The following is a 56,146-nucleotide window of genomic DNA, read 5'->3' as shown; positions in this document are numbered from 1 at the left end:
CGTGGTGCGCCTCGGCAAGGGCGAGGTGTTCGGCGCACCAGAGCCGGATGTCGGCGCAGTGCGCGCCGGCCGACAGCCGGACCGCCTCGGCGAGGGTGTCGACGGCCGCGGCGAGCCGCCCGGTCCACAGCTCGGCGGTGCCGATCGCGGCGACGACGAACGCGGCGACCTCGGGTCCGGGGACCGGCTGGGTCTGGGTCGCGTCGTCGAGGAGGCGTTCCAGGTTCCGGGCGGCGGCGACCGTACGGGCCGCGTCGCCGTGCCCGAGACCGACGGCGAGGTCGACGACGGCGTGGCCGAGGCGCAGCCGCTCGGTCGGCAGGGCGGCCGGGTCGGCGCCGAGCCGGGCGAGCAGCCGGTCGGCCGTGCCGATGTGCCCGTTCACGATCGCGACGACCGCCGTGACGATGGTCTGCGCGGGACCGTAGCCGCCCTGCGGCATGCGGCTCAGCAGCCGCAGCAGCGTCAGGTCCCGGCCGTCGACGAGGATCCGCACCAGGGCCACGTGCTCGACGATGAGCTCCGCCGACTCCTGCCACAGGTCGGCGGCGGTGGCGTGCCGGACGGCGGCGACGACGTCACCGGCCCCGGCCCACCAGCGGGCGGCGCGCAGATGCAGCCGGCCCAGGACGTCGGGGTCGTCGTCGCGCAGCCGGAAGCGCAGGACGTCGGCGAGCATCCGGTTGAGCCGGTACGCCGGCGGGTGCGTGGCGGCCTGCTCGACGAGGATCCCTTCGCCGAGCAGGCCGAGCAGCAGGGCCCTGCCGCCGGTCATGTCGCCCACCGCCATGGCGAGGTCGGCGGTGAACGTGTCCAGGATCCCGAGGCGGTGCAGGAGCTCCCGCTGCCGCGGGCGCAGCGGGCCGAGGACCTCGGCGGTGAAGTACTCGTTGAAGGTGTCGTCCTCGGCGAGGCGGCGCACGGTCGTGTCGGGGTCGACGGCGGCGGCGAGGACGGTCGCGGCCAGGCGCACCGCGACGAGCCATCCTTCGGTGCGGCGGGCCAGGTCGGCGAGGCTCTCCCGGGTCAGCCACACGTCGTGCAGGTCGAGCAGCTCGGCGATCTCGTCCTCGTCGAGCGCGAGGTCCGCGGCGTCGAGCTCGGCGAGCCCGCCCGACAGCCGGTACTGGTGCAGCGGGAACGCGGGTCGGCGCCGGCCGAGCAGCAGCAGGCGCAGCCCGCCGCCGGCGTTGCGGAGGACGAACTCCAGCTCCGTGCACTGCTGGGCGCCGAGCAGCGTCACGTTGTCCAGGACGAGCAGGATGTCACGCTGCTGCTCGTGCAGCGCCGACGCGACCTCGGTCGCCAGGGCGCGCCCGGGACGGCGCCACGCCGCGGCGTCCCAGAAGCTGGTGGGCAGCAGCAGGCCGGCCCGGCGCAGCGCCTCGAACACGTGCCGCCACAGCCGCACGGTGTCGTCGCGGTCGTCGTCGTCGAGCGTCACCCAGGCGATCGGGCCCTGCAGCAGGTCGTCCACGACCCACGCGGCGGCCAGCTGGGTCTTGCCCGAGCCCGGCGGGCCGGTGATCACGGTCAGCGGCAGGTCGGTGTGCTCGACCAGCAGGTCCAGCAGCCGCTGACGGCGGACGCCGGGCACGGCGGGCTCAGGGACGCCGAGCTTCGCCCTGAGCAGGGGCGGCCCGGCGCCGGCCTCCTGCCCGTCGGTGAACGGCGGAGGACCAGCCTGTCCCTCGTCGGCACGTCGCATCACCTGGTCCGCCCCTCACCCGGTTACGTCGACACGACAGTTCCCATAACGCAGAGTGTCGTACTGAATGCACCGAGACAAGAGGGCCCGGGACAAGCGGTCACGGAACACCAGGTCGCCCGCCGGAAAGTCCCAGGACACGAGGCCGCCGGGCACGAGAAAATCTCAGCGGCGGATCGGGTGCAGGCGGATCATGCCGCGGCTGTCGCCGGTGGCGAGCCACCTGCCGTCGGGGCTGAACGCGAGGGACTGGATCGGTGCGCCGGTGGGGCCGGTGCCGCCGATCGGCCGGTGGCCGGCGGCGTCGAGCAGGACCACCCGGCCGCCGGCGTCGCCGGTGGCCAGGAGGGCTCCGCGCCGGTCGTACACCATGGACGTGATCCTCGTCGTGTGCCCCAGGTCGCGGGCGGTGCCGGTGAGGGTGGCGGTGCCCGGGTCCCAGAACTCGACGAGGACGCCGCCGCCGGTCAGCGCGCCCACGGCGAGGGTGGGGCCGTCGGGGCTGAACGCGAGCCGGGTCGCCGGGCTCGTGGTCAGCTCGGTGGGCGGGCGGAGGCCTGCGACGGCGTGCACCTCGACGGTCCGGTCGCGCCCGAACGCGGCCCACCGCGCGCCCGGGTCGAGCACCGCGTCGGCCGTCGTGCCGCCGTCCGGGATGCCGGTGCCGGTGCCGCCCGCCGTGCCGCCCTCTGCACCTCCCGCTGTGCCGCCGTCCGTGCCGCCCGTCGCGCCTTCGCCGGGCGTCGGGGCGGGGGGCTCCGCCAGGGTGCCGAGCTCGGTGCCGGCCGTGAGGTCCCACAGGCGATAGCTCCCGCCGGCGAAGCCGACCGCGACCGGGTCGCCGCCGATCCGGTACGCGATGTCGGCGATGCCCGCGGTCGCCCGCACCGCACCGGTGGTGGCCGGGATCGCCGTCGCCGATCCGGTCTGCGCCGCGGTGCCGGTACGCCAGGTGCGGCCGCTCTCGTAGCCACCGGTCGCGAACCCGGCGCCGTCCGGGCTGAACCGGACCGCGCGGACCGGGTTGACGTGCCCGGTGAGCGGCGCGCCGCGCTCGGCGTGCCCGGCGACGTCCCAGAGCCGCACCGACGAGTCGCCGCCGCCGGACAGCAGCGTGGCGCTGTCGGGGGCGAACGCGAGGGCGAGGACCGCGCCGCTGTGCCCGGGCAGTTCGGTGGCGGCGGCCAGTCCTCGGGCCGGCCCGGCCTCGGCCGGCGCGCCGGGCCCGGGGTGCGGCCGCGGCCACCAGACGGCGACGGCCGCGACCCCGGCGACGAGGGCGGCGAGGGCCACCCACACGGCCGCGGCCCGCGCCCGCTCGGTGAAGGTCCTGGACGCGACCGGCACGGGGTCGAGGACCGGCTCGCCCTCCCAGGCCGGTTCGGCCAGCGGCAACGGGTCGACCAGCAGCCCGTCGAGCGGCAGGCGCTGCTCGGGCAGCACCGCCGCCGGGTCGGGCAGCACCAGTCCGGGCGGCAGCGCGTCGAACAGCGTCGTGGCCGGCTCGGACGGCGCCGGCAGGCCCGGCAGCCGCTGCTCCGGGATGTGCGGGTCGGCGTGCGGCACCGCGGGCGTGTGCAGGCTGCCGGCGGCGACCACCAGCTCCGGATGGTCCAGGACGTTCGGCGCGATCCGGGTCGCCCGGTGCAGCAGCGTCGCGGCGAGCGGCACGCGGGAGCCGCCACCGACGAGGAACAGCCCGGCGATCTCGTCGGTGCCGATGCCGGACCCGCCGAGGGTGCGCAGCGTGACGTCGACGGTGCGCCGCAGGTACGGCAGCGCCACCGCCTCGAACTCCTCCCTGGTCACGTGGATGGTCGCGGCCGCGACGGGAATCCGCAGGTCGCCGGTGGCGTGCCGGGACAGCTGCTCCTTGACCGCCCGGGCGCCGTGCCACAGCTGGTGGCGGGCCTCCTGGTCCGGTTGCGTCCGCGGCCGGTCGAGGCGCTGCCAGACGGCCGGGGCGGTGTCGAGCGTGTCGCGGGCGAGGCCGACGACGGCGGCGTCGAGGTCGAGCCCGCCGACGTCACCGATCCCGGCGGAGGCCACGACCTCGAACCCCCGGCCTGCGCCACCGGACGCGCCGAAGACCCGCACGGCGCTCACGTCGAACGTGCCGGCGCCGAGGTCGTAGACGACGAGGCACTGCCCGGCGGGCACGTCGCGGCCGAGGGTGCCGGTGAGGTACGCGGCCGCGGCGACCGGCTCGGGCACGAAGCGGACGGCGCCGAGCCCGGCCCGGTCGGCGCTCTCGGCGAGGACGGCGAGGCGGGGCGGCCCCCACGTCGCCGGGTGGGTCAGCACCACGGTCGGCGGCGGCGCGCCGGTGGACCGCTCCGCCTCGGTGGCGACGCGGCGCAGGACGGCCGCGACCAGGTCGACGACCGTCACCTCCCGCTCGCCGAGCAGGACGGTGTGCTCGTCGACTCGGCGCTTCGGGTTGGGCTCGTAGGCGGCCGGGTAGGCGACCGCGGCCCGCTCCGCGTCGGCGCCGGTGAGCAGGTCACCGCCGGGCACGGCGAACACGGCCGAGGACAGCAGCGGGCTGGCGTCGAACAGCAGCGGCCGGGCGACCCCGTCGTCGCCGGCGAGCATCGCGACGGTGGTGGAGGTCCGAAGTCGATGCCGAGCCCCGCCACCTGGCCAGTAACCACCCGGACACCCTACGGAGTTCCGGCCGTTCGGCGGTACACACGAACGAGGTACCCCGGCGGTCAGCCCCCGGTGAGCCGGCGCAGGATCAGCCCGGCCATCGCCCGGACGCCGACACCGATGGCGCGTTCGTCGGCGAAGAAGTCCGGCGCGTGCGGGATGCCGCGGTCGCCGATGCCGAGGAAGAACATCGAGCCGGGCACCCGCTGCAGGAACAGCGCGAAGTCCTCGCCGCTGAACGGCCACGCCGCATGGAAGGTCAGGACCGCGTCGACGCCGGGGACCTCCCGCAGCTGCCCGGCGGCGGTCTCGGTGAGCTCCGGCGCGCAGATCATCGCCGGGAACGGCGGCCCGGGGAAGGTGACGGTGGCGTGCTCGGCGGCGGCCAGGCGGCGCAGCTCGTCGCGCAGCTCGGGATGGCGGGTCTCGGGCCAGGTCCGCAGCCACACGTCGGCGGTGACCGGGTCGCCGTCCGCCCGCAGCTGCGAGCCGGTGAGGACGTAGCCGGCCAGCGGCCCGTCCGGGATCTGCAGCGCCGCCGCCAGCTCGGCGAACTCGGCGTCCGTCGCGGGCCGCCGGACGGTGCTCATGGCGTCGATCCGGTCCAGGAGGCGGCGCCCGTTCGCGGCGGCGTCGGGGCCGCGCAGCTCCAGGTGGCACGTGTCGAGGCCGGGGTGGCCCGTGCCGGGCAGGGCGGCGAGGACGCCGACGGGCAGCGGCGCGCAGTGCAGGGCATACACCTCGTCGGGCGGGCAGCCGTCGAGGGCACCGTCGTCGAGCATCGCCTGGGCGCCTTCCAGGGTCTCCTCCGCCGGCTGGAACAGCAGCACGACCCGGCCGGCGAACCGGTCCCGGAGCCCGGCCAGGACCTCGGCCACGCCGACGCCGATCGCGGTGTGCAGGTCGTGGCCGCAGAGGTGCGCGGCGCCGTCCTCGACGGGCAGCGCGTCGAGGTCGGCCCGGTAGGCGACGGTCCGGCCGCCGCTCAGGTCGCCGCGCAGGACGCCGACGACGCCGTGGCCGCCGACGCCGGTGCGCACCTCCAGGCCCGCGGCGCGGAGCCGGTCCGCCACCAGGGCCGCGGTGCGCCGCTCGTCCCCCGCCACCTCGGGCCGCCCGTGGATGTCGCGCCGCAGCTCGACCAGCCCGGCGTCCAGCGGCGCCGCGACCGAATCGACGCATGCAAGTTCCCAGATCCCCGTCATGGCGGACATCGTAGGCGGTCTCGACGTACCGAACGGTACTCGTTACGCTCTGCGTCTTGTCGCGTCCCCTCGACGGCGTAGAGGCAGGTCAGGTCTTGGACGAGCAGGTCCGCGAGCCGGAACACCTGGCACCGGCGGCGCCGCCGGCCGCTCCGTACGCCCCACCGGTCCAGCAGGCGGTCCAGCCGCGGGGATCCGGTCTCGAGGCGGTCAGCGGGGTCCGGGCCGACCGGGACCGGGCGCAGGCCGGCCACCTCGCCCAGGCCGCCGCGCAGGCCGCGGCACAGGCCGGGCAGGCCGCGCAGGTCGCCGCGCAGGCGGCCCAGGTCGCGCAGGCCGCGGCGCAGACGGCCGCGCTGCGCGTCGCGGGCGCGGCGGGCACCGCGACCCGGCACACCGTCGCCGGGGCCAAGCGGGCGGCGAGCAGTGTCGGGCGGTTCTTCATCGGCTTCGGGTTCTTCTGGCGCGGGCTGGCGTTCTTCCTCCGCAACCCGCGGCTGTGGCTGTGGGCGCTGCTCCCGGTCGGGTTGACCGCGCTGTGCCTGCTCGGCGTCGAGAAGGTCGTCGCGATGGCGATCAACGTCGCCGTCGACTGGCTGCTCGGGTTCGTCGCGAGCTGGCCGTCGGCGATCAGATGGGCGCTCGGCTGGGTCATGCGGTGGGCCGCCGAGACCGCGTTCCACCTGCTGATCACGGCGCTGACGGTGCCGGTGACGATGTTCTTCGGCGCGTTCTTCCTGCCGTTCATGACCAGGAGCGTGGTCCGGCTGACCGGCGGCGGGCGCCTCACCCCGCCGTCGTGGTGGCGGGCGTCCGGGGTGTGCCTGCGCCAGACCGTCGTCGTGACGCTGGTGCTGCACCTCGGCTGGCTCATCTGCCTGCCGTTGCTGCTGCTGCCGGGTTTCAACCTCGCCGTCGCGTTCGGCGTCGGGCTGTTTTTCAACGGCTTCCTGGTCGGGGTCCTGGTCCTGGCCGTGTCGCTGCACCACCACGGCGTGCACGGCGCGAAGCAGCACCTGAAGTTCGCGTGGCAGCACCGGGCGTACGTGACCGGCTTCGGCATGATGAGCGTGATCGCGCTGATCCTGCCGGTGCTGTCGCTGCGCTTCCTCGTCGCCGTGCCGATCCCCGAGGTGTTCGCCGCGCCCGGCGCCGTGCTGTACCTGATCACGTCGCCGGCGGTGCTGGTCGGCGCGATCCTGCTGCACCGCCGGATCCTCGGGGTGCTGCCGCCCGCCCCGGCGCCGGTGCCCCCGCCCTGGCCCGATCCGCGGCTGCGGTACGGTCAGCCCCATGTCGGCAGTGGCCACCTTCAGCTCCCTCAAGGCGACATCCGTCGCTGAGTTCACCCGCGACCCGTCGGCCGCGCTGGAGAAGCTCGGCACGCCCCTGGAGGTGTCCTTCGACTGGTCAGCCTATGTGATCCTGCCGGTCCTGGAGCTGCTCGGCGACCGCGGCATCACGCTGCACAGCTCGGAGCACGACCGGCTGCTCGACGAGGTGCCCGAGGACGACGACCGGTTCACGGTGCTGCTGACCCCGCGGCACCGGGCGTTCCTGCCGCGCCTGGACCCGGACACGTTCGACGACACCGAGTTCCGTGAGCGCTTCGCCGAGGACCGCATCGACCTCGACCCGGCCGACGCGGGCACCGCCGGCCGGGACGTGATCGTCCTGCTGCACGACTGCGTCGCCGAGGTCGCCGACGACGAGGTCATCGTCATCCGGATCGGCTGACGCCGCTAGGCGAGCTTGGGCAGGACCGCCTCGGCGGCGCGCTGCTCGACCTTCAGGTTGCCGGCGTCGGTGCCGGCCGAGGTCGCGTAGACGTCGACGATCTTGCCGTCGGCGTAGACGTACAGGTGACCGGCGAGCGAGTAGGCGGACTCACCGACCCCGGAGACCTGCACCGCCTCCTTGTTCTGCACGTCGAACTGGTCGCGGGTCTCCACGTTGACGGTGATGGTGAGCTGGCCGCCGGTGAGCTGCCACTGGCAGTAGCGGGCGCCCGGGGAGTTGCCGCCCTCGTTGCTCATGAGCGTCACCTTCTTCCCGGTCAGGCTGTTCACCTCCGCCTTGGTCAGCAGGGTGCAGATGTCCGGCAGCTCCACCGGGCCGCTGGTGGTCTTCGCCGGCGCGCTCGCGGCGCCGCCGGTCGTCGCGGCCGAGCCCGGCGTCGGCGTGTCGCCGGCCTTGTCCAGCACACCGCACCCCGTCAGGGTCAGTGCACCGGTCAGCAACGTGGTGGCGGCAAGGATGCGGTGGCGCATGACGACCCTCCAGGGCGACGTGGTCTGTTGCCATTACCCTGACGGATCAACGAACGCGCCGCCCGGGTGGCGACGCCACCTGGCACATTTCGGGGATCTTCAGCGGGCCGCCTCCGCGCGGACCGCCTCGGCCCGGACCACCGGGTGCGCGGTGAACTCGAAGCCGACCGAGTCCACCGGCGAGACGGTCACGCCGGTGTCGTCGAACTCCGCCGTGTACGTGCGGGTGCAGGGATCCCCCGTGTGGCAGACCCGCAGCTCGAACGTGGTCGGGCCGCGCCACCCACCGGTCGTCGCGATCGGGTTGGCCGCGCCGTCGAGCGTCGTCATCGTCGACGGCACCCACCGGCCGGGCACGCAGGCGAACTCGTGCGCGCCGTGCTCGTCGTGCAGCTGGACCGTCCAGCCGTGCGGTGCTCGTACCACGGCGAAACCGGCGATCCGGGACGGCTGGTCGATATCCGGGCGGTGGTGACGTCGCGGCGGCACCGGCGGGTCGGCGGTGTGGAAGCGGCCCGGCAGGTCCTCCCGCGGCTCGGCGGTGCCGGTGACCGCGGGCAGCTCCAGCCCCGCCACCCGCGCCGGCTCCAGCGGGCCGAGCAGGTGCGCCCACACGGCGTCGAGGACGGCCTGCATGTCCTCGGTCGCGGCGGTGACCGCGACGACCGTGTCCAGCCCCGGCAGCACCACGATGAACTGCCCGAACGCGCCGTCCGCGCGGTAGCCGTCGTGCCGGCACCGCCAGAACTTGTAGCCGTAGCCCTGCTGCCAGTCCAGCGACTCCTGGGAGCCGGTCGGGTCGGCGTTGGGCACCTGGAGCCGGGTGGCCTCGTCGACCCATCCGGCCGGCACCAGCTGCCTGCCCTGCCATCGGCCGCGCTGCAGGTACAGCTGGCCGAACGTCGCCAGATCGCGGGTCCGCAGGGTCAGGCCCCAGCCGCCCGCGGTGATCCCGCGCGGGCACGTCTCCCAGGCCGCGGGCCCGAACCCGAGCGGCTCGAACAGCCGCGGCCGCAGGTACTCCAGCAGCGTCCCGCCGGTCAGCCGCTGCAGGATCGCCGACAGCGCGTACGTGGCGCCGCTGTTGTAGACGAACCGGGTGCCGGGCTCGTGCACGACGGGATGCCGCAGGAACCCCCGGACCCAGTCGTCGTCCGGGTCGGCCGCCATCGACTCGCCGGACTCGGTGTCGTGCCCGGTCGTCATCGTCAGCAGGTGCCGGACCCGCATCCCTCGCAGGTCGTCGGCGCCGCCGAGGAGCTCGTGGACGAGGTCGTCGACGGTCAGCAGCCCTTCGTGGACGGCGAGCCCGACCGCGGTCGACGTGAAGCTCTTGCTCAGCGAGTACAGCGACTGCGGCACGTCCTGCCGGTACGGGTGCCAGTAGCCTTCCGCGACGGTCTCGCCGCCGCGCAGCACCAGGAAGCTGTGGACGCCGAGCCGCTCCGCGTCGCCGATGAACCCGTCGATGGCCATCAGCGGAGCCTACCCACCGCACCTTACGATGATCGTGATGGAACGGCTGACGCTACGACGCGACGACGCGACCCTCTCCGTCCTCGCCGGCGGCTCCGGCCCCCCGGTCGTCCTGCTGCACGGCCTCGCGGGCAGCGCGTCCGAGCTCTGCCCCACCGCCGAGGGCCTGCTCGACGCGTACACGGTGATCGTCCCGGACCAGCGCGGCCACGGACACTCGACCCGCCACCCGGCGGACGTGTCCCGCCGCGCGTACGTCGGCGACGTCCTGGCCGTCCTCGACGCTTTCGCCGCCGGCCCCGCGGTGCTCGCCGGCCAGTCGATGGGCGCGCACACCGCGATGCTCACCGCCGCCCGGCACCCCTCCCGCGTCCGCGGCCTCGTCATGCTGGAGGGCGGCGTCGGCGGCGACGACGGCGACTACCCGAGCCGCCTCGAGGCCTGGTTCGCCTCCTGGCCGGTGCCGTTCCCGTCGCGCGCCGCCGCGGCCGAGTTCCTCGGCGGCCGCTCCCTGGCCGCCGCCTGGACCGCGGACCTGGAGGAGCGCGACGGCGGCCTGTGGCCCCGCTTCGACGGGACCGTGATGACCGCCGCCATCCGCGGCGTCGCCGACGAGGCCCGGTGGTCCGACTGGTCCTCGGTCACCGCACCGACGCTGCTGGTCCGCGGATCCTCCGGCACCGGCCCGGAGGGCGAGGTCGAGCGGATGCTGGCCCTGCGCCCGGCCGCCACCCACGTCGTCATCCCCGACGCCGGCCACGACGCCCACCTCGATCAGCCCGCCGCCTGGCTCGCCACCCTCCGGTCCTTCCTCGACCGCCTGCCGTAGCGACCCGCCTGCCGGCCACGGTCACAGGTCCTCAGCGAGACGCTTGACATGGGCCGCGCGCTGCCGCAGCAGGCGTCGAAGGTACGGCACGAGCAGCACCCGGGTCACCAGGAACCCCAGCGGACCCAGCGGCGCAACGACCGTCATGTGGTCGGTCATCCGCGTCCGGCCGCCACCGAGGTCGTCGAAGACGTGTTCGTGGCGAAGCGTCCGGAACGGGCCGCTGACCTGCTCGTCGGTGAAGCGGCGCGGAGCCTCGTACGCGGTGACCCGGCTGGTCATGCGCCACACGAAACCGAAGTGGCGCGCCCGGAAGGTCACCTCGTCGCCGAGCGCGACCCGTCGCCGGCCGGTGCTCGTGGTGGCCGTCTCCCCGCTGGACGCCAGGGAAGCGGCGTGCACGTCCATGTCGAGCTCCAGCCCGAAGACCACGTCGGCGGCGGCGCCGATCTCCGTCACGACCTCGATCAGCGCGGGCACCCCGCAAGCGTATGCCGGTCGGTTCCGCCACCTGTTCCGCCACCTGTGAAGATTCTGTAGCGGGTGTGGCGGCACACGACGACGGGCGCCTATGTTGACCGCGTGCGGCGGGGATCACGGACGGCGGCGTGGGTCACGGCGGCGGTGCTCGGCACCGCGTGCTTCTGGGACCCCTCACCGGGCTCGCGCTACTCGGAGCAGCGCCCCGTCGACCTCACCGACGACATCGTCGTGGGCGTCTGGGTCGGCCACGTCAGCGGCGCCACCTACACGTTCGCCACCGATGGCACGTTCGACGCCGTCGGCGTACCGACCGCCACCTTCGACGGCGCCCGGCGCCGCACCGGGAGCCCGATCGGGCCGTACCACTGCCACGGCGCCTGGCGCATCGCAACGGACCGCCACCTGCTCACGCTCGACGTGACGTCGATCCGCGACGAGCGCGACGGGCAGCCGTACCCGCAGCCGCGCACCGTCACGTTCAGCGCGACACAGTGGGTCAGCGACCCGCCGGACGTCCCGGCGAAGCCCCTCACGCTGGCGCTCGGCGCGGACCGGATGACGGAACGGTGAAGCGGCGCACCGCGCTGGCCGTGCCGGCGCTGCTGCTGGCCGCGGCCTGCGGGCTCGGCGACGCCCTGGCCGACTACCCGACGGAGCCGGTCGAGGTGGGCACCGCCGACCTCGTCGGCGTGTGGGCCGGCTACGAGAGCTCGGCCCGCTACGACCTGCGCGCCGACGGCACGTTCACGGCGACCGGCGTGCCGGTCGCCCAACTGGGCAGCCTCTACGAGCGCACCGGCCGGGTCGGCCCGTTCCACGGCAACGGCCACTGGAACCTCGGCACCGTGCCACGGTCCTCGCCGCAGACCTCACGGGAGGCCGTCCTCGACTTCGACGAACTCCTCGACACCGACAACGCCAGCCTCGAACAGCGCGGCGACATCCACCTCAACGCCGCGACACCGACCGACGCCCCCGACCACGTCCTGATCCTCATAACCACCGGCGACTGGTTCCAACGGCTGCCCTGAGCCCGGCCTTCCGTCAGCTGTCTACTGCTTGCGACGCTTTCGGTTGACCGTGACGGCGATCACCGTGATCACCGCGGCGACCGTCAATGCGATGCCGAGCACAACCGGTAGGTAGTACTGCGCTTTCGGGTCGGTCGCGAAGAGAATGACGGTCGGGACCCCGAGCAGGACGTACAGGATGATGGCCCGCGGATCGAGCAGGATCCGCCGTGCTCGCCCCTTCTCCCGCGGCACCTGCGGCACCGACGGCACCAACGGAACCGCCGATGCCGCTTCTGCGGTTCGGTACACCGACGCACCCACGGTCTGTTCCCGGGTGGGCGTGCTGTCGGCGGGCGCCGCGACAGTGCCCAGGGCGCCTTGCGCCACCACCAGTTCGGGCTGGTCCAGCAACGTGGGCGCGATACCGGTCGCCTGATGCAACATCGTTGCCACGAGCGGGGTCCGGCTGCCGCCACCGACCAGGAACACCCCGGCGATGCGGTCCTTCCCGGCGCGCGACTCCCGCATGGTGGCCTGGGTCAACTCGACGGTCCGCTGGAGCAGCGGCCGGGCCGCCGCCTCGAACTCGGCCCGGGTGACAAGCACGTCCCGCCGCAGCGCCCCGATGTGGAACCCGGCCGCCGGCTGCCGCGACAGCGCTTCCTTGGTCTCGCGGGCGTCATCCCACAGGGTCCGGTACTGGCGGCGGCCGTCGGCATCCTGCGGCGTCATCACACCTCGCCAGGTCTCGGCCTCCTGCGGGCCTACGGTGCCGACGACGTGTTCCACGATGAGGGCATCGAGATCGAGGCCGCCCAAGTCGTCGATGCCGCGGTACGCCAGGGTTTCGAAGCCACCGTCGGTGCGCCGCACAACGCTGACGTCGAGCGTGCCGGCGCCCAGGTCGTAGACCACGACCACCTGCCCCGGATCGACCCGGGTGCCGGTCGAGGTCGCGAAGTACGTGGCCGCGGCGACCGGCTCCGCGACCAGCTCGACCGGCCGTCGACCTCGGCATGGATGGCGGAGGACAGCAGCGGCGAGGCGTCGAACAGCAGCGGCTGTGCACGTCCGTCGGGCAGGGCCAGTACCGCGACGGTGGACGACGTGCCGTAGTCGATCGCGAGGTGAACAACCACCGCAACAGCATATTGATCAGCAGCACCGGAGCCCTCAGACGATCGGCCGGGAGCACGGGGGCCATCAAGGGCTACCGCAGGACGCCTGCCGCACGGCGGCCGGCTTCCCTGGCCCGCTCACTCGGGTCGGCGTTCGTCGCGTTCCCGGCGGTGTGTATCGATCGCGGCCTGCAGGGCCAGCCAGGTGGGATCGGCGTCGTCGGTCGTGGTCACCGGCTCCAGGTCGTCGGCGCTCCAGGTGCGGTGTCCGTCGTGACGGACCATGCTCGTGTCCAGGTCGGCGTCGTCGGGCAGTTCGGTGGTCGCGGCAAGGAATTCCTCGACCTGGGTCCGCGCGACGGACACGACCGCCGGCCGGGTGTCCCCTGGCACGTCCATCACCGCGAGCCGCCCTGAGCGGTCGGCGACCACCAGCTGACCCGTCGACATGACCGCCAGCGCACTGACCGGCGCAGCGGCGACGCCGTGCTCGGACACCTGCGCGTTCTCGAGATCGATCCCGAGGACGCTGCCCTCAGGTGTGCCCACGAGAAGCACCGCTGAGCGCGGCGCGAAGGCGGTGTTGTGGCGGGACCAGCGGGTCTGTTCCTCGAGCCAGTCGGACGGATACGGGTGGCCGGGGTACGGCTCACCGAGGTTCGTGTGCAGCACCTTGCGCATCGTGGGGAACTCGAACACGTCCAGGGACTGGAAATACGCGTTGCCCCGGATCGCCAGGTACCGGCCGTCGGCGGAGAAGGCCGGAGCCTCGTAGCCGTCCGCGTCGAGGAGGATCGCGTGCCGGAGCAGCCGCATCCGGGCGGGAACACCCTCCTCAGGCCGGGCGAAGAGCACGTCGGTCGCCCCCTGGTCACTGCACAGCGTCACGACCAGCCCGCCGCCGGGGTGCTCGACCACTGCGGTGTCCCATCGCGGCGCGACTCGCAACACCCCCGTGACGAGGTCCAGAGCATCCGACCGTTGCCACGCCTCGTCGTCGTCCAGCGACGAGGTCGGCGAGGCCCACAGCGTCCGCCCGTCAGGGCTGTATGCGACGGCACGATAGCCGGCGTCCGAGGGTGCCCCGGCCACGTCGGCGACACCACCCGGGGTCCACCGCCGCAGCGCCTTCGGGCCGGCCACCACCAGGCTGGGCTCGCGCGGGTGCCAGGCCGGCGAAGGGACCATCTCGTACCGGTCCCACGCATCGGCCGGATAGGCGGCACCGCCGGCGTCGACGATGCCGTGCTCGCGAAGCCCACGGGGTCCGAGCTCCCACACGTGGACGGCGGGCCGGGCGGAGTCCAGCCCGGCGATCAGCGGCAACCGGCTGTGGCACACGAGCCGCTCCACGAAAGAACCGCCCGCGACGACCCACTCAGCGCCGTCTCCACCAGCCACACCAGGGACCCTACGCGAAGGGCCTCCCCCTCACCGCGCGAGTGCCGGGGGCGTAGGGCTGCCGGCAGGACGTACCCGGCCGCCGGGAGCACCCGTCCCGGCGGCCGGCGGCGGAGGTCAGGTGAGCCGGCGGCGGATCCACAGGAAGCCGAGGCCGGTCAGCAGCAGGCTGAGGACGAGGAACGCGGCGAGCTCGATCCACTGGAACGGCCAGTACCGGTCGCCGGGCTGGTAGGTGAAGGTGAAGCGCAGGTTCTGTCCGGCGGTGCAGGCCATCGACTCCTCGAAGCTGCCCATGGCCATGCAGGGCTTGGCGTCGGCGATCAAGTAGTCGGAGCCGTCGGGCTTGTAGAGGCGCATCTCCTCGACGAGGGGCCACACACCGGGTTTGGTGTAGCCGTGGATGCTGCCGCCGGAGCCTTCGCCGCGGAAGCCGAGGCCGTTGATGGACGAGGCGGCCGACGCGTCCAGCGCGACCGTTTCGGTGACCGGCGGCATGATGTGCTGGCGGATGCCGTTGGGGACGGCGATCTGTACCGCCGCGAAAACGGCGAGGGTGATGGCCATGGCGGGCAGCGTGCGGCGCACGATCATGCCGGTGACGGCGCCGAGGGTGAAGGCGAAGAGCGCGTAGCCGACCGGGACGACGTTGCGGGCGACGAAGGTCAGCGCGCCGAAGCGTTCGCCGGTCACCTGGTCGTAGCGGCTGGCGCTCCACGTGAGCAGGAGGCTGAGCAGGCCGACGACGGCGGCGGTGGCCAGGCCGATGAGGCCGAGCTTCGCCGCCAACCAGCGGCGGCGGGTCACGCTCTGGTTCCAGACCAGCTTGTCGGTCTTCTCCTCCAGTTCGCGGGCGACGAGCGGCGCGCCCCAGAAGATGCCGGCGAGGGCCGGGAGCGCGAGGAGCACGGCGCCGATGATGCCGAACGGGGCGTTGTAGTCGTGGACGAAGGACCGCAGTGCGGCGGCGCACTCCGACGGCGTGCAGCCGGCGATGCCCGTGTCGTAGGCGTCGCGGCTGCCGAAGCCGAGCAGCAGCAGGTAGACGGTGAGTGCGGCGAGCGCGGCGGCGGTCACGACCGCCTGCACGCGGAACTGCCGCCAGGTGAGCCAGATCATCGGTGCGCCTCCGCCAGCATGGGCGTGCCGTCGTAGCTCGCCGCCCGGGTCAGGTATGCGAGGACGAGGTCCTCGAGGTCGACGCGTTCGGCGCCGTCGATCGGGGTGTCCGTGCGCACGATCATGGTGTTGTGTTCGGCGTGGATGATGTCGGTGCCGGCCGGCAGCCCGTCGAACCCGGGGAGCGTCCCGATCAGCCGCTGATGCTGTGCCAGCAGTCCCGCGACGTCGCCGCTGAGCTGTACCCGGGCCGAGGCCAGCACGATGAGGTGGTCGCAGACCCGCTCCAGGTCGCCGAGCAGGTGCGAGGACAGCACGACGCTGACCCCGAGCTCGCCGACGAAGTCCAGCAGGTCCTGCAGGAACGCCCGGCGCGCCAGGGGGTCCAGCGCCGCCACGGGCTCGTCGAGGATGAGCAGGTCGGCGCGTTTCGCGGCGGCGATCGTCAGGGCGAGCTGCGCCCGTTGCCCGCCGGAGAGCCGGCCGGCCTTCTGCCGCGGGTCGAGGTTGCGCTGCCGGATCCGGCGCTCGGCGAGGCCGGCGTCCCAGCGCGGGTTCAGGTGCGCGCCGAGCCGCAGGTGGTCCGCGACGGTGAGGCCGGCGTAGACGGGCGCGTCCTGCGCGACGAACCCGACCCGGGCCAGCTGCGCCGCGCTGGCCGCCGGCGGGTTGCCGAGCACGCTGATGCTGCCGGCGCTCGGCGCGATGAGCCCGCCGACGAGGCCGAGCAGCGTCGACTTGCCGGCGCCGTTGGGGCCGACGAGGCCGACGACGCGGCCCTCCGGGACGCTCAGCGTGCAGTCGGTCAGCGCCGTGACGCGCCCGTAGCGTTTGCCGAGTGCCTGGGTTTCGATGACCGCTGTCATCGCTCGCTCCTACTCGTCGAAGGATCATGTCGAGGTCTGTTCTAGACAGCGGACGGTCACAGCACGGTCCGTGACGCTGTGACCGGTCTGTGACCGCGGTCCGGATAACCTCAGCCGATGCGGGTGCTGGTGGTGGAGGACCAACCTGAGCTGGCCGACTCGGTCGCTCGGGTACTGCGGCGCGAAGGCATGGCCGTCGACGTCGCCTACGACGGTGCCGCGGCGCTGGAGCGGACCTCGGTCGTCGACTACGACGTCGTCGTGCTCGACCGTGACCTGCCCGTCGTCCACGGCGACCAGGTCTGCCGCACCCTCGTCGCGCGGGAGTCGCAGACGCGGGTGCTGATGCTGACCGCTTCCGGCACGGTCGCCGAGCGGGTCGAGGGGCTCGGCCTCGGCGCCGACGACTACCTGCCGAAACCGTTCGCCTACGCCGAGCTCGTCGCCAGGGTCCGCGCCGTCAGCCGACGGTCCCGTCCCGCGACGCCGCCCGTACTGACGCACGGTGACCTGCGGCTCGACCCGGCGCAACGGGTCGCGGCCCGGGCCGGCGCCCGGCTCCCGCTCAGCCCGAAGGAGTTCGCGGTCCTGGAGTACCTGCTGACCTGCCGAGGCCGGGTCGTGTCCGCGGAGGAGCTGCTCGACCGCGTGTGGGACGAGGCGGCGGACCCGTTCACGACCACGGTGAAGGCGACGATGAACCGGTTGCGGGCCAAGCTCGGCAGCCCGCCGCTCATCGAGACCGTCCCCCGCGCCGGGTACCGGATCTGATGCGCCACGGCCCCAACCGCCTCCGGTGGCGGCTCACCCTGGTCATCTGCGGAGTCTCGGTGGTGTCCGGCGCGGTGCTGCTGGTCATCATGTACAGCCTGTCGAGGGGCCTGAACAGCGACGTCAAGGCGTTCCTCCCGCACGCCGTGCCGCCGCCGCCGACCCCGCGCCCCATCGGCCCGGCGTCCGATCCCGGGCCCCTCGTCGACCCCGTCATCCGCCCGGTCGAGGAGCCCAGATCGCTGGTCACCGTCCCCGCGCTCGCGCTGGCGATCATGGCGGGTCTGTCCCTCGCCTTCGGCTGGCTGATCGCCGGCCGGCTGCTGCGCCCGGTCCGCACCATGGCCGGCCGGCTGCAACAGATCTCCGACCGCAACGTGCACGAGCGGCTCGCGGTGGCGGGCCCCCGCGACGAGCTCAAGGACCTCGCCGACACCGTCGACGGGCTCCTCGGCCGGCTGGAGACGTCACTCGACGCGCACAAACGGTTCGTCGCCAACGCCGCGCACGAGCTGCGCACCCCGCTGACCGTCGAGCACGCGCTGCTCGAGGAGCCGCTCATCGACCCGGACGCCGACGTCCAGGCGTTCCGGGAGAACTTCCAGCGCCTGCTGTCGATCAGCGCCGGCCGGGCGAAGCTGCTCGAGGCGCTGCTCACCCTGTCCGGCAGCGAGCACGACCTGCCGCGCGACGAGCCGGTCGACCTGGCCGGCATCGCCGAGCAGGCCCTCGCCGACCGGGCCGGCGACCTCGACCGCGCCGGGCTGCGCGCGGTGCCGTCGATCGAGCCGGCCCGCATCCACGGCGACCCGCTGCTCGTCGCCCGTCTCGTCGCGAACCTCTGCGACAACGCCGTGCACTACAACGCGCCGGGCGGCCGGATCGAGGTCTCGGTCCGGCCGCTGGTGGGACGGGTGTCGTTCGCGATCGCCAACACCGGGCCGGTCGTCCCGCCCGAGCAGGTCGACCGGCTGTTCGAGCCGTTCCAGCGGATGCACCGCACCGCCGACGACGGCCACCACGGCCTCGGCCTGTCGATCGTCCGCGCCGTCGCGACCGCCCACGCCGCCACGATCGAGGCCGCTCCCCGCCCCGGCGGCGGCCTCGTCATCGAGGTGACGTTCCCGTCGTCGCGCACCTGACCCCCGGCGTCAGGCGACCAGGGACCGCGCGGGTCACGGGCTCCCGGCGGCGGTCACGGCGTGCGCCGCACGGCCGGCAGCGGCAGGTCGGCGTGCAGGAGGTGGTAGACGGCCACCCGGTCGGGTTCGGTGAGCAGCGCGGGGTCCTCGCCGGGGAGCAGCTCGCTCGACATGACCGTACGTACCGCGGCGTCGATGGCCTCGGCGGACTCGGCGAGCGTCACGATCGTGACGGCGTTGCCGCCGGCGCGCAGCCGCAGCGTCCACACGATGCCGGGCACGTCGCGGACGGCGGGTGCCAGCCGGGTCGCCGACAGTTCCTCGGCGGCGGCCCACTCCGCCGGGCGCGGGCCGTCGAACGTGACGACCTGCATGTACCTGGCGGGTGCGGCGCCTCGGCCCGGCTGTGCCTCGACGACCTGGAAGGGGCCGTGCGCCGACTCGACGAGCATGATGCCGTCGCCGCTGCCGAGCGGGCGGCCGACGAGGGCGGCCCGGGCGCCGTCGAGCGCCTCGTCGACCCAGGCGGTGTCGACCGGGTGCGCTGCGGGGACGGTCTCGATGGAGATGTTCATACGGACGAGCATGTCGGCGCGCCGGGTGCCGGACATCAGTACCGTCACTGAAGCCGGCACTGAACCGCGATACTGAGCCGATGCCCACGTTCGTCGGCCGGGACCGGGAGCTCGCCGCGCTCGCCGGTGCGCTCGAGACCGGCGGGGTCGTGCTCGTCGAGGGGCCGGCCGGCGTCGGCAAGACGATGCTCGTCGACCGGGCGCTGCGCCAGGCAGGTGTCCGGGCGGTCCGCGGCTACTGCCCCGCCGAGCCCGCGCCGCCGCTGTGGCCGTGGCGGGCGGTGCTGCCGGTGGACGGGACCGCCGGCGCGGTCGAGCCCGCGGCGGCGGCGGCGGCGAGGTTCGCGGCGCTGGCCCGGATGAGCGACGAGGTGCTCGCCGCAGGCCTGGCCGTCGTCGTCCTGGAGGACCTGCACTGGGCCGACACCGCGTCCCTGGACCTGCTGCGGCACGTCGCGCGGCAGGCGGCCACGGCGGGCGTCACGGTGATCGGCACGGTCCGGGCGCCCGCGCCGGACGAGGTCGCCCTCCGGCTCGCGGACCTCGGCCGGTACGGCACGCTGCGCGTCACGGTGCCGCCGTTCACCCTCGACGAGGTCGCCGAGCTCGTCGACGCGGCCGCGGCGCCCGGGGTCCTCGCCCGCACCGGTGGGCTGCCGCTGCTGGTGACCGCCGTCGGCGCCGGCTCGGGACCGGGTGACCTGCAGACGGTCGTACGGACCCTGACGGCCGCGCTGACGCCGGCCGAACGCGGCACGGTCGAGGCCGCCGCCGTGCTCGGTGAGGAGGTCGACGAGACGCTGCTCGCCGCGGTCGCCGGCGCGCCGGTCGCCGGGTCCCTGACGGCGGCGCGGCACGCCGGGGTGCTGACCGTGACGCAGGACGGCCGCCGGTACCGGTTCGCGCACGCCCTCGTCCGCGACACGATCGTGGCCGGACTGGAGCCGGCGGCGCTGCGCCGGCTGTCCCGGTCGGCGGCGGAGACGCTCGAGGCGGGTGACGAGCGGCCCGCGGCCCGCATCGCCGCGCACTGGCGGCTGGCCGGTGAGCGCGGACCCGCCGCCGCGTGGTCCCGCCGGGCCGCGGCACAGGCCCTGGCCGCCCACGCCTACGACGACGCCGCGGCCCATCTCGAGGCCGCCACGGACGCGGCGGCACCCGCCGACCTGCTCGTCGAGCTCGCGCAGGCCTACTACCTCGCCGGCCGGTACGACCGGTGCCTCGACCACTGCGTCGCGGCGGCCGACGCGGCGACGGCCGCCGGGCGCGGGGACCTCGTCGCGGCCGGCGCGCTCGTGCTGCAGGGCGTCACGTACGCGCACGCCGGCAGCGTCGTGACCCGGCTGTGCCAGCGGGCGCTCGCCTACGACGACCTCGGCGACGGCCTGCGCGCCAGGGTCCTCGCGCAGCTCGCGGTGATGGCCGCCGACGCCGGGCAGGTCGCCGTGGCCTCGCCCCTGGCGCGGGAGTCGCTCGCGCTCGCGGCCGCCAGCGGCGACCCGCACGCGGAGGTCGCCGCCGCCCGCGCCCGCGAGATGACCCTCGTCCACGCCGCCGACACCCCCGAGCGGCTGCGCCTCGGTGACCTCGTCGCCGACCGTGCCGACGCGCTCGGGCAGCCGCTCGCGGCGCTCATCGGGCACGAGTGGCGGATGCAGGCCGGGTACCTCAGCGGCAGGCTGGACGTCGTCGGGTCCGCGGCCACCGCGATCGAGGACCTCGCCGCCCGCTCACCGTTGCCGGTCCTGCAATGGCACCGGCACCGGATGCTGGCCAGCCGGGCCGCGCTCGCCGGCCGTTTCGGCGAGGCGGTCGAACACAGCGGCCACGCGACCGCGATCGCGCTGGCGTCCGGCGACCACACCGCCGCGTCGATGCACTTCGCGCACGGCGTGCACGTCGCCGTGCTCACCGGCGATCCCGCCACCCTGCCCGAGGGCCTCGACGAGGCGTTCGCGTCGGCGCCGCTCGACCCGCTCGTCGACATCCAGCGGGCGACCGTCGCCGCGCTGACCGGCTCGATGTCCGAGGCTCGCGAGGTGTACGAGCGGCTGCGCGCCCGGCTGCCGCTCCCCTGGACCACCCGGCGTGGCCCGCCGTCCTCATCCAGCTGGTCGATCTCATCGAACGGTTCGACGACGCCGCGGCGGCGGAGCTCACGTACCGGCAGCTGCTGCCGTTCCGCCCCTACCCCGGCGCGCTGGGCACGGCGACGGTGTTCTTCCACGGCACGGTCAGCCGGCACCTCGGGCAGCTGGCGGCGGTCATGGGCGACACCGCCGGCGCCGAGGAGCTGCTCCGCGAGGCGCTGACCCGCAACCGGGCGATCGGCGCCCGGCCGGACACCGCCCTCACCTGTCTGAGCCTCGCCCGGGTGCTGCGCGGCGCACCGGAGGCGGACCGTCTCACCCAGGACGCCCTCGACATCGCGGCCCGGGTCGGCATGAACGGCGCGGTCACCGGTCGGCTCCCCGCCACCGCCCCGTCCACCGCTTCGATCACGGCGCCACTGACCGGTTCGACCACTGGTTCGTTCAGCGATCCGTTCACCGCGCGGGAACGCGAGATCGCGGCGCTGGTGGTGCAGGCGCTCACCAACCGGCAGATCGCCGCCCGCCTGGTGCTGTCCGAACGGACCGTCGAGTCGCACGTACGCAACATCCTGGCCAAGAGCCAGTGCGCGAACCGCACCGAGTTCGTCGCCCGCCGGCCCGCGCCGTAGCCGCCCGGCTCAGATGCGGGCGCCCTTGGCCAGGTTGCAGCGGCGGCACAGCAGCTGCAGGTTGCCGGCGCTGGTCGCGCCGCCGCGGCTCCACGGGATGACGTGGTCGAACTCCAGGTACTCGGTGGCCTGACACTCGACGCAGGCGCCGCCGTCACGGCGCCACACCTCGGCCCGCACCGCCGGCGGCACCGACCGCGAGTCACGCTGCGCGGGCACGGCCGCGATGCGCTTCGCGACCCGCAGCACACCGGTGAGGACGGCCGCGACGTACTCGGGGTCGCTGACCTCGTATGTGCCGGCGCCCTTGTTGACGGTCGCGGCGACCACCACGTTCGCGTACTCGGGCCGGATCTCCAGCACCTTGGCCCAGCTCAGGTCGGCACCGCCGGTGTCACCGACGAAGCGGAGCTTCGCGTTCGTGGCGATGAGCCTGCCGTTGGCGCGTTTCGGCCCGCTGGACAGGTACCGTACGTGCACCGCGGGCGCCTCCAGGTGCAGGATCTCGCCCGCGTCGAGGTTGAGGGTGGTCTGCTGCACCCGTGGCACCTCGCCGTTGCTGATCAGGCCGATCTCCAGGCCACGCTGCAACCTGCGGCGCATGTCGGTGATGGCCGGGTCGGCGATGCCGAGTTGCCGGACCGCCTCGTCGAACCCATCGACCTCGTGCTGCTCGATGATGTCGTCGGCGAACGCGAACGTCAGCACCCGGTGCAGGTGATGCAGCGCCAGCGGCCGCAGCACCTCCCGGCCGTTGGCCTCCGACACCCGGTAGTACCGCAGCTCCGACCACAACGCGTCCCACGCGGGCCCGTCCGGACCGGTCGAGGCGAGCACGTCGGCCGCCTTCCGGCGCCACACGCCGAGGACGTTGGCGATCTCGGGCTCGCACCGGGCGCACCCGTTCTGGTACTTCGGCCCGCCGCACCGCCCGCACGCGGCGATGCCCTCCTGGTAGTGCGGCACCCGCTGGACGCTCCACTCGGTGCCGGTCCACCACTGCAGCATGCCGGGACTCCCCGGTGCGGCGTACCAGTCGGGCCGCCGCGCCTGCTCCTGCCGCACGGCCGGGGCGGGAGCGGGCGCCGGCGAGTCGGGTTCGTCGTCGTCGTCGATCGAGACGCCGAAGCCCGTCGCCAGGCCCGAAAGCCCGCTGTCCCACCCTTGCCCCACGGCCCTGAACTTCCAGCCGCCGTTGCGCCGGTACAGCTCACCGAACACGACCGCGGCGACCCGCTCGACGTCCACCAGCGGGAAGCTGGCAAGGACCCGCCCGTGCGCGTTGGCGACCGTCACCGCCAGCCCCGGCACGGTGTCGAACGTGCCCGCGTCCATCGACCCGGCGATGACGACCTTGTCCACATCGGACGGCAGCCGGCCCAGGTCCACCGCGACGCTGGCCGTGCACTGCCCGTCGGTGGACAGCTCGACCGCGCCGCCGGCCCCGCTCGGCTGGTTGTAGAACACGAAGTCGGCGTCGTCGCGCACCTTCCCGGCCCCGTTCAGCAGCAGCGCGCACGGGTCGACGGCGGACCCGGTCCGCCACGCGACAAGCACCTTCACGACCGTCTCGCCGATCGTCGTGTTCGCACCCCGCGCCAGCGCCGCCACCGTCATCAGGCCACCTCCGGCCGTGAAGATACCGACACGCACCGCCACCCGGGGATCACTCCGCGCCGAAACCAGCCGATCGCCACCCGGCCACACCGTTCAGGTCCGCCCCTGTCGTCCGGTACGCGAACCATCCGTCCCCGAACGGTCGAAGGTCTCTGCCCGTACGGCGGCACGTCGCGGCATCGATCGAGATAAAAATTTACTGAACTCGACCATATTAAGCCGGTAGGATTTAGCGAGAATCGGCGACGATGGTCGGTATGCGTCTCTTTCGCCGACGTCCGAAGGTCCTGCTCGCCGCCGCGACGGCACTGCTCGCCGCCGTCGCCGCGGCGGCCTGGTCCGCCGTCCCGGGTGCGCGTGCCGCCGCGGCCGCGTCTCCGCCGAACATCGTGTTCATCCTGACCGACGACCTGTCCTGGAACCTGGTCCAGTACCTGCCGCAGGTCCAGCTGCTGCAGCGCGACGGTGTCACGTTCACCAACTACACGGTGACCGACTCGCTGTGCTGCCCGTCCCGCTCGTCGATCTTCACCGGCAAGTTCCCGCACGACACGGGCGTCTTCACCAACGGCGGCACCGACGGCGGCTTCGGCGTCTTCAAGGGCCGCGGCAACGAGGAGCGGACCTTCGCCACCGCCCTGCAGGCCCGCGGCTACTCGACCGCCATGATGGGCAAGTACCTCAACGGATACCTGCCCGGTGACACGCAGGGCGGCAGCCGGCCGTACGTGCCGCCGGGCTGGTCCGAGTGGGACGTGGCCGGCAACGGGTACGCGGAGTACGACTACGACCTCAACGAGAACCACACCGTCGTGCACTACGGCTCGACCCCGGCGGACTACCTGACCAACGTGGTGGCGGGCAAGGGCAGCGCCTTCATCCAGCGCAGCGCGGCCGCGAACACCCCGTTCCTGCTGGAGATCGCGACGTTCGCGCCGCACGGCCCGTTCACCCCCGCGAAGCAGGACCTCGACGCGTTCCCCGGCCTCACGGCCCCGCGTTCCCCGGCGTTCAACACCCTGCCGGCCGCCGCGCCGGGCTGGCTGGCCGGCGCGGACCCGCTGACCGCCGCCGAGAAGACGAAGATCGACACGGACTTCCGCAAGCGCGCCCAGTCGGTCCAGGCCGTGGACCGGATGATCGGCCGGCTGCGGACCGCGCTCGCGAACAGCGGCGTGGCCGGCAACACCTACTTCGTGTTCAGCTCCGACAACGGCTTCCACCTCGGCGAGTACCGGCTGCCGCAGGGCAAGCAGACGGCCTTCGACACGGACGTGCGGGTGCCGCTCGTCATCGCCGGGCCGGGGGTGCCCGCCGGCGCCACCCGCGCCGAGATCGTGCAGAACATCGACCTCGCCCCGACCTTCCAGCGGCTCGCCGGAGGTACCGTCGCCGCCGACGTCAACGGTCGCAGCCTGGTGCCGCTGCTGCAGGGGCAACCGGCGGCGAACTGGCGCACCGCGTCGCTGATCGAGCACCACGGCCCGAACGCCGCCGCCGACGACCCCGACGCGCAGACCGCCCGCAACGGCAACCCGACCACCTACGAGGCGCTGCGCACCGCCACGTACACCTACGTCGAGTACACCAACGGCGAGCTGGAGTACTACGACCGCGTCGCCGACCCGTTCCAGCTGAACAACGTCGCGGCGCAACTGTCCGCACCCCGCCGCGCCGCCCTGCACGCCGCCCTGCAGCAGCTGCGCGACTGCCACACCCACGAGTCCTGCTGGACCGCGGGCCACGTGACCGCCTGACCGCCACCGCGGGGGTCCTCCCGAGGGCCCCCGCTCCGGGTGCCGAGACTGCAACAAACCTGCACACGCGCCGCCTTGTCGCCAGGAAAGCGCTTGCCTTACGGTGAATGACGTCGATGCGGATCCGCCCCGCTGCCCGCCGCCCCGGGAGCGCCGCCGATCGCGCCGCGCCTGTGTGCGCAATCCGTCTTTCCGGAGGATCCATGAGTCCACAAGTCCGAACCCGCCCGCGCACCCGCCGCTGGCTCGCCGCGTCCGCGGCCGTGCTGGCGGTCGCCGGCGTGGCACTGGCCAGCCAGGTCGCGTTCGCCGACACGGTGTTCAGCGCGACGTTCGAAGACGGCTCCACCAGCGGCTGGTCCAAGTCCGGCGGCACGTGGAGCGTCGTCACCGACGGCAGCAAGGTGCTGCAGCAGTCCAACACCGGCAGTGAGAACGCCCGCGACTTCGCCGGCGACACCAACTGGACCAACTACACGGTGCAGGCCGCGGTCAAGCCGCTGTCGCTGGGCTCCGGCGGCTTCGTCGGGCTCCTGGCGAGGTCGACGAGCGCCACCACGTTCTACCGGCTGGCGCTGCTGCCCGGCAACCAGGTGCAGCTGCAGGCCGTCAGCAGCGGCTCGGTGACGGTGCTCGGCGGCGTGTCGCGGACCGTGTCGGCCGGCACCTGGTACACCCTGGCCATCACGGTCAACGGCAGCGCCATCAGCGCGTCCGTCGACGGCACCCAGGTCGCCGCCGCGAGCAACACGTCGATCACGAAGGGCCGCATCGGCCTGCAGACCGCCTACTCCAGCGCCAACTTCGACAACGTCACTGTGACCACCGGCGGCACCACGCCGACCCCGACGGCCACGACCACGTCGCCGCGGCCCTCGACGAGCCAGTCGCCCCCGACGAGCCCGTCACCGTCGACGAGCCAGCCGCCGTCGTCTGCGCTGTACGTCGCGCCGAACGGCAGCGCGGGCAACCCGGGGACGCAGGCCAGCCCGACCACCCTCGCCTCGGCGATCACCCGGGTCACCGCCGGCGGCACCATCACCGTGCGCGGCGGCACCTACAACCTGTCCTCGACGGTCACCATCGCGGTCGGCAACAACGGCACGTCGGGCGCGCCGAAGCGGATCACCGCGTACCCCGGCGAGACCCCGGTCCTCAGCTTCGCCGCGCAGACCGAGGACCCCGCCAACCGCGGCCTGGCCGTGAACGGCAACTACTGGTACATCGGCGGCATCGTCGTCGAGCGGGCCGGCGACAACGGCATCTTCATCGGCGGCAGCAACAACACGATCGAGCGCGTCGTGACCCGCTTCAACCGCGACAGCGGCCTGCAGATCTCCCGCGCCGCGTCGGACACACCGAAAGCCCAGTGGCCCTCGAACAACCTGATCGTCTCCTCGGAGTCGCACGACAACGCCGACTCCGACGGCGAGGACGCCGACGGCTTCGCCGCGAAGCTGACCAGCGGCACCGGCAACGTGTTCCGCTACACCGTGTCGCACAACAACATCGACGACGGCTGGGACCTGTACACGAAGACCGACACCGGCGCGATCGGCCCGGTCACCATCCAGGACTCGCTGTCCTACAGCAACGGCACGCTCAGCAACGGCACCGTCAACACCAACGGCGACCGCAACGGCTACAAGCTCGGCGGCGAGGACATCGGCGTCAACCACGTCGTGCAGCGCAGCATCGCGTACCGCAACGGCAAGCACGGCTTCACGTACAACAGCAACCCCGGCGCGATGACGATCTCCAGCAACCTGTCGGTCGACAACGCCGAACGCAACTTCTCGTTCGACGCCGGCACCCACACGTACCGCGGCAACACCTCCTGCCGCTTCGCGGTCAGCGGCTCGAACGACAAGACGATCGGCAACACCGACAGCAGCAACCAGTTCTGGACCGGCACCAACGGCTCCCGCTGCACCACGTACAGCGGCGCCCTGGCCTGGTCGTTCGCCTCCGACGGCCGCCTCGTGGTGACCCTCGGCGGCCGGACCGTCAGCCTGTAGGGACCCGTCAGTGGCGGGCCGCGTCGCGGCCCGCCACCTCGGCGGCGGTCAGGACGGCGGCCACGTCCGTCAGGCGGGCCGCCAGGTGCGGCGCGGCGGTGCGCAGCCGGGTGAGATCACGGCGGGTGTCGAGCAGCTGCGACCACAGGACCGCCCGGCCGCGCTCGGCCAGGTCGACGGCCACCTCCGGCCGCGCGGCCCGCACGGCGACCGCGGCCGCGTCGACGCCGAGGGTCGTGCCGTCCGCGCGCAGCATGCGCTCCCGGCCGCCCCGGTCGAGCCCGCGCCAGGCCGACCTGGGCAGCATGTCCACGGCGACCACGGCGGCATCGGTCGCGCCCGGCCAGTCGCCGGCGCCCGCCGTCAGGTTGAGCCACTCCCGCGCGCTGCCGAGCCGGTCCAGCGCGGCGGCGTCCTCGTCGCCCGCCGCCTCCCGGTACTCCCTGACCGCGGCCCGCAGGTCGTCGGGAGCGCGTACGGCCCGGTAGCGGGCGGCGTAGGCGTCGCCGAGCCAGTGCCGGAAGCGCCAGCGGTCCGCCCGGTCCCGGCTGAGCCCCGGCCCGGCGGCGATCTCGGCGAGCGCCACGGCCTCGTCCAGCGACGCGCCGTCTCCCTGCTCGGCGAGCAGGCCGGCCAGGTTGCCCATCCGGCCGGCGCGGTAGCGGTCGGCGGGCGGCGTGCGCGCGACCACGGTGCGCATGACGTCGATCGCCTCGCGCAGGTCCGCCGGGTCCCGGCGGTGCCGATGGCGTGCCGTGAGTGCCCCGGCCAGGTTGTTCTGGTGGTTGAGCCGGTCGAGAAGGCGGGGCGTCGGCAGGCTCGCCGCGTCCCGCCCGGCCGCCACCGCCCGGTCGAGGTCGGCGCCGTCCCCGGTGGCCGCGAACCTGCCCCGCAGCGCCGAGCACAGGTGGGACAGCAGACCGGGCACTGCGGGCGCCGAGGCGGGCAGTCGCGCCACCTCGGCGTCGAGGATCGCGATCGCCTCGTCCAGGTCCGCCCGGTCACCGAACCGGGCGAAGCGGGCCCGGAGCAGATCGGACAGCAACGACCGGTCGCTGCCCGGCGCGGCCCGCAGCCCGGCGACGGCGGCGTGCAGGTCCGCGGGGTCGCCCAGCCGCTCGTACCGGATACTCAGCGCCTCCGCGTGCCCGGACACCGCGGCGGCGCGCGCCGGGGCGTCCGCCGCGGTGTCCCGCAGCCACGACCGGGCGAGCGCGACGATCCGGTCGAGGTCCGCCGGGTCCTGGCCGACCTGGTAGCGGGTCGTGATCACCGAACGCAGGCTGGACCTTCGGGTCCCGGCCCGCCGGTCGTCCGGCGGCGTCGCCGCGATCGCACCGCCGAGCAGCTCGGCAGCCCGGTCGAGGTCGGTGCGGTCCAGGTGCAGCTCACCCCGCGCCCGCAGGGAGAGTGCCAGCATGGCCCGCTCACCGGGGTCGCCCGAGAGGTCCACCGCGCGTTCGGCACACCGCACCGACTCGTCCAGGTCGGCGGTGCCGCCGGTCGCGTGGAACCGGTCGCGCAGCGCGACGCCGAGATTGGACAGGTGCAGCGACAGCGCGGGCCCGCCGAGCTCCACCGCCGCCCGGCCGGTGGCGATGGCCTCGTCGAGGTCCGCCGCGTTGCCGGTCCGTTCGAACGACGTGCACAGCATGACGGCGAGTCCTCCGGCGATGAAGGCCCGTCGCGGATGGCCGGGCCCGGCAAGGGCGGCCGCCTGACGGGCCCATCGCAGCGCCGACGCGAGGTCGTCCTCCCACTCGTACGCCAGACGGGCAAGGGCGAAGAGATCCTCGGGGTCACGGCTGTGCGCCTCGATCAGCCGACGGGGCCCGTCCGGCACGAGGTCCGGCCGCCCGCGGAGCAACTCCTGGAAGAGGTTCATGGCGGTGGCGAACGCGTCGGTGTCCCCGGCGTCCGCCTGGTGCCGGCACAGGTGCAGCATCGCGAGCGCGCGCAGCTGCTCGGGCCGGATGGTGCCGGTGGCGCCGACCGTCGCCGCCCACAGCGCGGCGGCCTCGGCGACCGCCGCGCGGTCCAGCACCGCCGCCGCGTCGCCGCGCTCCACGAACGCGGCCACCCGTCGCTCGACCGCCTGCCAGAGGTCCCCGGTCAATGGAACGTCACGCTGACCTTCAGGCGGAGACTCTGGGACGTGTCACTGATCCGGTTGAGAGTGGCGGCGAACGACGGCCCGAACTGCTTGAGCACCGTCCGTACATTCGCGGCGAACTCGAGCTCGCGGTGCGCTTCGGAGCTGATGTCCAGCTCGAGGACGTGGCTGCCGAGGGCGTTCACGGACGACCGGCGCTGGCGGATCAGGCTGCTCACGACCGGATCGGCGATGAGGTCGCCCTCCCGGGCGGTCGCCTCGGCCGCCTCGAGGTCCGCCTCGCCGGTCTGCCAGGACCAGCGGGCCTGGACGGACTGGGCCATCCGGTTCAGCCAGGCGCCCCGGCCGTTGCCGTCGACCTCCAGGGCGCGGGTGCTCAGGTCGACCGAGCCGGTGACCTCGCCCTTCTCGGTGACCTCGCGGACCTCCTGCACCTCGAGCTCCCGCGCGCCGAGGAGCTGGCACACGACCGCGAACCGGTTGAACTTGCCGAGGGCGATCTGCTCGTAGGCCGTGACCGCGTCCACGTATTCGCCGCCGTCCCAGCGGTTGCGGACCAGCAGCATGCCGGGCCGGAGCCGGTCCGCCAGCCGGGCCAGGGCGGGGAGCTCGCTGAACGGCGGGCGCAACGGCACGGGCACGACCGTCGTGAACGGGTCGGTGAGGAGGTCCGTGTTGCTGGCGCGGGCGTCGGTGTACTGGTCGCGGCTGATGACGACGAGCCGCCGGCGCAACTGCGGCGGCCGGCTCACCGGTGCCCCCGGGCGGGCGCCACGGTGCCCAGCAGCCGCCGGAGCCAGTCGCGCAGCCGCGACGGCAGCGCCGCGAATCGCCGGAAAGGGCGGGTCGTCCGCCATCCGTCGGCCAGTGCTTCGCGGAGGGTCGCCGGCTCGACGTCCACGTCGCCGGCCCGCAGGATCTCCGCCGCCTGCGTCGCGCAGCGGGTCGCCCAGTCCGCGCCGCCGACCCCCGACACGACGACCGTCGCCAGCAGGCGCCGGCCGACCGGCACCTCGACGAGCAGCGTCTCCGCGCGCCGGACGGCCCGGCCGTGAGGTCCCGACGTGTCGACGGCGGCCCGGTCGACGATCTGGTTGAAGAGCCGGTGGATCCGGGCGCGTCCGCCGGTCGGGCCCGGGTCGAGGGACCGGCCGTCGTACCAGGCCAGTGCCGGTCGGGCCGCGCCGAACTCCAGGTACACCACTCGTAGCCGTGCCTTGCCGGTCATCATGTCCGCTCCCATGCGGCGATCTGGTCCATGATCCGTTCGCTGAGCACGCCGGCCGACTCCGGTGACTCGAGGCTGCCGGCCACGACGCGGACCCGGCCGGTGCCGCCGAGCTTCAGCACGATCGGCTCGAGCTGCTCGGCGAGATGCTTGCGGTAGGCGTCCTCACCGAGCTCGGCCTGCCTGGGGTCCTGGTCGCACCAGGTCACGGTGAGGACGCAGAGTTTGGCCCTGCCGCCGTCCAGCCAGGGCCGGATCAGCCCGGCGGAGTCCTCGATCCTCTCCCACCCCTTGGTGAACGGGCCCTCCCCGTCCGGGTGCAGGTCGGCCGCCCGCACCTCGTCGACCAGATCCACCGCACGGACCAGATAGAGCACCACGGCGCTCGCCTCGGCCGGGCCCTTCCACTCGGCCCAGTCGCTTTCGTCGCCGCTGAGATCGGCGAGCTTCCGGAACACGAACCGCCGGTCCCCGGAAACGGTCTTGACCCGGTCGAAGTTGCGTTTCGCCTGCGTGTGCGCGTGCCCCTCGTCGACCCATTCGCCGCGCCAGAAGTCGATGAGGGTGGACTTGCCGCTGTCGTTGACACCGAGCACTGCGATTCGCAGGCTCCGGCGCCACTTCCGCGCGGCGACGGCGGCGCCGACAGCGCCCGCGGCCGCGATGCCCGCATAGATGAGGATTGGGATCGGCATGGTCACCTCCGCTTCGGAACTGACGGACAGCGCGGGACGGTTCGGTCGGTCGGGCGGGCAGGAATGGCCGTCCGAGCGGCGGTCGCCGCCGTTCGTTCGGCGGTCCGGCGGTTCGTGGCTGGCTATGATTCCGGTCGATGACATCCGAGGATGCGGTGCGGACGTGGTGAAGCGCCGCGACCAGGAGAAGGCACGGCAGCTCGTGCAGAGCGGCATCAACCTCAACCAGGCCGGCAAGGCCAGCGAGGCGCTCGCCGCGTATGTGCAGGCCATGCAGCTGGATCCGGACAACAGCCTGGCCCCCAACGGCCTGGCGCTGCTGATCGCGGCCCGCGCCACCTCGCCGACGCAGCTGGATCAGGCGCTGCAGCTGGCCGAGCGGGCCATCGCGTCCGCCGGTGATCCGCTGCTCAAGGCGATGTGTGTGAGCACCCGGGCCGAGGTGCGTCTGCGCCGCGGGGAGCTGCAGCTGGCCATCCAGGACTCGGTGGCCTGCCTGCAGATGCTGGGCTCGAAGGCGCTGCCGCAGACCCGGGCGCTCGTGTTCCGGCGGATCGGCACGGCCCGGCAGTTCCTGGGTGAGCTCGACGCGGCGTTCGAGGCGTACCGCCTGGCCGTCGAGGCGGACCCGGCGGACGTCAACTGCCGGATGCTGCTGGCGCGCCTGGCCAAGGACCGGGGCGACCAGGTCACGGCGCTCGCCGAGTACACGAGCGCGATCTCGATCGTGGCGGGCGAGCAGCAACGCTTCGCCCAGCCGGCGCAGCTGCTGGCGACGCTGCTCAACGACCGGGGCTGCGTTCGGGCGGCGGCCGGCGCCTACGCCGAGGCGGAGAAGGACTACCAGCTCGCGGTGCGGTTCGATCCGCAGTACCCGTACGCGTACGTCAACTGCGCGTTCGAGGCGGGCCGTCGCGGGGACCGGCCGGCGATGGTGCAGTACCTCGACGCCGGGCTGCAGCGGGCCCAGCAGAACGACGCCCACCTGATGAACACGCTGCTGACCGAGGTCGCCGTCGGCGAGAACGGCGACGTGATCCTCGGCGTGCTCTACAAGCACGGCCGGATCAGCCCGGAGGTGTACCAGAAGCAGCTGGAAGGGCTGCGGCAGCGCAGCGGGCCGGCCCGCCCGCCGAACCCGGTCGGCGACCCGGCGGACGCGCTGCCGGTCGGCACCGCGCAGACCGCGGAGGCTTCGGCCGGCGCGATGCCCGCCGCCCTGCCGAAGGCGCGCATCGTGGTGTTCGCGGCGAACCCGCTGGTCAACGACCAGCTCGCGCTGGGCCGGGAGATCCGGGAGATCCAGGACAACCTGCGGGCGAGCCGGCACCGGGAGGCGTTCGAGATGGAGCCCTGCCTGGCGGCCCGCCCGAACGACCTGCTGCGGTACCTCAACGAGTTCATGCCGCACATCGTGCATTTCAGCGCGCACGGCAGCCGGGCCGGCGAGATCATCCTCGTCTCGGACGGCGGTCAGGGCTGGCAGTCCCGCGACCTCGATCCGAGCGTCCCCGGCTCCGCCGAGGGGCGGCAGGCGGTGAGTGCCGCGGCCCTCGGCGAGCTGTTCCGGATCATGAAGGACAACATCCAGATCGTCGTGCTCAACGCCTGCTACTCGGCGATCCAGGCGAAGGCGATCAACGAGCACATCGACTACGTCGTGGGGATGCGCCGGTCGATCCGGGACGACGCCGCGATCGTCTTCGCCGCCGCGTTCTACAGCGCGCTCGGCTACAACCGCTCCGTCGTGGAGGCCTTCGAACAGGCGAAGGTGCAGCTGACCATGACCGGGATCCCCGAGCAGGACGTGCCGGAGCTGCTCGTGCGCCCCGGCGCCGCCCCCAGGCTCATGTTCGGCACCGTCAAACCACCCAGCGCCTGACGGTCCGCCCTGCCGTCAGCGCGGCTGCCGGACCGCGCCGGACCGCAGCCCGCGCATGCCCTCCTCGACGCGGGCGAGCTCGTCGAGCATGGCCGTCGCCGCGCCGGCCATCACCGGCGTCGCGGACAGGACGCCGTCGTGGATGAGCTGGGCGTGGAACGGGATGTTGACGCTCTCGAAGACCGGCACCATGCGCAGCGTCGTCACGACCTGCTTCAGCTGCTGCACGGCCCGGGTGCCGGCGGCGACACCGCCGTAGGAGACGAAGCCGACCGGCGCGTAGGCCCACTCCTGCGACAGGTGGTCGAGGGCGTTCTTCACCGCGGCCGGGTAGCCGTAGTTGTACTCCGGGGTCACGACGACGAACGCGTCCGCCTCCTCGACCTGGGCGCTCCAGTCCCAGGTGTGCTGGTGCACGTACTGCCGCAGCCGCGGGTGGTGCGGGTCGGCGAGCAGCGGCAGGTCGATCGCCGCCAGGTCCGCGATCCGCAGGTCGAAGTGCCCGTGCTGCTTGACGTGGTCGGCGAACCACTCGGCGATGGGCAGCCCGGCGCGGCCGGGGCGGGTGGAACCGATGATGACCATGAGCGTCGGCATGGAGCGGCCTTTCAGGGGGCTGAGCCGCCGGCGAAGGCGGTGAACTGGGCGAGCGCGGCGAAGTCGTCGACGGCGTCCCGGCCGGCGACCTGGTCCAGGGGATGCCCCTGGATGAGCCGCTTCACGGGTACTTCGAGCTTCTTGCCGGTGCGGGTGTGCGGGATGACGGGCACGGCGATGACGTCGTCCGGGACGTGCCGCGGCGAGGCCCACGCGCGGATCTCCGCCTTCACGTGTCCGATCAGCTCCTCGGTGAGGGGGACGCCGCCGGCCGTGACGACGAACAAGACGAGCCAGTATGCACCGTCGCCGAGCTCCGCGCCGATGACGAGCGAGTCCCGGATCTGCGGGAGCCCGTCGACGACGGCGTAGATGTCGGCGCTGCCGAGCCGGACCCCGTGCCGGTTGAGCGTGGAGTCGGAGCGGCCGGACACGACGACGCTGCCGCGGTCCGTCACCAGCATCCAGTCGCCGTGCCGCCAGACGCCGGGATACGCGGCGAAGTACGCCTCCCGGTACCGGGCACCGTCGGGGTCGGCCCAGAAGTACAGCGGCATCGACGGCATCGGCCGGGTCACGACGAGCTCCCCGACCTCGCCGACGACGGGCCGGCCGTGGGAGTCCCAGGAGGCGAGCGCGACGCCGAGCAGCGGCGCGGAGATCTCGCCGGGCCACACCGGGGTCGTGGGTGCGCTGCCGGCGAAGCCGCTGACCACGTCGGTGCCGCCGCTGACCGACGCCAGCTGCACGTGGGCGCCCACGTGGTCGTGGATCCAGTGGTACGCCGCCGCGGACACCGGCGCGCCGGTCACCCCCACGGTCCGCAGCGCGGACAGGTCGAGATCCCGGCCGGGACGCAGGCCCGCCTGCGCGCTCGCGTGCAGGTAGCCGGGGCTGACCCCGAGCGCGGCGACGCCCTCGGCGGCGGCGATCCGCCACAGCCGCCCCGGGTCGGGGAAGGTGGGGCTGCCGTCGTACAGGACGGCCGGGGCGCCGACGAGCAGCGCCGACGCGACGATGTTCCACATCATCCAGTTGGTGCTGGTGTACCAGAACAGGGCCCGGTCCGGGCCGGCGTCCAGGTGCAGGCCGAGCAGTTTGCAGTGCTCGAGGAGGACCCCGCCGTGCCCGTGCACGATGCCCTTCGGCAGGCCGGTCGTGCCGGAGGAGAACAGCACCCACAGCGGCGCGGCGAAGTCCACCCGGTCGAAGCGCAGCTCCGCGGGCCGGGCGACGATGTCGTCCCACCGCACGCCGTCGGCGGCGTCGAGCCCGAGGTTGGGCACGTGCACCGTGGCACGGACCGTCGGCAGCGCCGCCCGCAGCGCGGCGACCTCGGCGCGGCGGTCGTGGACGGTGCCGTTCCAGCGGTAGCCGTCGGCGGCGAACAGCACCACCGGCGACAGCTGCGCGAAGCGGGCCGCCGCGCCCTGCGCCGGGTAGTCCTGCGCGCACGCCGACCACACCGCGCCGACGCTGGCGGTGGCCAGGAACGCCACCAGGGTGTGCGGCGTGTTCGGCAGGTAACCGGCGACGCGGTCGCCTTCGCGTACACCTGCCGAACGCAGCCATTGCGCGACCGCGGCGACCTGTGCGCGCAGCTGCCCCCAGGTCAGCGTCGTCGTCGTGCCGTCCTCCGCCACGGCCGTGACGGCGGTGGCACCGGCGGCGCCCCGGCGCAGCGCGTGCTCGGCGTAGTTGAGGCGCGTGCCGGGGAACCAGGTCGCCCCCGGCATGACGTCATCGGCGAGGACCACGTCCGGCGGGCCGTCGGCCTGGATGTCGAAGAAGTCCCAGACCGCCGCCCAGAACTCGGGCAGCCGCGTGACGGAGAACGCCCACAGGTCGCGGTAGTCGCCGAACGCCACCCCGGTCCGCCCCGTCAGGAACGCGGCGAACCGGTCGACGGCGGCGTCCTGCTCAGGGCCGGGCTTCCAGATCGGCTCCATCAGCCGGGCTGGTGCGCGCCGGTCATCAGCTCCGCGAGGTCCTCGGGAGCCAGGAACGACGGCGGCGGGGGCGGACCCCACCGGAACAGGCCACGCGCGCCCTCCCACACCTGCGGGGTCCACAGCGCGTCGTCGACGATGCAGTCGAGGTCCGAGTAGTACTCGGAGAAGTTGCCGGCGGGGTCGCGCAGGTACCAGAAGAAGTTCGACCCGACATGGTGCCTGCCGAGGCCCCACACGTGCCGGGACGGGTCCTGCTCGAGCATCGCGGTCGCGCCGCGGCCGACCTCGTCGACGTCGTCGACCTGCCACGACGTGTGGTGCAGGAACGCGACCGGCGCCTGCTGCACGAGCACGTTGTGGTGATCCGTCGAGCAGCGCAGGAACGCCGCCAGGCCGGGGACGGTGTCGCTGACCTTGAAGCCGAGCCCTTCGGTGAAGAACCGCTGCGAGAACGCCTGGTCGGTGGAGCCGAGCACGACATGGCCGAGCTTGCGCGGCCGGACCGGGTGTTCGCGCAGGATGCCCGGGGCGCGTTCGCCGGTACGGGCGTCGACCCCCGGCGTGTTGGAGGCGGGAGCGGGGGTCGGCGCCTGCTCGTACCGGCGCGAGAGCTCGACGAGGACGGCGACCTCGCTGCCGGGGTCGACGGCGCGGACGCCGGTGGCGGTGCGCTCGTGCGCGACGCCCAGCGCGGTCAGCGACGCGGCGACCCGGTCGAGGTCGTCGGGGTCGTCGGCGCCGACGCCGAGCTGCAGCAGCCGGCGGCGGTGGCTGTGCTCGACGCGCAGCTGCTCGCCGCCGTCCGCGGTGGCGAAGGTGTGCCCGCCCGCCGGGGTCAGGCCGAAGTCCGTGTAGTAGGCGGCGGTCTCCTCGACGTTGGGCACGCCCATCACGATCTGGGTCAGTCGGTGCAGAGCCACGGTGCGGTCCTCTCAGGCGGTGGCGGCGACGAAACGCTGGCGGAGCTCGCCGATCCCGGTGACGTAGCTGACGAGCTCGTCGCCGGGCGCGAGGAACCGCGGTGGGGTGCGGCCCATGCCGACACCGGCGGGGGTGCCGGTGAAGAGCACGTCGCCGGGCAGCAGCGGCAGCGCCGCCGACAGCTTCGAGATCATCGCCGGCACCGAGAAGATCAGCTCGCGGGTGCGGCCCTTCTGCACCTGCTCGCCGTTGACCGCGCAGCCGAGCTCGAGGTCGTCGCGGTCGTCGAACTCGTCGGGCGTCACCAGCCACGGACCGGTCGGCCCGAAGCCCGGCAGCGACTTGCCGAGGCTGAACTGCGGGGACGGGCCGGCGGTCTGCCGCACCCGCTCGGACAGGTCCTGTCCCACGGTAAGCCCCGCGACGTGCTCCCACGCGGATTCCTGGGTGACGTTGCGGGCCGTCCTGCCGATGACGACGACGAGTTCGACCTCCCAGTCGGTGCTGCCGCCGTCGGGCAGCTCGACGGTCGTCACGGGCCCGGTGAGGCACGACTGCCACTTCGTGAACATGACGGTCGGCGCGTCGGGGACGGCGAACCCGGACTCCGCGGCGTGCTTGGAGTAGTTCAGGCCGATCGCGAGGACCTGCCGCGGCGCCGGCGCGGGGGCGCCGAGGTCCGCCGCGGCGAACGGCTCCGCGTCCGCATCGGTGGCGGTGGCGGCCCAGGCGGTGAACTCGGCCCAGCGGTCGTAGACGGCCTGCGGGTCGGGGCCGAAGCGGCCGGCGCTGGCCCGTTCGACGTCGACGGCGCCGGCGTCGGTGACCAGCACGAGGCGGCCCTTGAGGTTGGCGATGCGCATGTTTCTCTCACTTACACGAGTGGGGTGATGGTTTCCTCGACGCCGAGCAGCGCCTTGCCGTACAGCTCGTAGCTGACCTGCGGGGACACGACGGCGTGCCGGGCCGCGGTCGCCGAGTCGCGCCAGATCCGCTGCAACGGGTTGACGTCGGCGAACGACCCGGCGCCGTGGGCGAAGAGCAGGATGTCGATCGCCTTGGTGACGCACTCGGCGACGTAGCCGGTGTCGGAGCGCACCCGGGCGCGGGTGGCGAAGTCGGGGTAGTCGCCGCGGGCGGCGGCCTCGTCGACGTCGGCGGCGGCGCGGAAGGCGTGCAGGTAGGCGGTGTCGATGAGCCGGGCGGCCTCGGCGATCTGCAGCTGGAAGCCCACCGACTCGGTCTGCGCGGTGAAGAACGTGTAGGAGATCGGCTTCTTCGCCGCCTTGCCGACCACGTAGTCCAGCGCCGCCTTGCCCATGCCGAGCTGCGGCCCGACGAGGACCAGCGCCAGGACCGGCACCAGCGCGGAGCGGTAGAAGGCCTCCGTGCCGAGGTGTTCGCTGGGGTACTGGCCACCGATGGCCGGCGGCACGAGCAGCACCCGGTGCTCCGGGACGAAGACGTCGTCGGCGATCAGGCAGTTGCTGCCGGAGGACTTCATCCCGGCGACGAACCAGGTGTCCTCGAGGCCGAGGTCGGTGCGGGGGATCATGGCGAGGCCCTGGTTGACGACGTCGCCGTGCTCGTCGGTGATCGGGATGCCGAGGCCCGCCCACGTCGCGTGCCAGGAGCCGGAGTTGTAGAACCACTTGCCGGTGACCCGCCAGCCGCCTTCGACCTTCACGGTGGTCGCGGTCGGTGCCAGTACACCGGAAACCTTCGCGTCGGGGTCGGCGCCGAAGATCTCGTCCTGCGCCCGCTGCGGCAGCAGGCCGACCATCCAGTTGCACACGTTGGTCAGCGTGAGGACCCAGGCGGTGCCGCCGTCGGCCTCGGCGACCGCGGCGGACACGTCGAGCATGGTGCGCAGGGAGGTCTCGTAGCCGCCGTACCGCTTCGGGACCGCGATTTTGAAGAGGCCGGCGTCGGTGAGCGCCTGGATGCTCTCCTGCACGACCCGGCGGTCCCGCTCACCGGCGGCGGCGTTGCGCTCCAGCAGCGGTCGCAGCTCCCTCGCCCGGGCGACGAGCTCGGCGGCGCTCACTGGTTCTGCCTGAACGGCGGTCATTGGACTCCTTTGGGGTGTAAGACAGCTACCTCGCGCAGGCGGCGATGCTGTCGGCGATCGGCGGCCTGGGGCGGGCCGCGAAGCGGGAGTGGGTGCCGAAGGTGCGGTGGCCGTAGATGAGCGGCGACAGGCTGCTCGACTCGGCGTGCCGGACGAGCCCGACGAGCAGCAGGTGGTCGCCGCCCTCGACGACCTGCGCGAGGTCGCAGACGGCCCAGCCGGCGGCGGTCTCCAGGCGCGGCAGCCCCTGCGAGGGGCGCCAGCCGGTCCCGCCGAAGCGGTCCGCGTCGCGCCGGGCGAACAGCATCGCCACGTCGTCGTCGGCGCCGCCCAGCACGTTGACCCCGAAGCGGCGGCTGCCCAGGATGCGGGCGAGCAGCGCCGAACGGCGATCGAGGGCCACGGTGACCAGCGGCGGCCGCAGCGACAGCGACGCGAACGAGCTGACCGTCGCGCCGTGCGGCCCGTCGGCGTCAGCGGTGGTGACGACGGTGACCGGTGCGCACACCCCGGCCATGAGGTCCCGGAAGTCCTGATCCCGCATGACCGCTCCAATCAATCACCATGCTGGTTTAGCCAGCTTGGGTGTGTGGGCGGTCACGAGTCAAGTGTTCTGAGCTAAATCAGCATGGTAGTTTTTCCCGGGCATCCACCGATGAGGAGGCGCTGATGGTCGCTACCGATCCACCCGCGCTGCGCCGCGCCGACTGGGAGCCCCCGGCCGCCGCGCTGCGCCGCCCCGAACAGGCCGCGGAGCAGCTCGCCGCCCTGGCCGCCGCCGCCGAACCCGGCGCCCGCCTCGGCACGAAGGAGGAGCTGCGCATCCTCTGCGGCGTCTCCGTCGGCACCTTCAACGAGGCCCTCCGCCTCGTCCAGGCCCGCGGCGTCGTGGACGTGCGCCCCGGCCGCACCGGCGGACTCTTCGCCAACCGGCAGTCACCCCTTGTCCGCCTGGGCAACTCGGTCCTCGCCCTCGACGAGGACGCCGCCTCCGTCGCCGACGCCGTCCGCCTCCGCGACGCCCTGGACCCCCTCCTCGTCGAGGACGCCCTGCGCCACGCCGCCCCCACCGACGTCGCCGCCATGCGCCTCGAGCTGGACCGCATGCGCGCCGCGGCCGCCGCACTCGACGGGATCGCCTTCATCCACGCGAACTGGGCGCTGCACGCCCGCATCGCCGACGTCAGCCCCAACGCCATGCTGCGCTCGTTCTACCTGAGCCTGCTGGAGATCATCGAGTCGCACACCCTGGCCGTGCAGCCCCTCGGCGACCAGCCCCTCCCCGAGTACATCCAGAGCCGCTACGACCTGCACGCCGCCCTGGTGGACGCCATCGCCGCCCGCGACGAGCCCCGCGCCCTCGCCCTCATCCGCGAACACAACATGACCGCCACCCCGGAGCCCGGCCAGGTCAGCCCAGCATGATCATGACCGTTTCGAGCACCGCGGCGCGGTCGGGATGCGCGTCGAGGTAGGCCGCCGCGACCTCCGCCCGCCGGTCCGGCAGCTCCAGGACCGCCAGCACCGCCGCGTTCTCCCTGATGCCCCGCAACCGGATCTCGCCGGCGAGCCAGGAATCGACGGGTTCGCTCGCGGCCTGCGTCGCCCTCACCGCACGCCGCGCGTCGCCCAATGCCGAGACCATGACCGACCTCGACGGCGGCGCGGACAACCCGGCTCCGAGGAAGCCGACCACTGCCGCCGACCACCGCTCCTCGCGCTCGGCACCGTCGTAACCGCGTCGATGATCAGGAGTCACGTGCGGCATCCGGGTCCTGGCCGTTCGTGTCGAACAGGCGGTCCCATGCGTCGGTGGTCATGAGCATCAGGATCCGATGCGTCTCGTCCTCGGTGTAGATCCAGCACAGCGGGTCGCTCAACGCTCGATCGAGTTCGTCGTCCGACATCGGCGGCGCGTCGCTCCACACGCCGGTGAGGACCTCGCGGACCTCCAGCCATCCACGATCCACGACCTCGCGCACCACCACGGCGAACGCCGGCGCCAGCCGCCGGACCTCGTCCCAGGAAACCATCAGCGACAACTCGCCGGTCTCCTCCCGGTGCTTCAAAAGGAGATACTCGCTGACCACCTCGTTCAGATAGCCTTCGGCACCGGCGATGATCATGACTGCACGCTGCTGCAGGGTCAGCGTGTCCCAAATCCTCACCGAGCCATTGTCTGCGCCAGAGCCGTGAATTGACCCGTCCGAAGTCCCGGCGACCAGCCGGAGCCCGCCGGTCGATGTGGCGGCGGTGATACCGCGGGCTGACGGTCAGTCACGGGAGCGGTGGGACGGCTGAACTTCGGGTGTCGGGGGGATTACCGGTGAGTACACCCCCTTGGTGCGGCACGCCGTCTCGCTGATGATTGACGCCGTGCGTGACGGGGAGTCTGCGATGCCGTCCGACACGGTCGGGCCGCTCGCGCGGCCGGTCGGCGTCGTCGATTCCACCATGCGGTGCGAGGACCTCGACCTGACGTTCCGCGCCGACCCCGCGCTGCACAGCGTCGCGGTGGTGTATCTCGACGGCGGCATCGGGCTGATCAACCGGGTCCGCTTCGCCCAGCTGATGTCGGGACCGTTCGGCTACGGGCGGGCGCTGTGGGCGAGGACGCCCGCCGGGCGGACCGCCGATCCCGCCCCGATGATCGTCGAGGAGACCGCGCTCGTGGTCGACGTGTGCGAGCAGGTCAGCCGCCGCGACCAGGTGCGCCGCTACGACGACGTGCTGGTCCGCCGGCCCGGTGGGCAGCTGGCCGGCGTTTCCGCGGCCAGGCTGTACGAGGCGCTCGCCGACCTCATGGCGGCCCACGCCGTCCGCGACCCGCTGAGCGGCCTCACGAACCGGGCCCGGTTCCTGAACCGGCTCGCCGGCGCCTGCCGCGACGGCGACCGGTCGGGCCTGGCCGTGGTGTACATCGACCTCGACCGGATGAAGTACGTCAACGACACCCTCGGGCACGCGGCGGGCGACCGGCTGATCGTGTCCGTCGCGCGCCGGCTCACCGCGGTCACCGGCGGCGACAGCGTGCTCGCCCGGCTCGGCGGCGACGAGTTCGCGGTGCTGACCCGGCTCGCCGCCGGCGCGCGGCCGGACCTGTCGGCGGCGGCGCTCGGTGAGCGGTACCGCCAGGCGGTCGCCACCCCGGATCCGGCGCTGACCGCCGGTGGGCACAGCACGGCCAGCGTCGGGGTGGCCGTGGCGGGCGACGGCGCCGACGGTGCGACGCTGCTGCGGGAGGCCGACGCGGCGATGTACCGCGCGAAGCAGGCCGGCGGCGACCGGGTCCAGGTCGTGCACGGCGTCGGGGCGTTGGCGGCCGGCCGGTCCGGCGACGACGTGCTCGCCGCCCTCGACCGCGGCGAGCTGAAACTGTTCTACCAGCCGATCATCGGCGTCGGCGACGGCCGCGTGTGGTCGGTCGAGGCGCTCGTGCGGTGGCAGCATCCGCGGCACGGCCTGCTCACGCCCGACCGTTTCCTGCCGGAGCTGCGGCGGGTCCGGCAGCTGCCGGCGCTCGACCGGTGGGTGCTGCAGCGGGCCTGCGCCGACATCGCCGTCTGGGACAGCGTCCTCGGCGACCGGGCGCCGCTGTGCGTCAACGTCAACCTCACCATCGACACGCTCGGCGCCGCAGACCTGACCGCGCTGGTGCTGCAGTCGTTGCGGCGCAGCGGGTCGGCGCCGGCGCGGCTGCGGGTCGAGCTGCCCGAGTCGGCCGACTTCGAGCAGCTGCAGGGTGCGGTGCACCAGCTGCGGGACCTCCGGGACGCCGGCGTCGGCATCGTGCTCGACGACATGGGCGCCGGCTCGGCGACCCTGCGGAACCTGTCAGCGCTCCCCGTCACCGGCATCAAGATCGACCGTTCGTTCGTTGCCGGGATGCTGGACAACCGCAACGACTTCGCCGTCGTGAAGCTGCTCGGTGACCTGGGCCGCAGCACCGGGGTCGACGTCACGGCCGAGGGCGTCGAGTCCGACGAGCAGCTGGAGGCCCTGCGGCAGCTCGGGGTCCGGTTCGCGCAGGGCTACCACCTCGGGCTGCCCGCACCCGCCGAGCACCTCACCGCGCTGCTGCGCACCGGCCGCCCCCGCGGCGTGGCCACCGTGCCGATCGAGCTGTTCCCCCGCCATGCCGCGGAGGAGCGGCCGCCGCGTGCCGAAGCCTCCGGGAGGCACGCGGCGGCCGCCGGACTCTAGCCGACCTGGACGGCCGCGTCGTCGATGACGAACGACGTCTGCAGGGACGAGTCCTCGGTGCCGTTGAACTTGATGGTGACCGTCTGCCCGGCGAACGCGTTCAGGCTGTAGGTCTTGGCCTGGTAGCCGGACGCCTTGTTGAGGTTGGACAGGGTGCCGAGGGTGGTCGAGCCGGCGGTGACCGTGAGCTTGTCGTAGGCCGTCGAGGTGGTCGTCTCGGCGGAGTCGATGTGCACGTAGAAGGTCAGGGTCGCCGAGCAGCCGGCCGGGATGGTCACCGACTGCGAGATCGCCTCGGTGTGCGTGGAGCCGTAGCCGAGCAGCCAGGCCGAGTAGGTGCCGGTGCGGGCGGGCTGGCCCTGCGACGACCACTGGCCGATGGCGCCGGTCGTGCCGGTCCAAGAGGTCGCGCCGGACTCGAAGCCGGGGTTGGCGAGCACCTGCGCCGCGGTGCAGCCGCCGGTCGGCGGGGGCGAGCTCGGCGGCGTGGTGGAGCCGGAGACCGACGTCTGCCAGATCGTGTACGCGACCCCGTCGGCGGCACGGTTGAGGACCGTGGCGCTGATGTTGCTGGTCGTGTCGCAGGACTGGTGGTAGCAGGAGTCGTAGGCGCTGTTGGCGGTGCCGCCCCACTTCGCCGCCTGGGCGGAGGTCTTCCGCGCGCTGGCGCCGGCGGCGTAGCCCGACGTCGGGATGCCGACCCGTTCGAAGGAGTAGTCGTCGGAGCGGCCCGCGCCCTCGGTGTTCTCCTCGGGCTGCAGGCCGAGGGAGTCCCAGTACGCCTTCATCGGCGCGGCGGCGGCCGAGGTGATGTGGTTGATGAAGTAGCCGCCGTTCTTCGAGCCCACCATGTCGAAGTTGTAGTAGGCCTTGATCTGGGTGCGCTGGGTGCTGGTCAGGGCGTTGGCGTAGAACGCCGACCCCTGCAGGCCCTGCTCCTCCCCCGCCCACCAGGCGAAGCGGACGTGCCGGCTCATGGTGGGGTTCTGCGCCGCCAGTACCAGCGCGTTCTCCAGCAGCGTCGCCGAGCCGGACCCGTTGTCGTTGATGCCGGGGCCCGCCGAGACGCTGTCCAGGTGCGCGCCGAACATGGTGATCTGGTCCGACGGGCCGCCCGGCCAGTCGGCGATCAGGTTGTTCGCCCGGTAGGTGCAGCTGGTGCAGGTCTGCTCGGCCACCGTGTACCCGGCGGCCTGCAGTTTGCCCTTGATGTAGGCGACGGAGGCGGTGTACCCGGCCGTGCCGCTGCGCCGGGTGCCGCCGTTGTTCGTCGCGATCGTGCCGAGCTGGGTCAGGTGGGCCTGCACGTTGGCGACGGCGATGTCGGGCGCCGCGGCGAGCGCCGGCGTCACGGCCACCGGGGCGGCGGTGGCCGGGATCGCCAGGCCCGCGCCGACGAGCAGGAGCGCGGCGGACGCGGTCAGTGTCATCACCGCTGATCTGGATCTCATGTGGGGGCTCCCCGATCGGAGGAAAAGCAGTCGGGCGAGATTCGCATACTTCGATTTCGCCGGACAAGTGATCGAGGGCATACCAGCCTGGACATACCGTGGACCCGTGGAAACCTGACGTCAGCCGGACAGCCACCGCAGGGTCTCGGCGTAGAACAGCGCCGTGCGGTCGGGCTGGTCGTCACCGAGGAGGTCGGCGGCGACCGGGTAGCCGCGCCGGGCGAGATGCCAGGCGAGCAGCGCGTAGGGCGCCCGGAACGGCGCGAGCTCCGACGGTGGCACGACCACCCGCCGGCCGGGCACCGCCGGGGTGAGGGTGTCCCGCTCGTACACCGGGACCAGCGACACGATGCCCCAGCGGCCGGAGCGGTGTTCCAGGCGGTACACGATCCGCGTGTAGGAGACGAGGTCCGCGAGGACGCCGCCGACGTCGCAGCGGACCTCGATCGCGGCCGGCACCTCGACGAACGCCCGGGTGGACACGACCTGGACGACCGGCGGGGAGAGGCGGTGCACGCTGGAGTTGCCGGCGGCGGCCATGGTCCGGGAGGCGTCGACGAAGCCCGGCCCGTCGCCGGTGTACCAGCTGAGCCGCACCGCCGAGTCCGGCCAGTAGCAGGCGCGCATCTGCGCCCACCAGCCGCGGTCGCGACCCTGCCGTTCCAGCAGCACCACCTCGCCCGGCGGCGCCTCGTCAGGCGTGGCCATCACGTCACCGACCCGGCGAGCGCGATGCGGTCCTTCATCGCGGCCAGCCGGGCGGCACCGTAGTGGGTGCCGGCCCGCACGACCCCGGCGATGCGGTGCAGGTGCGAGGCCGCGGTCACCGGGTTCGCCGACAGCAGGACCAGGTCGGCGACGCGGCCAGGCTCGACGGTGCCCATCGTGGCGGTGGCGCCGAGGAACTCCGCGGCGTTGAGCGTCAGCATCCGCAGCAGCCGCAGCGGCGCGATCCCCGCCGACGCGAGCAGGTCGATCTCGTCGTGCAGGCCGGCGCCCGGCACGATCCAGACGGCGCCGGAGGAGTCGGTGCCGACGAGCATGCGCACGCCCGCCTCGTCGAAGATGCGGGTGAGGTCGTACTGCTGCCGGTGCGACGACGCGAAGACGGCCCGCTGCGCGGGTGTGTACCTGGCGCGGAACTTGCGCACCATGCCGTGCCAGGACCTGCGGGTCGCCGCCGACATGTAGCGCAGGTCCGGGTCGGCGGGGAACGACGGGTCGTCGCAGCAGCGGCTGGTCTTCTGCCGGATCAGCGTCGGCACGTGCCAGGTCCCGTCGGCGGCGAAGTGCGCGGCCAGCTCCTGGGCGCGCCCGGCGGAGAAGGTCCGCGCGGCGTGGTCGAGCAGCTCGATGTCGGCGGGCTTGTGCAGCATCACCGGGTTGAGCACGATGCGGCGCATCGCCGCGGCGACGACCGGGTCCATGACCCTCGCCAGGAGCTTGGCCAGGAACTTGACCCGGGTCGACGGCAGGGTGATCTTGACGCCGCGCCCGGCCGCCTCGTGGATGTCCTCCCCGTCGGTCGAGCAGCAGGCCTGCACGTCGACGCCGGCGCCGAAGTGCTCGACGGACTTCATGCCGAGGCGGGAGGCGCGCAGGACGTCGATCCCGCCGGGGAGGTGGCCGACGATCGGCACGCCGAGCCGCAACGCCTCGGCCTGGGCGTCGAAGAACCGCTCCGGGTCGGTGGCGACGAACTTGATGAAGTCGGCGCCGGCCTCGACCTGCTCCCGGACGGCGGCGACGGTCTGCGCGGCCGTGCCGGTGTTGAGCATCGTCAGCAGCGGACCGGGCAGCGCGAGCAGCGCCGGGGACGCCGCGGGGAACCGGAGGCCGCCGGTCGCGCGGGCCCTCAGCAGGTCGAGGTCGCCGTGCATCTGGCGGAAGCCGGTGATGCCGTGGGCGAGCATGAGCTCGAGGGTGTCGGCGACGTCGCCGCCGTGGCTGCCGCGGCCGAGCGGGTGGGCGTGCATGTCGTTGTACCCGGGCACCACGAACAGCCCGTCGCAGTCGACGACGGCCGCGTCCCGGGGCGCTTCGAGGCCGGCGCCGACGGCGGTGATGACGCCGTCGGCGGCGAGGACGTCGGCCCCCGGCCGGAGCGAGCCGTCGCGCGGGTCGACGACCGTGGCGCGGCGCAGCAGCAGGGCGGTCATCGCGCACCGCCGTCGCCGGTGAGGCGGTGCGCGTTGCGCGTGGTGAGGTCCCGCCAGCTGGCCGCGCCGGACGGCGGCGGGGCGGCGTCGACGGTGGCGATCTGCGCGAGGGCCGCGGCGGCCGGGGTCCAGCAGTAGTCGCTGCCGTACACGAGCCGTTCGGTGCCGAACGCCGCTTCGAGGGCCGGGATCTGCCGCGGGAACGGGGTTCCGGCCATGTCGTACCAGAGCCGCCGCAGCTGACCGGAGACCGCCGGGGCGTCCGGGGCGGTACCCATCGGGAACGCGGCCCGGAACATGTCCATGCGGTCGGCGAGCAACGGCAGGACGCCGCCGCCGTGGGTCAGCACCCACCGGATCCGCTGATGGCGCTCCAGGACGCCACCGAACACGAGGTCCGCGGCGGTGCGGGCGGTGTCGAACAGGAACTCCAGCATCGGGCTCGGCCGGCCCAGCGCGACCGCGCCCACGTTCGGCGGCGACGTCGGGTGCACGAAGACGAGCGCGCCGCGCCGGTCGAGGTCCTCCCACAGCGGCGCGAGCCGCGGGTCGCCGAGGTAGACGCCGTGGTGGTTGCTGTCCACGACGACCCCGTCGGCGCCGAGGGTGTCCAGGGCGTACGCCGCCTCGGCGACGGAGCCGTCGACGTCGGGCAGCGGCAGCGCCGCGAAGTGCCCGAACCTCGGCGACCGGACCCCGGCGGCGAACTCGTTGACGGACCGGGCCAGCGCCCGGGCGGCGGCGTCGTCGCCGAAGTGCACCCCGGGAGAGGAGATCGACAGGTACGACCGCTCGATGCCGCCGCGGTCCATCAGCTGCAGATGCGCCTCGGCGCTCCACGAGGGCCAGCCGGGCATCCCGTCCGGGTGCTCGATCCCGGCGGCGCGGGCCGCGGCGACGTAGTCGCCGGTCACGAAATGGGCGTGGAAGTCGATCAGGCCGGTCGGTGCCATCGGGGTGTCCTCGTTTCACTCGCTGGAGGCGTGTGCCACCGTAGGAACGTGGATCGCCCAGCGGAACCGGCCGTGCCGGTGAGTGGAACACCGACTGCGGTGATCGAGCGGGCGTTCGCGCTGCTCGGCGCGTTCGACGCGGACCGCCGCGAGCTGCCCCTCGCCGACCTGGCCCGCCGCAGCGGGCTCCCGCGCAGCAGCGCGCTGCGGCTGGCCCGCTCGCTCGTCGACGTCGGCGCCCTCGAACGGCTCGACGACGGGCGGTACGTCGTCGGCCTGCGGCTGCTCGAGATCGCCTCCCTGGCGCCGCGCGGGCACGGGCTGCGCGGCGTGGCGATGCCCTACCTGGAGGACCTGTTCCACGTGACCCGGCAGCACGTGCTGCTCGCCGTCCGCGACGAGGGCGAGGCGCTGCTCGTGGAGCGGCTGTCCGCCCGCGACGCCAGCCCGGTGCGGTACCGCGTCGGCGGTCGCCTCCCGCTCACCTCCACCGGTGTCGGGCTGGTCCTGCTCGCCGAGGCGCCGCCGCAGGTGCAGGAGGACGCGATCGCCGCGTTCGGGCCGGGCGACGGCGGGGACGACGTCCACACCCCGGCGGACCTGCGCCGCGCCCTCGCCGAGATCCGCCGCGGTGGGTACGCGTACGCCCGGCAGACCCACCCGTGGGCGATGAGCACGGTCGCCGCGCCGCTGCGCGGTCCCGGTGGGGTCGTCGCGGCGGTGTCGGTCGTCGCGCCGAGCCCGGGCTTCGAGGCCGCGTCCTACATCCCGGCCGTGCAGGCCGTGGCCCGCGCGATCTCCCGGCAGCTCACCGGGTGAGCTGCTCGCGCAGGGCGGTGGTCAGCTCGTCCGCCGACAGCGTGCCCTTCTCCGAGATCGCGACGAGGGTCGGGTACGACGGATCCGCCGGCTCGGCGAGCGTGACGACGGCGACCGGCTCGGTGTAGTGGTTCGCGGAGTTCGTGTACTCCGAGTACCGCTGGGTGAACACCGTGGCCTCGCCGAGCGGGGTGGGCACGGCGACCGCCCCGGCCCGCAGGTCGGCGGGGATGTCCGCGACCGTGCGGTAGACCCCGTGGTGGCCGTTGATGCGCTGGGCCGCCGGGTCGCCGGTGCACCCGGCGGCGTACGCCATGACCCGGAACCCTCGCCCGGAGCCGAAGTAGACGCGGGTGTCGACACCCGGGCAGCCGTCCGCCGCGGGCGACATCGGGATGAGCCGCTGGCCGGCACCGAGCCGCACGTGCAGCGGCACCGCTCCGCCGACCGGCGCCACCGTCGGCGAGGTGACCGGCTCGGGCGGCGGGTCGTGCCGCACGCCCGCGCCGCGGCACCCACCTGCCAGCAGCACCACGACGATCACGGCCGGGACGCGTGTACGAGACATGCCAGCTCCGACGCACGCCCCGGCCACCGTCGTTCCCCGGTGTCAGCTACACGACGCGCCCCGGCTTCATCGGCTCGGCGGCGGTGCCCCGCCGGGTCCGCCGGAGCCACCGGGACCGCCACCGGGCGGGGCGCCGGACGGCTGGCCGTCGCCGCCGCCTCCGGGGGGTGCGCCGCCGCCGGTCGGGGCGGTCGTGGTGTCGACCTTCGCGGTGAGGGAGACGGCGTAGCCGCTGCCCACGTCGCCGGTGACCGTGCCGAGCTGCAGGGCGCCGCCGTCGTTGCCGAAGACGTTGTCGTTCTGCAGGGTCACCTGCGACAGGTTCGTCACGGAGGCCGAGTAGCCGGTCGTGGCGTACACCTTGTCGCAGGCGTCCTTCGGCAGCGCGACCTGGGAGGTGGCGATGGCCTTGGACGCGTCGGCGATGCTCGCCTGGTCCGGGTACACCTCGAAGTGGATGTGCGGCCAGCGCCCGGAGTAGCAGGCGGGGAAGACGCTGGTGAACTTGACCTTGCCCTGCGCGTCGGCGATCTGCACGCCCCGCAGGTAGTTCTGGTCGGTGATCCCCTCGGAGTACAGCGAGTAGCGCCCCTCCCGGTCGCAGTGCCACACGTACACCGCGACCCCGGCGAACGGCGTGTCCGCCCCCTTCGCGAGGTCGACGATGCTGAGCTCGAGCGTCATCGGCACGCCTTGCGCCGTGGCGGTCGCGGTGCCGAACGACGAGCGGATGTCGCTGCGCACGATGCCGCTGGTGGTGAGCACGTTCGGCCCGTTGGACCCGTCACCCGGATACGGGCCGGCGGTCTCGTCGGGGATCTCCCCCGCCGACGACGTCGCCGCGCCGCTGGACGTGCTGGACGTGCCGGACGTGCCGGACGTGCCCGGGTCGCTGTCGGAGCCGCACGCGGCGGTCAGGCCGACCACCGCCGCGCCCAGCCCGAACACCCGCAGCAGCTGCCGCCGGTGCACCATCGTGCCGAGGTCGAAGCCCAGCCCCTGGTCGGACAGCTCCTCGTCCGGGCGGGCGAACTCCCGCCCCTCGTATGCCGGTTTCCGTGCCACGGTCGAACCTCCCGTATGACGTCCCGAATCGCTTCAGGTACAAACTGGCCGCGGAACCTGGCACCCAGCTGTCAGCCGCCTGCGAACGCCCTTCGCCCTTCGGCGGCACTACGTCATGTATCAACTACTGAGCGTAACTAGGCGGGAGGGTGGACTCGCAGCAGCCCCTCGACGCCCTGGAGGAACGTCTCGCAGACCAGCGCCGGGTCGAAGAGGCAGCCGGCCGCCATCGCGCCGTCGCGCAGCATGACGTAGTGCCGGGCGGCAGCCCCGGCCGAGGGCCCGTCCGCGATGCCGGCCAGGAGGCCGGTGACGGTGTCCAGGAACCACTGCCGGTGGGCGAGGACGGCCTGGTGCACCGGGTGCGCGGGGTCCGGGTACTCGGCGGCGGCGTTGAGGAACGCGCATCCGCGGAAGCCCGGCGAGCGGATGCCGTCGGCGATCGCCACCGCGACGGCCCGCAGCGCGCCGGCCGGCGACAGCCCGCCACCGACGGCCGCGTCGAGCTGACCGCGGATGGCCAGGTCAGCCTCCTGCAGATACGCCAGGATCAGGTCGTCCTTGCCGGGGAAGTGCCGGTACATCGTCGCCCGCGTCACCTGCGCCTCGGCGATGATCCGGTCGATGCCGACGGCGTGGATGCCGTCGGCGTAGAAGATCCGGGCCGCCGTGCCGAGCAGCCGGGACCGCGCCTCGGACGGCCGGCCACCGGTTTCACTACGCCTCATCCGCACAGGATAGAACGTTCGGTCTTGACCCCGCGCGCCGCGTGTGGCATCGTCCAACAAGACAGAACGTTCTACCTTTCTGAAAGGTGTCCGCGGTGACCACCATCGCCCCACCCAGCCCCGTCGCGCCGGCGCTGCGGCGGCTGTACCTCGTCCGGTTCGGCTTCGCCGTCGTCTGGGCCGTCCTCCTGCTCACGACCGGGACGCGCATCGGACCGCTGACCGTCGCCCTGCTCGTGCTCTACCCGCTGTTCGACGTGGCCGCGGCGGTCGCCGACGTCCGCTCGTCCAGGACCGGCGGGCCGGCGCGGCTGCTGTACACCAACATCGCCGTCAGCACGGTCGCCGCCGTCGCCCTCGCGGTCGCCGCCGCGTCCGGCGTCCCGGCGGTCCTTCGGGTGTGGGGCGTCTGGGCGATCGCGGCCGGCCTCGTGCAGCTGGTCGTGGCGGTCAACCGCCGCGGGACGGCCGGGCACTGGCCCATGATCCTCAGCGGCGGCATCTCCACCGTCGCCGGGACGTCGTTCATCCTGATGGCCGCCGCCGAGGACGCGAACCTGCGCGCCGTCGCCGGCTACGCGGTTGTCGGCGGCATCTTCTTCCTCGTCTCGGCGCTGCGCCTGCGCCGCACCGGCACGCCGTAACGGGCACGACGACCGGACGGGTCGCCGGGGGCACATATCGGCGAAGCTCAAACGTTCGGGTGAGATCCGGTACACAACCGGCGCGATATTCTCAGGGCCGTGACGCGGGAGGCGCATCGATCTGCGGCGGGTCCTGCGGCTGGGGCGCCCGCACGGCGATATGTGCTCGCCGCCGGCGCGGTCATGGCCCTCGGCACCGTGTGGTGCGTCGGGTTCCTCGCCGGCGGGGTCGGGTCCGAGGCGTTCGCCTACACGTTCGTGCCGGTCGGCGGGGTCATCTCCACCGCGTCCGTCGCCCACCTGCTCCGCCGGTGCGACCTCAACCCCGTGGCCAGGTCGTTCTGGCGGGCGCTGATGGTGGCGATGGGGCTGATCACGATCGGGTACGGCTGGCTGGCCGTCGACATGCTGACACACGCCGCCCAGGCGCACACGCGGACGATGCCGGTGCCGGCGGCGGCGTGCGTCGGGGCGGGGTTCGCGCTCGCGTTGTTCGCCGTCGCCCGGGTACCTGTCGTCGCCACCGGCGGGGTCGACCGGTGGCGGATGCTGCTCGACCGGACGATCGCGTTCCTCGGCTGCGCGGCGGTGCTCTGGTACGCCGGGCTGGCCCCCATGCTCTCGGCGCGTGAGCCGTGGAGCCGGCAGGCGATGGTGCTGGTCGGGCTGGCCTTCATCGCCGCCGTCGGGGCCGCCACGAAGGTCTCCTACATCGCCGGCGGGCCCGTCGACCGGCTCGCGATCCGGCTGATCGCGGCCAGCGGCGGCGTCACCGCGGGGATCGTCGCGGTCATCGCCGTGCGGTTCGGGCTGATCGCCGCGGTGCCCGCGCAGGCGGTCGTGATGCCGCTGACGCCGGTGCTGGCCACGCTCGGGGTCGCGGCGCAGTGGCGGGCCGGCCTGGGGCTGCGCCGGGACAGCGCCCGCAGCGGGAAGCTGCTGCCGTACCTGGCGGTCGTGGCGGTCGACGTGCCGCTGGTCGCGATGGCGTTCGGCGCGCCCCTGGACTGGCCCGGACGGATCGTGGTCGTCGCGGCGGTCCTGGTGACGGCGCTGGTCACCGCGCGCCAGTACATCGCCTACGAGGAGAACGCCCGGCTGCTGGACAGCACGCGGGTGCAGGAGGAACGGCTGCAGCACGAGGTGAGCCACGACGGCCTGACCGGCCTGGCGAACCGGGCGCTGTTCCGGGAGCGGCTCACCGCGGCGCTCGGCACCGGACACGCGTCGGTGCTGCTCGTCGACCTCGACGACTTCAAGACCGTCAACGACCTGCTCGGCCACGGCGTCGGCGACCGGCTCCTCGTCTCCGTCGCCGAGGTGCTCCGCGCGGAGACCGGCCGCGACGGGCTGGCCGTGCGGGTCGGCGGGGACGAGTTCGCGGTGCTGCTCACCGCCCCGGGCGCCGACCCGGAGGACCTCGCCGGGCGGCTGCTGGCCGCGCTCGACCAGCCGCTCAGCGAGCACCGGCTCCTGGCGCAGGCCAGCATCGGCATCGCCGACGCCGTGCCCGGCGCCACCGTCGACTCCGTCCTGCGGGACGCCGACGTCGCCATGTACACGGCGAAACAGCGCGGCAAGGCCGGCTTCGTGCGGTACGTCGACGGCATGGGCGAGCCGGTCCTGGCGCACATGCAGCTCGGCGGGGAGCTGCGGCGCGCCCTGGACAACGACGAGCTGCGCGTGGTGTACCAGCCGATCCTGCGCCTCGACGACCAGCGGCTCATCGGCGTCGAGGCGCTGGTCCGCTGGCACCACCCGACCCGGGGCGTCATCACACCGGCGGAGTTCATCCCCGCCGCCGAACGCACCGGGCTGATCGTGCCGCTCGGCCGGTTCGTGCTGCGCGAGACCTGCCGGCAGGCCGCGGCGTGGCTCGCGGAGTTCGGGCCGGACGCGTTGCAGAAGGCCGCGGCGAACGTGTCGGCGCGGCAGCTGCACGACCCGGACTTCGTCGCCGACGTCACGGCCGCGCTCACCGACAGCGGCCTGCCCTGCGAGCACCTCGTCCTGGAGGTCACCGAGTCCGCGGTGCTGCGCGGCCAGCAGGTGTCGCGCACCCTGTACGAGCTGGACCGCATGGGCATCCGCCTGGCGCTGGACGACTTCGGCACCGGCGAGTCGTCGCTGAGCCTGCTGCGCGCGTTCCCGGCCGCGATCGTGAAGCTCGACAAGTCCTTCGTGGACGGGGTCGAGATCGACGACGGCCAGCCGGCGGCGGCCAGCGCGCGGCAGGCGGTGGCCCGTGCGGTCAGCCAGCTCGCGCACGCGCTGGGCCTGGACACGGTGGCCGAGGGGGTGGAGAGCGCCGAGCAGGCGGCGGTGCTGCGCGACCTCGGGTACACCCACGGCCAGGGCTATCACCTCGCCCGCCCGATGCCCGCCAGCGCCGTCTCCGCCCTCCTGCACCGTCAACGGTCGATGGCTGCCGCGGACCTCTGACCGCCACCCGGCGCCCCCGGCGGCGGCTGGGAGCCGGGCGGGTCGGCGATGCGACACACCGCCACCGCAACCACCGTCCGGAGCTGGTCGTCTGACCCGACGTCCGTGCAAACGATCATCGGGTGGGAGCGTCATGGCAGATCCGCGGTTCGGGGTTCTGGGGCGGCTGGAGGTGACGATCGGCGGGGAGCAGGTGGACCTCGGCGGTCTGCGCCCCCGCATGCTGCTCGCGCTCCTGCTGAGCACCGGCGGTCAGGAGGTGCCGTTCCACCGCATCGTGGAGGTCCTGTGGGGCGCCGAACCCCCGGCGACCGCGCTCGGCACCGTCCACAGCCACCTCGCCCGGCTGCGCCGCGCCCTGGAGCCCGACCGGCCGCCGCGGTCGCCGTCGCGGGTCCTGGTGCGCGTCGGCGCCGGGTACGCGGTCCGGCCCGCACCCGGCCGCCTGGACGCCGACGAGTTCACCGCCCTCGCCCGCGAGGGACACGAGCTCGTCGCCGCCGGCCGGTTCGCGCCGGGCCGGGCCGGGCTGGACCGGGCGCTGGCGCTGTGGCGCGGCGGCGCCTATGCCGACTTCCCGGACGCGTCGTTCGCGCTGGTCGCGGCGCGGCGCCTGGAGGAGCAGCGGGTGCAGGCCCGCATCGACCGGGTGGCCGCCGAGATGGGGCTCGGGCGGCACGAGGCGGTGGTGGCGGAGCTGTCCGGGCTGGCCCGCGAGCATCCCGGGCGGGAACAGCTCTGGGAGCTGCTGGCGCTCGCGTTGTACCGGTCGGGCCGGCAGGTCGACGCGCTCGACGTGCTGCGGGAGGCGCGCGACACGCTGTCGGGCCGCTTCGGGGTCGACGCAGGTCCGGCGCTGCGCACCCTGGAGACCTCGATCCTGCGCCAGGAGCCGGTCGCGCCGGCGCCGCCCGGCGCGGTGGCCGGCGGTTTCGTGGGCCGGGCCGCGGAGCTGGCGGCCGTCGCCGAGCTGCTCCGCACGGCACGGGTCGTCACCGTGACCGGTCCGCCGGGGGTCGGCAAGAGCCGCCTGGTCATGGAGTACGCGCACCGCCACGCCGACCTGACCGGCGTCGCGGTGGTGCGGTGGCCCGACGAGCCCGGACCCGCGACCCGGCTGCTGGTCGTCGACGGCACGGCGGCCCCCGAGCTCGGCGGTCCCGGGCCGCGGGTGCTCGCCGCCGGCCGGGCACCGCTCGGCGTGCCCGGCGAGGTCCTGCTCGAGCTGGGGCCGCTGCGGGTCGAGGACGCGGTCGACCTGTTCGCCGCGCGGGCCGTCGGCGTCCCGGACCGCCGGCTGGCGGCGGCCGTGTGCGACGCGGTCGGCTGCCTGCCGGCCGCGGTGGAGCGGGCCGCCGCGCTGTCCAGGACGCTGCCGCTGCACGCGCTCGCCGGCCATCTCCGCGACGACCCGGTCGCGCTGCTGGGGCCGGCCGCCGACCCGCTCGGCGGGCCGCTCGCCCCGGCGGACGCGTCGCTGCTGGGGCGCCTGGCCGTGTTCGAGGGCGGGTTCGACCTCGACGCGATGGCCGCCGTCGCACCGGGACAGCACGCGCGGCTGCCGGGTCTCGTCGACCGGTCGCTGATCCAGGTGCACCGCGACGGCGGCACCGCGCACCGGTTCCGGCTCGGGCGGCCGCTGCGGCAGTACGCCCGGGGCCTGCTCGACGACGACGACCACGCGCGGACCGTCCGCCGGCACCGGGACTGGGTCCGCGGCCTGGCCGGCGAGGCGGCGGCGAGGCTGCGGACCACGGCCGCCGACGACTGGCTGCGCCGCCTGCACACCGAGCGCCGCAACGTCCGCGCCGCGCTGCGCGGAGCGCTCGACGACGGCGACGGCGCCGCCGCGGTCGACATCGCCGGCGGGGTCGCCTGGTACTGGTTCCACGAGGGCGCGACCGCCGAAGGCACCGCGTGGCTGCGGGCCGCGCTCGCCGCCGGCGGCCAGGACCGCACGTCGGCCGGGCAGGCCGCCCGCAGCCGCGCCGCGCTCGGCCTGTCGGCGCTGCGCTCGATCGCCGGCGACGTCCCCGACGCCGTGACCCAGGCGCACGCGGCGGTCTGGGAAGCCGAACGCGCCGGCCACGACTACCTGCGCGCCGACGCCCTGTGCTGCCTCTCGTTCGTGGCGGCCGCGTCCGGCGACGCCGCCTTCGCGGGCGCGGCGGCCGGCCGGGCCCACCGGGCCGCGGAGACGGTCGGCTGGCCCGACCTGCTCGCCCAGGGCCGGATGGTGTCGGGCCACGCCACGTACCTCGCCGGGGACCTCGGCGGCGCGTCCGAGCTGCTCGCTGAGGCCCGCCGGGCGGCCCGCGACTGCGGCTACGGCTGGGTGGTGACCGTCGCCGGCTGGCTCGGCGTCGAGGTGGCCCTAGACCGGGCCCGCTACGACGACGCCCGCCAGGCGGCGCTGCGCCTGTCGGGTCGCCTCGGCGACGACCCGGCGATGAGCTCCTGGCTGGTGACCACCCTGTCGCTGGCCCGCGCCCTCACCCTCACCGGCGACGCCGAAGCGGGCGCCCTGCTGTGGGGCGCGGTCACCGGCATCGGCCGCCGCGTCGGCCTCACCGCCCAGGCCATCGGCCGCGCCAACGCCCACCGCAACCACCACGGCGCCCCCGCGCCCCGCCACGCCGCCGCGTACGTCCGCGGCCTGGAGATGACCCGCCCCGAGGCGGAAGCCCTGATCGCGACCCTCACCCCGTAGCCCGCCGTTGCCCGGCCGGCCCGGGGGGCGTCGGATCGTCGAAGGGGCGCTGCCGTCGCGCCGCGATTGGGCGGCAGGTCGGCCGGTCTTCACTGGCGTGGGGGGGGGGGCGGGGGGGGGGGGGAACCCAAAAGAAAAGAGGGAAAAAAAAAAAGAAAAAAAAAACCAACACCCAAATGCCGTTGGAGGGCAGGGGTAAAACT

Annotated in this window: 49 protein-coding genes (1 of these 49 cut by a window edge); 18 read left to right on the top strand and 31 right to left on the bottom strand. The window is 73.8% G+C overall.

What is annotated here, in order from left to right; genetic code table 11:
- The 3 genes from ACZ6TV_RS36555 to ACZ6TV_RS36545 all read right to left on the bottom strand — a co-directional run.
- On the bottom strand, positions 1-1,708 hold the 5' portion of the coding sequence (locus tag ACZ6TV_RS36555) for a winged helix-turn-helix domain-containing protein (RefSeq protein WP_465302673.1). The gene continues 824 nt to the left of window position 1, outside the view; only the first 1,708 of its 2,532 coding nucleotides appear in the window; it begins with the start codon at positions 1,706-1,708; its stop codon lies off the left edge, out of view.
- A gap of 165 nt (positions 1,709-1,873) precedes the next feature.
- Entirely contained in the window at positions 1,874-4,303 is a 2,430-nt protein-coding gene (locus tag ACZ6TV_RS36550) for an Hsp70 family protein (protein ID WP_465302671.1), read from the bottom strand.
- A 119-nt stretch (positions 4,304-4,422) separates the two neighbouring features.
- Positions 4,423-5,565 (bottom strand): M20 metallopeptidase family protein, encoded by a 1,143-nt coding sequence (locus tag ACZ6TV_RS36545; RefSeq protein WP_465302669.1) that lies wholly within the window; start codon positions 5,563-5,565, stop codon positions 4,423-4,425.
- 56 nt (positions 5,566-5,621) lie between these two features.
- Between ACZ6TV_RS36545 and ACZ6TV_RS36540 the strand changes: the two genes are divergently transcribed.
- Together ACZ6TV_RS36540 and ACZ6TV_RS36535 are read left to right on the top strand one after the other, a co-directional pair.
- Complete coding sequence (locus tag ACZ6TV_RS36540; protein WP_465302667.1) at positions 5,622-6,908, top strand: EI24 domain-containing protein; 1,287 nt, start codon at positions 5,622-5,624, stop codon at positions 6,906-6,908.
- A complete protein-coding gene (locus tag ACZ6TV_RS36535) occupies positions 6,859-7,302 on the top strand; it encodes a hypothetical protein (protein WP_465302665.1) in 444 nt (147 codons plus the stop codon). Before ACZ6TV_RS36540 ends, ACZ6TV_RS36535 begins: the two co-directional genes overlap by 50 nt.
- Positions 7,303-7,307: 5 nt before the next feature.
- On the opposite strand, the gene ACZ6TV_RS36530 is transcribed toward ACZ6TV_RS36535, so the two are convergent.
- On the bottom strand, positions 7,308-7,835 hold the full coding sequence (locus ACZ6TV_RS36530) for a DUF3558 family protein (RefSeq protein ID WP_465302663.1): 528 nt from the start codon (positions 7,833-7,835) through the stop codon (positions 7,308-7,310).
- A gap of 99 nt (positions 7,836-7,934) precedes the next feature.
- The gene (locus tag ACZ6TV_RS36525) at positions 7,935-9,311 is read right to left on the bottom strand and encodes a serine hydrolase domain-containing protein (protein ID WP_465302661.1); all 1,377 of its coding nucleotides are present in this window, start codon (positions 9,309-9,311) and stop codon (positions 7,935-7,937) included.
- Positions 9,312-9,348: 37 nt separating this feature from the next.
- Here ACZ6TV_RS36525 and ACZ6TV_RS36520 point away from each other — a divergent pair, with 37 nt between their 5' ends.
- Entirely contained in the window at positions 9,349-10,140 is a 792-nt protein-coding gene (locus ACZ6TV_RS36520; protein ID WP_465302659.1) for an alpha/beta fold hydrolase, read from the top strand.
- A 21-nt stretch (positions 10,141-10,161) separates the two neighbouring features.
- Here the strand turns inward: ACZ6TV_RS36520 and ACZ6TV_RS36515 are convergent, their stop codons facing one another.
- Positions 10,162-10,620, bottom strand: coding sequence for an SRPBCC family protein (locus tag ACZ6TV_RS36515; RefSeq protein ID WP_465302657.1), 459 nt, complete (start codon positions 10,618-10,620; stop codon positions 10,162-10,164).
- Positions 10,621-10,722: 102 nt separating this feature from the next.
- Between ACZ6TV_RS36515 and ACZ6TV_RS36510 the strand changes: the two genes are divergently transcribed.
- Both ACZ6TV_RS36510 and ACZ6TV_RS36505 read left to right on the top strand, forming a co-directional pair.
- Positions 10,723-11,193: a hypothetical protein gene (locus tag ACZ6TV_RS36510; RefSeq protein WP_465302655.1), complete on the top strand. Its 471-nt coding sequence runs from the start codon at positions 10,723-10,725 to the stop codon at positions 11,191-11,193.
- Entirely contained in the window at positions 11,190-11,654 is a 465-nt protein-coding gene (locus ACZ6TV_RS36505; RefSeq protein WP_465302653.1) for a hypothetical protein, read from the top strand. The genes ACZ6TV_RS36510 and ACZ6TV_RS36505 overlap by 4 nt, the downstream gene beginning before the upstream one ends.
- A 21-nt stretch (positions 11,655-11,675) precedes the next feature.
- On the opposite strand, the gene ACZ6TV_RS36500 is transcribed toward ACZ6TV_RS36505, so the two are convergent.
- From ACZ6TV_RS36500 to ACZ6TV_RS36485, 4 genes are all read right to left on the bottom strand, one after another.
- The gene (locus ACZ6TV_RS36500) at positions 11,676-12,629 is read right to left on the bottom strand and encodes an Hsp70 family protein (protein ID WP_465302897.1); all 954 of its coding nucleotides are present in this window, start codon (positions 12,627-12,629) and stop codon (positions 11,676-11,678) included.
- Positions 12,630-12,892: 263 nt separating this feature from the next.
- The gene (locus tag ACZ6TV_RS36495) at positions 12,893-14,155 is read right to left on the bottom strand and encodes a hypothetical protein (protein ID WP_465302651.1); all 1,263 of its coding nucleotides are present in this window, start codon (positions 14,153-14,155) and stop codon (positions 12,893-12,895) included.
- Between the two features lie 117 nt (positions 14,156-14,272).
- Complete coding sequence (locus ACZ6TV_RS36490) at positions 14,273-15,274, bottom strand: ABC-2 transporter permease (protein WP_465302649.1); 1,002 nt, start codon at positions 15,272-15,274, stop codon at positions 14,273-14,275.
- Positions 15,271-16,140, bottom strand: coding sequence for an ABC transporter ATP-binding protein (locus ACZ6TV_RS36485; RefSeq protein ID WP_465302647.1), 870 nt, complete (start codon positions 16,138-16,140; stop codon positions 15,271-15,273). The genes ACZ6TV_RS36490 and ACZ6TV_RS36485 overlap by 4 nt, the downstream gene beginning before the upstream one ends.
- Before the next feature lie 117 nt (positions 16,141-16,257).
- Between ACZ6TV_RS36485 and ACZ6TV_RS36480 the strand changes: the two genes are divergently transcribed.
- Entirely contained in the window at positions 16,258-16,911 is a 654-nt protein-coding gene (locus ACZ6TV_RS36480; RefSeq protein WP_465302645.1) for a response regulator transcription factor, read from the top strand.
- Positions 16,911-18,053, top strand: coding sequence for a sensor histidine kinase (locus ACZ6TV_RS36475; RefSeq protein ID WP_465302643.1), 1,143 nt, complete (start codon positions 16,911-16,913; stop codon positions 18,051-18,053). The genes ACZ6TV_RS36480 and ACZ6TV_RS36475 overlap by 1 nt, the downstream gene beginning before the upstream one ends.
- Before the next feature lie 53 nt (positions 18,054-18,106).
- On the opposite strand, the gene ACZ6TV_RS36470 is transcribed toward ACZ6TV_RS36475, so the two are convergent.
- Complete coding sequence (locus ACZ6TV_RS36470; RefSeq protein WP_465302641.1) at positions 18,107-18,628, bottom strand: hypothetical protein; 522 nt, start codon at positions 18,626-18,628, stop codon at positions 18,107-18,109.
- An 80-nt stretch (positions 18,629-18,708) separates the two neighbouring features.
- On the opposite strand from ACZ6TV_RS36470, the gene ACZ6TV_RS36465 reads away from it, so the two are divergent.
- Positions 18,709-20,940: an AAA family ATPase gene (locus ACZ6TV_RS36465; RefSeq protein WP_465302639.1), complete on the top strand. Its 2,232-nt coding sequence runs from the start codon at positions 18,709-18,711 to the stop codon at positions 20,938-20,940.
- Complete coding sequence (locus ACZ6TV_RS36460; RefSeq protein WP_465302637.1) at positions 20,895-21,350, top strand: helix-turn-helix transcriptional regulator; 456 nt, start codon at positions 20,895-20,897, stop codon at positions 21,348-21,350. The genes ACZ6TV_RS36465 and ACZ6TV_RS36460 overlap by 46 nt, the downstream gene beginning before the upstream one ends.
- A gap of 9 nt (positions 21,351-21,359) precedes the next feature.
- Here the strand turns inward: ACZ6TV_RS36460 and ACZ6TV_RS36455 are convergent, their stop codons facing one another.
- The gene (locus ACZ6TV_RS36455; protein ID WP_465302635.1) at positions 21,360-22,967 is read right to left on the bottom strand and encodes a TerD family protein; all 1,608 of its coding nucleotides are present in this window, start codon (positions 22,965-22,967) and stop codon (positions 21,360-21,362) included.
- A gap of 257 nt (positions 22,968-23,224) precedes the next feature.
- Here ACZ6TV_RS36455 and ACZ6TV_RS36450 point away from each other — a divergent pair, with 257 nt between their 5' ends.
- A complete protein-coding gene (locus tag ACZ6TV_RS36450; protein ID WP_465302633.1) occupies positions 23,225-24,724 on the top strand; it encodes a sulfatase family protein in 1,500 nt (499 codons plus the stop codon).
- Between the two features lie 203 nt (positions 24,725-24,927).
- Complete coding sequence (locus ACZ6TV_RS36445) at positions 24,928-26,742, top strand: 3-keto-alpha-glucoside-1,2-lyase-like domain-containing protein (RefSeq protein WP_465302631.1); 1,815 nt, start codon at positions 24,928-24,930, stop codon at positions 26,740-26,742.
- A gap of 7 nt (positions 26,743-26,749) precedes the next feature.
- Here the strand turns inward: ACZ6TV_RS36445 and ACZ6TV_RS36440 are convergent, their stop codons facing one another.
- From ACZ6TV_RS36440 to ACZ6TV_RS36425, 4 genes are read right to left on the bottom strand one after another with little or no spacing between them, the layout of a single operon-like run.
- Positions 26,750-28,858 carry a hypothetical protein gene (locus tag ACZ6TV_RS36440; RefSeq protein WP_465302629.1) on the bottom strand — a complete coding sequence of 703 codons (2,109 nt, stop codon included), beginning with the start codon at positions 28,856-28,858 and terminating at the stop codon, positions 26,750-26,752.
- A complete protein-coding gene (locus ACZ6TV_RS36435) occupies positions 28,855-29,607 on the bottom strand; it encodes a hypothetical protein (RefSeq protein ID WP_465302627.1) in 753 nt (250 codons plus the stop codon). The genes ACZ6TV_RS36440 and ACZ6TV_RS36435 overlap by 4 nt, the downstream gene beginning before the upstream one ends.
- Positions 29,604-30,086, bottom strand: coding sequence for a hypothetical protein (locus tag ACZ6TV_RS36430; RefSeq protein ID WP_465302625.1), 483 nt, complete (start codon positions 30,084-30,086; stop codon positions 29,604-29,606). The genes ACZ6TV_RS36435 and ACZ6TV_RS36430 overlap by 4 nt, the downstream gene beginning before the upstream one ends.
- Complete coding sequence (locus ACZ6TV_RS36425; protein WP_465302623.1) at positions 30,083-30,778, bottom strand: hypothetical protein; 696 nt, start codon at positions 30,776-30,778, stop codon at positions 30,083-30,085. The genes ACZ6TV_RS36430 and ACZ6TV_RS36425 overlap by 4 nt, the downstream gene beginning before the upstream one ends.
- A gap of 163 nt (positions 30,779-30,941) precedes the next feature.
- Between ACZ6TV_RS36425 and ACZ6TV_RS36420 the strand changes: the two genes are divergently transcribed.
- Positions 30,942-32,660 (top strand): CHAT domain-containing tetratricopeptide repeat protein, encoded by a 1,719-nt coding sequence (locus ACZ6TV_RS36420; RefSeq protein WP_465302621.1) that lies wholly within the window; start codon positions 30,942-30,944, stop codon positions 32,658-32,660.
- Positions 32,661-32,675: 15 nt separating this feature from the next.
- On the opposite strand, the gene ACZ6TV_RS36415 is transcribed toward ACZ6TV_RS36420, so the two are convergent.
- Genes ACZ6TV_RS36415 through ACZ6TV_RS36390 form a run of 6 tightly spaced genes read right to left on the bottom strand, consistent with a single transcriptional unit; the run spans position 32,676 to position 38,745 of the window.
- The gene (locus ACZ6TV_RS36415) at positions 32,676-33,257 is read right to left on the bottom strand and encodes an NADPH-dependent FMN reductase (RefSeq protein WP_465302619.1); all 582 of its coding nucleotides are present in this window, start codon (positions 33,255-33,257) and stop codon (positions 32,676-32,678) included.
- An 11-nt stretch (positions 33,258-33,268) separates the two neighbouring features.
- Positions 33,269-35,209, bottom strand: a complete 1,941-nt coding sequence (locus ACZ6TV_RS36410; RefSeq protein ID WP_465302895.1) for an acetoacetate--CoA ligase — start codon at positions 35,207-35,209, stop codon at positions 33,269-33,271.
- Positions 35,206-36,129 carry a VOC family protein gene (locus ACZ6TV_RS36405; protein ID WP_465302617.1) on the bottom strand — a complete coding sequence of 308 codons (924 nt, stop codon included), beginning with the start codon at positions 36,127-36,129 and terminating at the stop codon, positions 35,206-35,208. Before ACZ6TV_RS36405 ends, ACZ6TV_RS36410 begins: the two co-directional genes overlap by 4 nt.
- A 12-nt stretch (positions 36,130-36,141) precedes the next feature.
- Positions 36,142-36,993 (bottom strand): fumarylacetoacetate hydrolase family protein, encoded by an 852-nt coding sequence (locus ACZ6TV_RS36400; protein WP_465302615.1) that lies wholly within the window; start codon positions 36,991-36,993, stop codon positions 36,142-36,144.
- A gap of 11 nt (positions 36,994-37,004) precedes the next feature.
- Positions 37,005-38,201, bottom strand: a complete 1,197-nt coding sequence (locus tag ACZ6TV_RS36395) for an acyl-CoA dehydrogenase family protein (protein ID WP_465302613.1) — start codon at positions 38,199-38,201, stop codon at positions 37,005-37,007.
- Between the two features lie 25 nt (positions 38,202-38,226).
- The gene (locus ACZ6TV_RS36390; protein ID WP_465302611.1) at positions 38,227-38,745 is read right to left on the bottom strand and encodes a flavin reductase family protein; all 519 of its coding nucleotides are present in this window, start codon (positions 38,743-38,745) and stop codon (positions 38,227-38,229) included.
- Positions 38,746-38,870: 125 nt separating this feature from the next.
- On the opposite strand from ACZ6TV_RS36390, the gene ACZ6TV_RS36385 reads away from it, so the two are divergent.
- Positions 38,871-39,626 (top strand): FadR/GntR family transcriptional regulator, encoded by a 756-nt coding sequence (locus ACZ6TV_RS36385; RefSeq protein WP_465302609.1) that lies wholly within the window; start codon positions 38,871-38,873, stop codon positions 39,624-39,626.
- On the opposite strand, the gene ACZ6TV_RS36380 is transcribed toward ACZ6TV_RS36385, so the two are convergent.
- Both ACZ6TV_RS36380 and ACZ6TV_RS36375 read right to left on the bottom strand, forming a co-directional pair.
- Positions 39,613-39,897: a hypothetical protein gene (locus ACZ6TV_RS36380; RefSeq protein ID WP_465302607.1), complete on the bottom strand. Its 285-nt coding sequence runs from the start codon at positions 39,895-39,897 to the stop codon at positions 39,613-39,615. The genes ACZ6TV_RS36385 and ACZ6TV_RS36380 overlap by 14 nt on opposite strands.
- Positions 39,898-39,949: 52 nt before the next feature.
- Complete coding sequence (locus ACZ6TV_RS36375) at positions 39,950-40,327, bottom strand: hypothetical protein (protein ID WP_465302605.1); 378 nt, start codon at positions 40,325-40,327, stop codon at positions 39,950-39,952.
- 271 nt (positions 40,328-40,598) lie between these two features.
- Between ACZ6TV_RS36375 and ACZ6TV_RS36370 the strand changes: the two genes are divergently transcribed.
- The gene (locus tag ACZ6TV_RS36370; protein WP_465302603.1) at positions 40,599-42,404 is read left to right on the top strand and encodes a putative bifunctional diguanylate cyclase/phosphodiesterase; all 1,806 of its coding nucleotides are present in this window, start codon (positions 40,599-40,601) and stop codon (positions 42,402-42,404) included.
- Here the strand turns inward: ACZ6TV_RS36370 and ACZ6TV_RS36365 are convergent.
- From ACZ6TV_RS36365 to ACZ6TV_RS36350, 4 genes are all read right to left on the bottom strand, one after another.
- Complete coding sequence (locus tag ACZ6TV_RS36365) at positions 42,401-43,855, bottom strand: M28 family metallopeptidase (protein ID WP_465302601.1); 1,455 nt, start codon at positions 43,853-43,855, stop codon at positions 42,401-42,403. The genes ACZ6TV_RS36370 and ACZ6TV_RS36365 overlap by 4 nt on opposite strands.
- Positions 43,856-43,975: 120 nt before the next feature.
- Positions 43,976-44,563, bottom strand: a complete 588-nt coding sequence (locus tag ACZ6TV_RS36360; protein WP_465302599.1) for a nuclear transport factor 2 family protein — start codon at positions 44,561-44,563, stop codon at positions 43,976-43,978.
- Positions 44,563-46,014 carry an amidohydrolase family protein gene (locus ACZ6TV_RS36355; protein WP_465302597.1) on the bottom strand — a complete coding sequence of 484 codons (1,452 nt, stop codon included), beginning with the start codon at positions 46,012-46,014 and terminating at the stop codon, positions 44,563-44,565. The genes ACZ6TV_RS36360 and ACZ6TV_RS36355 overlap by 1 nt, the downstream gene beginning before the upstream one ends.
- Positions 46,011-46,967, bottom strand: coding sequence for an amidohydrolase family protein (locus tag ACZ6TV_RS36350; RefSeq protein WP_465302595.1), 957 nt, complete (start codon positions 46,965-46,967; stop codon positions 46,011-46,013). The genes ACZ6TV_RS36355 and ACZ6TV_RS36350 overlap by 4 nt, the downstream gene beginning before the upstream one ends.
- 48 nt (positions 46,968-47,015) lie before the next feature.
- Between ACZ6TV_RS36350 and ACZ6TV_RS36345 the strand changes: the two genes are divergently transcribed.
- Complete coding sequence (locus tag ACZ6TV_RS36345; protein ID WP_465302593.1) at positions 47,016-47,786, top strand: IclR family transcriptional regulator; 771 nt, start codon at positions 47,016-47,018, stop codon at positions 47,784-47,786.
- Here ACZ6TV_RS36345 and ACZ6TV_RS36340 read toward each other — a convergent pair.
- From ACZ6TV_RS36340 to ACZ6TV_RS36330, 3 genes are all read right to left on the bottom strand, one after another.
- Complete coding sequence (locus ACZ6TV_RS36340; RefSeq protein WP_465302591.1) at positions 47,776-48,354, bottom strand: hypothetical protein; 579 nt, start codon at positions 48,352-48,354, stop codon at positions 47,776-47,778. The two genes, ACZ6TV_RS36345 and ACZ6TV_RS36340, sit on opposite strands and share 11 nt — an antisense overlap.
- 66 nt (positions 48,355-48,420) lie before the next feature.
- A complete protein-coding gene (locus ACZ6TV_RS36335; protein WP_465302589.1) occupies positions 48,421-49,419 on the bottom strand; it encodes an intradiol ring-cleavage dioxygenase in 999 nt (332 codons plus the stop codon).
- Between the two features lie 137 nt (positions 49,420-49,556).
- Positions 49,557-50,147: a TetR/AcrR family transcriptional regulator gene (locus tag ACZ6TV_RS36330; protein WP_465302587.1), complete on the bottom strand. Its 591-nt coding sequence runs from the start codon at positions 50,145-50,147 to the stop codon at positions 49,557-49,559.
- A gap of 95 nt (positions 50,148-50,242) precedes the next feature.
- On the opposite strand from ACZ6TV_RS36330, the gene ACZ6TV_RS36325 reads away from it, so the two are divergent.
- The 3 genes from ACZ6TV_RS36325 to ACZ6TV_RS36315 all read left to right on the top strand — a co-directional run bounded on the left by ACZ6TV_RS36325 (position 50,243) and on the right by ACZ6TV_RS36315 (position 55,943).
- Positions 50,243-50,791, top strand: a complete 549-nt coding sequence (locus tag ACZ6TV_RS36325; RefSeq protein WP_465302585.1) for a hypothetical protein — start codon at positions 50,243-50,245, stop codon at positions 50,789-50,791.
- A gap of 162 nt (positions 50,792-50,953) precedes the next feature.
- A complete protein-coding gene (locus tag ACZ6TV_RS36320) occupies positions 50,954-53,233 on the top strand; it encodes a putative bifunctional diguanylate cyclase/phosphodiesterase (RefSeq protein ID WP_465302583.1) in 2,280 nt (759 codons plus the stop codon).
- 133 nt (positions 53,234-53,366) lie between these two features.
- Entirely contained in the window at positions 53,367-55,943 is a 2,577-nt protein-coding gene (locus tag ACZ6TV_RS36315) for an AfsR/SARP family transcriptional regulator (RefSeq protein WP_465302581.1), read from the top strand.
- Positions 55,944-56,146: the final 203 nt, after the last annotated feature.

It is taken from the genome of Dactylosporangium sp. NPDC051087 (assembly GCF_055586325.1).
Note: the sequence above shows the minus strand (reverse complement) of the source record. Positions and strands in the feature narration are given on the sequence as shown.

Bases quoted from the DNA above. Each gene is read 5' to 3' on its own strand.
- ACZ6TV_RS36550 (WP_465302671.1), bottom strand. From the start codon at position 4,303: ATGCTCGCCGGCGACGACGGGGTCGCCCGGCCGCTGCTGTTCGACGCC.
- ACZ6TV_RS36545 (WP_465302669.1), bottom strand. From the start codon at position 5,565: ATGACGGGGATCTGGGAACTTGCATGCGTCGATTCGGTCGCGGCGCCG.
- ACZ6TV_RS36535 (WP_465302665.1), top strand. From the start codon at position 6,859: ATGTCGGCAGTGGCCACCTTCAGCTCCCTCAAGGCGACATCCGTCGCT.
- ACZ6TV_RS36530 (WP_465302663.1), bottom strand. From the start codon at position 7,835: ATGCGCCACCGCATCCTTGCCGCCACCACGTTGCTGACCGGTGCACTG.
- ACZ6TV_RS36525 (WP_465302661.1), bottom strand. From the start codon at position 9,311: ATGGCCATCGACGGGTTCATCGGCGACGCGGAGCGGCTCGGCGTCCAC.
- ACZ6TV_RS36520 (WP_465302659.1), top strand. From the start codon at position 9,349: ATGGAACGGCTGACGCTACGACGCGACGACGCGACCCTCTCCGTCCTC.
- ACZ6TV_RS36490 (WP_465302649.1), bottom strand. From the start codon at position 15,274: ATGATCTGGCTCACCTGGCGGCAGTTCCGCGTGCAGGCGGTCGTGACC.
- ACZ6TV_RS36485 (WP_465302647.1), bottom strand. From the start codon at position 16,140: ATGACAGCGGTCATCGAAACCCAGGCACTCGGCAAACGCTACGGGCGC.
- ACZ6TV_RS36480 (WP_465302645.1), top strand. From the start codon at position 16,258: ATGCGGGTGCTGGTGGTGGAGGACCAACCTGAGCTGGCCGACTCGGTC.
- ACZ6TV_RS36475 (WP_465302643.1), top strand. From the start codon at position 16,911: ATGCGCCACGGCCCCAACCGCCTCCGGTGGCGGCTCACCCTGGTCATC.
- ACZ6TV_RS36470 (WP_465302641.1), bottom strand. From the start codon at position 18,628: ATGAACATCTCCATCGAGACCGTCCCCGCAGCGCACCCGGTCGACACC.
- ACZ6TV_RS36465 (WP_465302639.1), top strand. From the start codon at position 18,709: ATGCCCACGTTCGTCGGCCGGGACCGGGAGCTCGCCGCGCTCGCCGGT.
- ACZ6TV_RS36460 (WP_465302637.1), top strand. From the start codon at position 20,895: ATGGGCGACACCGCCGGCGCCGAGGAGCTGCTCCGCGAGGCGCTGACC.
- ACZ6TV_RS36455 (WP_465302635.1), bottom strand. From the start codon at position 22,967: ATGACGGTGGCGGCGCTGGCGCGGGGTGCGAACACGACGATCGGCGAG.
- ACZ6TV_RS36450 (WP_465302633.1), top strand. From the start codon at position 23,225: ATGCGTCTCTTTCGCCGACGTCCGAAGGTCCTGCTCGCCGCCGCGACG.
- ACZ6TV_RS36445 (WP_465302631.1), top strand. From the start codon at position 24,928: ATGAGTCCACAAGTCCGAACCCGCCCGCGCACCCGCCGCTGGCTCGCC.
- ACZ6TV_RS36430 (WP_465302625.1), bottom strand. From the start codon at position 30,086: ATGATGACCGGCAAGGCACGGCTACGAGTGGTGTACCTGGAGTTCGGC.
- ACZ6TV_RS36425 (WP_465302623.1), bottom strand. From the start codon at position 30,778: ATGCCGATCCCAATCCTCATCTATGCGGGCATCGCGGCCGCGGGCGCT.
- ACZ6TV_RS36415 (WP_465302619.1), bottom strand. From the start codon at position 33,257: ATGCCGACGCTCATGGTCATCATCGGTTCCACCCGCCCCGGCCGCGCC.
- ACZ6TV_RS36400 (WP_465302615.1), bottom strand. From the start codon at position 36,993: ATGCGCATCGCCAACCTCAAGGGCCGCCTCGTGCTGGTCACCGACGCC.
- ACZ6TV_RS36395 (WP_465302613.1), bottom strand. From the start codon at position 38,201: ATGACCGCCGTTCAGGCAGAACCAGTGAGCGCCGCCGAGCTCGTCGCC.
- ACZ6TV_RS36390 (WP_465302611.1), bottom strand. From the start codon at position 38,745: ATGCGGGATCAGGACTTCCGGGACCTCATGGCCGGGGTGTGCGCACCG.
- ACZ6TV_RS36385 (WP_465302609.1), top strand. From the start codon at position 38,871: ATGGTCGCTACCGATCCACCCGCGCTGCGCCGCGCCGACTGGGAGCCC.
- ACZ6TV_RS36375 (WP_465302605.1), bottom strand. From the start codon at position 40,327: ATGATCATCGCCGGTGCCGAAGGCTATCTGAACGAGGTGGTCAGCGAG.
- ACZ6TV_RS36370 (WP_465302603.1), top strand. From the start codon at position 40,599: ATGCCGTCCGACACGGTCGGGCCGCTCGCGCGGCCGGTCGGCGTCGTC.
- ACZ6TV_RS36365 (WP_465302601.1), bottom strand. From the start codon at position 43,855: ATGAGATCCAGATCAGCGGTGATGACACTGACCGCGTCCGCCGCGCTC.
- ACZ6TV_RS36360 (WP_465302599.1), bottom strand. From the start codon at position 44,563: ATGGCCACGCCTGACGAGGCGCCGCCGGGCGAGGTGGTGCTGCTGGAA.
- ACZ6TV_RS36355 (WP_465302597.1), bottom strand. From the start codon at position 46,014: ATGACCGCCCTGCTGCTGCGCCGCGCCACGGTCGTCGACCCGCGCGAC.
- ACZ6TV_RS36350 (WP_465302595.1), bottom strand. From the start codon at position 46,967: ATGGCACCGACCGGCCTGATCGACTTCCACGCCCATTTCGTGACCGGC.
- ACZ6TV_RS36340 (WP_465302591.1), bottom strand. From the start codon at position 48,354: ATGTCTCGTACACGCGTCCCGGCCGTGATCGTCGTGGTGCTGCTGGCA.
- ACZ6TV_RS36330 (WP_465302587.1), bottom strand. From the start codon at position 50,147: ATGAGGCGTAGTGAAACCGGTGGCCGGCCGTCCGAGGCGCGGTCCCGG.
- ACZ6TV_RS36315 (WP_465302581.1), top strand. From the start codon at position 53,367: ATGGCAGATCCGCGGTTCGGGGTTCTGGGGCGGCTGGAGGTGACGATC.